The 57,671-nt window shown below is 63.5% G+C and carries 50 protein-coding genes (2 of these 50 cut by a window edge); 11 read left to right on the top strand and 39 right to left on the bottom strand.

Annotated features, from left to right (window positions below; translation table 11 throughout):
- The 4 genes from NKI05_RS06010 to NKI05_RS05995 all read left to right on the top strand — a co-directional run.
- On the top strand, positions 1–157 hold the end of the coding sequence (locus NKI05_RS06010) for a TetR/AcrR family transcriptional regulator (protein ID WP_023668564.1). The gene continues 449 nt to the left of window position 1, outside the view; only the last 157 of its 606 coding nucleotides appear in the window; its start codon lies beyond the left edge, outside the window; its stop codon occupies positions 155–157.
- Between the two features lie 58 nt (positions 158–215).
- Entirely contained in the window at positions 216–1,358 is a 1,143-nt protein-coding gene (locus NKI05_RS06005) for an efflux RND transporter periplasmic adaptor subunit (RefSeq protein ID WP_023815201.1), read from the top strand.
- Between the two features lie 248 nt (positions 1,359–1,606).
- A complete protein-coding gene (locus NKI05_RS06000; RefSeq protein ID WP_023815202.1) occupies positions 1,607–4,744 on the top strand; it encodes an efflux RND transporter permease subunit in 3,138 nt (1,045 codons plus the stop codon).
- Positions 4,745–5,019: 275 nt separating this feature from the next.
- Positions 5,020–6,375: an LLM class flavin-dependent oxidoreductase gene (locus NKI05_RS05995; protein WP_023752568.1), complete on the top strand. Its 1,356-nt coding sequence runs from the start codon at positions 5,020–5,022 to the stop codon at positions 6,373–6,375.
- 61 nt (positions 6,376–6,436) lie between these two features.
- Here NKI05_RS05995 and NKI05_RS05990 read toward each other — a convergent pair whose 3' ends face one another.
- From NKI05_RS05990 to NKI05_RS05915, 16 genes are all read right to left on the bottom strand, one after another.
- Entirely contained in the window at positions 6,437–8,146 is a 1,710-nt protein-coding gene (locus tag NKI05_RS05990; RefSeq protein ID WP_023815203.1) for a trimethylamine N-oxide permease, read from the bottom strand.
- A gap of 305 nt (positions 8,147–8,451) precedes the next feature.
- The gene (locus tag NKI05_RS05985) at positions 8,452–10,821 is read right to left on the bottom strand and encodes a trimethylamine N-oxide demethylase (protein WP_023815204.1); all 2,370 of its coding nucleotides are present in this window, start codon (positions 10,819–10,821) and stop codon (positions 8,452–8,454) included.
- A gap of 354 nt (positions 10,822–11,175) precedes the next feature.
- Positions 11,176–11,808 (bottom strand): sarcosine oxidase subunit gamma family protein, encoded by a 633-nt coding sequence (locus NKI05_RS05980; RefSeq protein ID WP_081727326.1) that lies wholly within the window; start codon positions 11,806–11,808, stop codon positions 11,176–11,178.
- Positions 11,786–14,767 carry a sarcosine oxidase subunit alpha gene (locus NKI05_RS05975; RefSeq protein WP_023815206.1) on the bottom strand — a complete coding sequence of 994 codons (2,982 nt, stop codon included), beginning with the start codon at positions 14,765–14,767 and terminating at the stop codon, positions 11,786–11,788. Before NKI05_RS05975 ends, NKI05_RS05980 begins: the two co-directional genes overlap by 23 nt.
- A gap of 199 nt (positions 14,768–14,966) precedes the next feature.
- Positions 14,967–15,242 carry a sarcosine oxidase subunit delta gene (locus NKI05_RS05970; protein ID WP_023684437.1) on the bottom strand — a complete coding sequence of 92 codons (276 nt, stop codon included), beginning with the start codon at positions 15,240–15,242 and terminating at the stop codon, positions 14,967–14,969.
- 15 nt (positions 15,243–15,257) lie between these two features.
- Positions 15,258–16,511, bottom strand: coding sequence for a sarcosine oxidase subunit beta family protein (locus NKI05_RS05965; protein WP_023668554.1), 1,254 nt, complete (start codon positions 16,509–16,511; stop codon positions 15,258–15,260).
- A gap of 36 nt (positions 16,512–16,547) precedes the next feature.
- Positions 16,548–17,855, bottom strand: coding sequence for a type III glutamate--ammonia ligase (gene glnT / locus NKI05_RS05960; RefSeq protein ID WP_023684436.1), 1,308 nt, complete (start codon positions 17,853–17,855; stop codon positions 16,548–16,550).
- A 30-nt stretch (positions 17,856–17,885) separates the two neighbouring features.
- Positions 17,886–19,214 (bottom strand): FMN-binding glutamate synthase family protein, encoded by a 1,329-nt coding sequence (locus NKI05_RS05955; protein ID WP_023687061.1) that lies wholly within the window; start codon positions 19,212–19,214, stop codon positions 17,886–17,888.
- 6 nt (positions 19,215–19,220) lie between these two features.
- On the bottom strand, positions 19,221–19,949 hold the full coding sequence (locus NKI05_RS05950; protein WP_023668551.1) for a GltB/FmdC/FwdC-like GXGXG domain-containing protein: 729 nt from the start codon (positions 19,947–19,949) through the stop codon (positions 19,221–19,223).
- Positions 19,950–19,953: 4 nt separating this feature from the next.
- Positions 19,954–20,850, bottom strand: coding sequence for a class II glutamine amidotransferase (locus NKI05_RS05945; RefSeq protein WP_023668550.1), 897 nt, complete (start codon positions 20,848–20,850; stop codon positions 19,954–19,956).
- An 84-nt stretch (positions 20,851–20,934) separates the two neighbouring features.
- Positions 20,935–21,252 (bottom strand): hypothetical protein, encoded by a 318-nt coding sequence (locus NKI05_RS05940; protein ID WP_023668549.1) that lies wholly within the window; start codon positions 21,250–21,252, stop codon positions 20,935–20,937.
- On the bottom strand, positions 21,249–21,938 hold the full coding sequence (locus NKI05_RS05935; protein ID WP_023704841.1) for a hypothetical protein: 690 nt from the start codon (positions 21,936–21,938) through the stop codon (positions 21,249–21,251). The genes NKI05_RS05940 and NKI05_RS05935 overlap by 4 nt, the downstream gene beginning before the upstream one ends.
- A gap of 42 nt (positions 21,939–21,980) precedes the next feature.
- Positions 21,981–23,375: an APC family permease gene (locus NKI05_RS05930; RefSeq protein ID WP_023815207.1), complete on the bottom strand. Its 1,395-nt coding sequence runs from the start codon at positions 23,373–23,375 to the stop codon at positions 21,981–21,983.
- A gap of 14 nt (positions 23,376–23,389) precedes the next feature.
- On the bottom strand, positions 23,390–23,551 hold the full coding sequence (locus NKI05_RS05925) for a hypothetical protein (protein ID WP_023668546.1): 162 nt from the start codon (positions 23,549–23,551) through the stop codon (positions 23,390–23,392).
- Positions 23,552–23,578: 27 nt separating this feature from the next.
- Positions 23,579–23,956 carry a hypothetical protein gene (locus tag NKI05_RS05920; protein ID WP_023668545.1) on the bottom strand — a complete coding sequence of 126 codons (378 nt, stop codon included), beginning with the start codon at positions 23,954–23,956 and terminating at the stop codon, positions 23,579–23,581.
- A gap of 28 nt (positions 23,957–23,984) precedes the next feature.
- The gene (locus NKI05_RS05915; RefSeq protein ID WP_023668544.1) at positions 23,985–24,272 is read right to left on the bottom strand and encodes a hypothetical protein; all 288 of its coding nucleotides are present in this window, start codon (positions 24,270–24,272) and stop codon (positions 23,985–23,987) included.
- Positions 24,273–24,555: 283 nt separating this feature from the next.
- Here NKI05_RS05915 and NKI05_RS05910 point away from each other — a divergent pair, with 283 nt between their 5' ends.
- From NKI05_RS05910 to NKI05_RS05895, 4 genes are read left to right on the top strand one after another with little or no spacing between them, the layout of a single operon-like run.
- Positions 24,556–25,689, top strand: coding sequence for an aminomethyl transferase family protein (locus NKI05_RS05910; RefSeq protein ID WP_023815208.1), 1,134 nt, complete (start codon positions 24,556–24,558; stop codon positions 25,687–25,689).
- Between the two features lie 42 nt (positions 25,690–25,731).
- A complete protein-coding gene (locus tag NKI05_RS05905; protein WP_023668542.1) occupies positions 25,732–26,328 on the top strand; it encodes a dimethylamine monooxygenase subunit DmmA family protein in 597 nt (198 codons plus the stop codon).
- Positions 26,325–27,290 (top strand): PDR/VanB family oxidoreductase, encoded by a 966-nt coding sequence (locus NKI05_RS05900; RefSeq protein WP_023815209.1) that lies wholly within the window; start codon positions 26,325–26,327, stop codon positions 27,288–27,290. Before NKI05_RS05905 ends, NKI05_RS05900 begins: the two co-directional genes overlap by 4 nt.
- Positions 27,291–27,299: 9 nt before the next feature.
- Positions 27,300–28,340, top strand: coding sequence for a heme-dependent oxidative N-demethylase family protein (locus tag NKI05_RS05895; RefSeq protein WP_023735617.1), 1,041 nt, complete (start codon positions 27,300–27,302; stop codon positions 28,338–28,340).
- Positions 28,341–28,505: 165 nt separating this feature from the next.
- On the opposite strand, the gene NKI05_RS05890 is transcribed toward NKI05_RS05895, so the two are convergent.
- Positions 28,506–29,216 carry a helix-turn-helix domain-containing protein gene (locus NKI05_RS05890; protein WP_023687066.1) on the bottom strand — a complete coding sequence of 237 codons (711 nt, stop codon included), beginning with the start codon at positions 29,214–29,216 and terminating at the stop codon, positions 28,506–28,508.
- 267 nt (positions 29,217–29,483) lie between these two features.
- On the opposite strand from NKI05_RS05890, the gene NKI05_RS05885 reads away from it, so the two are divergent.
- Complete coding sequence (locus NKI05_RS05885) at positions 29,484–30,842, top strand: trimethylamine monooxygenase (protein WP_023815210.1); 1,359 nt, start codon at positions 29,484–29,486, stop codon at positions 30,840–30,842.
- Positions 30,843–30,883: 41 nt separating this feature from the next.
- On the opposite strand, the gene NKI05_RS05880 is transcribed toward NKI05_RS05885, so the two are convergent.
- From NKI05_RS05880 to NKI05_RS05830, 11 genes are all read right to left on the bottom strand, one after another.
- A complete protein-coding gene (locus NKI05_RS05880) occupies positions 30,884–31,678 on the bottom strand; it encodes a hypothetical protein (protein ID WP_023754056.1) in 795 nt (264 codons plus the stop codon).
- A gap of 154 nt (positions 31,679–31,832) precedes the next feature.
- A complete protein-coding gene (locus NKI05_RS05875) occupies positions 31,833–31,970 on the bottom strand; it encodes a hypothetical protein (protein ID WP_023726364.1) in 138 nt (45 codons plus the stop codon).
- 4 nt (positions 31,971–31,974) lie between these two features.
- Positions 31,975–32,775, bottom strand: coding sequence for a hypothetical protein (locus tag NKI05_RS05870; RefSeq protein WP_023726365.1), 801 nt, complete (start codon positions 32,773–32,775; stop codon positions 31,975–31,977).
- 7 nt (positions 32,776–32,782) lie between these two features.
- The gene (locus NKI05_RS05865; RefSeq protein ID WP_023815211.1) at positions 32,783–34,762 is read right to left on the bottom strand and encodes an ABC transporter permease; all 1,980 of its coding nucleotides are present in this window, start codon (positions 34,760–34,762) and stop codon (positions 32,783–32,785) included.
- Complete coding sequence (locus tag NKI05_RS05860) at positions 34,759–35,838, bottom strand: quaternary amine ABC transporter ATP-binding protein (protein WP_352792268.1); 1,080 nt, start codon at positions 35,836–35,838, stop codon at positions 34,759–34,761. Before NKI05_RS05860 ends, NKI05_RS05865 begins: the two co-directional genes overlap by 4 nt.
- Positions 35,839–35,908: 70 nt before the next feature.
- Positions 35,909–36,883 (bottom strand): ABC transporter substrate-binding protein, encoded by a 975-nt coding sequence (locus tag NKI05_RS05855; protein ID WP_023709181.1) that lies wholly within the window; start codon positions 36,881–36,883, stop codon positions 35,909–35,911.
- 423 nt (positions 36,884–37,306) lie between these two features.
- The gene (locus NKI05_RS05850; protein WP_023668532.1) at positions 37,307–38,092 is read right to left on the bottom strand and encodes an SDR family oxidoreductase; all 786 of its coding nucleotides are present in this window, start codon (positions 38,090–38,092) and stop codon (positions 37,307–37,309) included.
- A 9-nt stretch (positions 38,093–38,101) separates the two neighbouring features.
- Positions 38,102–38,866 (bottom strand): SDR family oxidoreductase, encoded by a 765-nt coding sequence (locus tag NKI05_RS05845; RefSeq protein WP_023726369.1) that lies wholly within the window; start codon positions 38,864–38,866, stop codon positions 38,102–38,104.
- 124 nt (positions 38,867–38,990) lie between these two features.
- The gene (locus tag NKI05_RS05840; RefSeq protein ID WP_023815212.1) at positions 38,991–40,499 is read right to left on the bottom strand and encodes a sugar ABC transporter ATP-binding protein; all 1,509 of its coding nucleotides are present in this window, start codon (positions 40,497–40,499) and stop codon (positions 38,991–38,993) included.
- 30 nt (positions 40,500–40,529) lie between these two features.
- Positions 40,530–41,468 (bottom strand): sugar ABC transporter substrate-binding protein, encoded by a 939-nt coding sequence (locus NKI05_RS05835; RefSeq protein ID WP_023668529.1) that lies wholly within the window; start codon positions 41,466–41,468, stop codon positions 40,530–40,532.
- 129 nt (positions 41,469–41,597) lie between these two features.
- Positions 41,598–42,581, bottom strand: coding sequence for an ABC transporter permease (locus NKI05_RS05830; RefSeq protein ID WP_050594077.1), 984 nt, complete (start codon positions 42,579–42,581; stop codon positions 41,598–41,600).
- 284 nt (positions 42,582–42,865) lie between these two features.
- On the opposite strand from NKI05_RS05830, the gene NKI05_RS05825 reads away from it, so the two are divergent.
- Entirely contained in the window at positions 42,866–43,828 is a 963-nt protein-coding gene (locus NKI05_RS05825) for a sugar-binding transcriptional regulator (RefSeq protein ID WP_023668527.1), read from the top strand.
- Positions 43,829–43,844: 16 nt separating this feature from the next.
- Here NKI05_RS05825 and NKI05_RS05820 read toward each other — a convergent pair whose 3' ends face one another.
- The 8 genes from NKI05_RS05820 to NKI05_RS05785 all read right to left on the bottom strand — a co-directional run bounded on the left by NKI05_RS05820 (position 43,845) and on the right by NKI05_RS05785 (position 54,148).
- Positions 43,845–44,378 carry a hypothetical protein gene (locus NKI05_RS05820; RefSeq protein WP_023815215.1) on the bottom strand — a complete coding sequence of 178 codons (534 nt, stop codon included), beginning with the start codon at positions 44,376–44,378 and terminating at the stop codon, positions 43,845–43,847.
- Positions 44,379–44,535: 157 nt separating this feature from the next.
- Positions 44,536–46,023: a xylulokinase gene (locus tag NKI05_RS05815; protein ID WP_023735610.1), complete on the bottom strand. Its 1,488-nt coding sequence runs from the start codon at positions 46,021–46,023 to the stop codon at positions 44,536–44,538.
- 20 nt (positions 46,024–46,043) lie between these two features.
- On the bottom strand, positions 46,044–47,366 hold the full coding sequence (locus NKI05_RS05810; protein ID WP_023735609.1) for an NAD(P)H-dependent oxidoreductase: 1,323 nt from the start codon (positions 47,364–47,366) through the stop codon (positions 46,044–46,046).
- A 161-nt stretch (positions 47,367–47,527) separates the two neighbouring features.
- The gene (locus tag NKI05_RS05805; protein WP_023735608.1) at positions 47,528–48,631 is read right to left on the bottom strand and encodes a mandelate racemase/muconate lactonizing enzyme family protein; all 1,104 of its coding nucleotides are present in this window, start codon (positions 48,629–48,631) and stop codon (positions 47,528–47,530) included.
- 34 nt (positions 48,632–48,665) lie between these two features.
- The gene (locus NKI05_RS05800; protein ID WP_023735607.1) at positions 48,666–49,355 is read right to left on the bottom strand and encodes a GntR family transcriptional regulator; all 690 of its coding nucleotides are present in this window, start codon (positions 49,353–49,355) and stop codon (positions 48,666–48,668) included.
- Between the two features lie 181 nt (positions 49,356–49,536).
- Positions 49,537–50,691, bottom strand: a complete 1,155-nt coding sequence (locus NKI05_RS05795; RefSeq protein ID WP_023735606.1) for an efflux RND transporter periplasmic adaptor subunit — start codon at positions 50,689–50,691, stop codon at positions 49,537–49,539.
- Between the two features lie 14 nt (positions 50,692–50,705).
- Positions 50,706–53,894, bottom strand: coding sequence for an efflux RND transporter permease subunit (locus NKI05_RS05790; protein ID WP_023735605.1), 3,189 nt, complete (start codon positions 53,892–53,894; stop codon positions 50,706–50,708).
- Complete coding sequence (locus tag NKI05_RS05785; protein WP_023735604.1) at positions 53,888–54,148, bottom strand: hypothetical protein; 261 nt, start codon at positions 54,146–54,148, stop codon at positions 53,888–53,890. The genes NKI05_RS05790 and NKI05_RS05785 overlap by 7 nt, the downstream gene beginning before the upstream one ends.
- Before the next feature lie 242 nt (positions 54,149–54,390).
- Here NKI05_RS05785 and NKI05_RS05780 point away from each other — a divergent pair, with 242 nt between their 5' ends.
- Positions 54,391–54,972, top strand: coding sequence for a TetR/AcrR family transcriptional regulator (locus NKI05_RS05780; protein WP_023668517.1), 582 nt, complete (start codon positions 54,391–54,393; stop codon positions 54,970–54,972).
- 336 nt (positions 54,973–55,308) lie between these two features.
- Here NKI05_RS05780 and NKI05_RS05775 read toward each other — a convergent pair whose 3' ends face one another.
- The 3 genes from NKI05_RS05775 to NKI05_RS05765 form a co-directional block, all read right to left on the bottom strand.
- A complete protein-coding gene (locus NKI05_RS05775) occupies positions 55,309–56,331 on the bottom strand; it encodes a LacI family DNA-binding transcriptional regulator (protein WP_023668516.1) in 1,023 nt (340 codons plus the stop codon).
- A 136-nt stretch (positions 56,332–56,467) separates the two neighbouring features.
- Positions 56,468–57,262 carry an ATP-binding cassette domain-containing protein gene (locus NKI05_RS05770; protein ID WP_023668515.1) on the bottom strand — a complete coding sequence of 265 codons (795 nt, stop codon included), beginning with the start codon at positions 57,260–57,262 and terminating at the stop codon, positions 56,468–56,470.
- A 4-nt stretch (positions 57,263–57,266) separates the two neighbouring features.
- Positions 57,267–57,671: the 3' portion of an ABC transporter permease gene (locus tag NKI05_RS05765; protein WP_023668514.1), read on the bottom strand. 582 nt of this gene lie beyond the right edge of the window; the window shows 405 of its 987 coding nt (coding positions 583–987); the start codon falls outside the window, past its right edge — the gene reads right to left on this strand; it ends in the stop codon at positions 57,267–57,269.

The raw sequence follows: 57,671 nt of genomic DNA, 5'->3' as shown, positions 1-57,671 counted from the left end.
CGAGTTTGCCGACCAGGATCCGGTCATCGCATCGCGCTGCTTCGGCGCCGCCACCGTCATTCTGTGTCACCCCCAAATGGTGGCGCAATGCCTTGCCAAGACCAATCGGGCGATGCCCGACGATCTCATCGATTACGCGATCAAGGCTCTGAAGTAACAGCCGCCGCCCGCCGGGCGCCGGTGTCGACCGTTCATCTCCAGTCGGGAGCACGAAAGTGTCTTTGTCCAGTTCCATCATCCGCAAGCTGCCGGTCGCCGGCCTGATCGTCGCCACGCTCGGGCTCGCCGCCTGCAGCCAGGAGAAGAAGACCGAGGTCCAGGACATCATCCGTCCGGTCAAGGTGGTCGAGATCGGCCAGGCCGAAAAGAGTCGCGAACTCACCTATTCCGGCTCGGTGCGAGCCCGTACCGAAATGAACCTCGGCTTTCGCATCTCGGGCAAGGTCACTGAGCGCCTGGTCGACATCGGCCAGCATGTGACGACAGGCGATGTGCTAGCCCGTATCGATCCCACGGACTATGAGCTGTCGGTCAAGAGCGCCAAGGCCAGCCTCGACGCCGCCGAGCGGCAGGTCGAGACGGTCGATCTGTCCCGCAAGCGCGCCGAACAGCTTTTTGCCAAGAACTTCACCTCCAAGTCGCAACTCGAACAGGCGACGCTGAGCTACAACCAGGCGGTAGCGACGCGCGATGCCGCCCGCTCTACCCTTGCCCAGGCGCAGAACCAGGTCGTCTACACCGATCTCAAGGCGAGCGAGAACGGCATCGTCACGGCGGTCTCGGCCGATGTCGGCCAGGTGGTCGGCGCCGGAACGCCTGTGATGACCGTTGCCGTCGACGGCGAAAAGGAAGTGCTGATCGCGGTTCCCGAAATGGACATCGCCGCCTTCAAGCCGGGAAAGGACGTCAAGGCCAGCTTCTGGTCCGATGACGCGCTGGCGCTCTCCGGCAAAGTGCGTGAAGTCGCCGGCAGCGCCGACCAGCAGTCGCGCACCTTTGCCGTCCGCGTCTCGCTGCCCGACGACCCGCGCGTGCTGCTCGGCATGACCGCCAACATCGAGGCCTCGGTGGCCAAGAAGCAGGAGATGGTATCGATCCCGCTCAGCGCGCTTGCGGAAAAGGATGGTCGCAAGATTGTCTGGACCGTCGACCGCGCCGGCGAGACGGTGCACGAGCGCCTGGTCAAGGTTGCGGAGTTCACCGCCGACGGCGTCAGCGTCGCCGACGGGCTCAAGCCGGGGGATGTCGTCGTTGCCGCCGGCACCCAGTTCATGACCGAGAATCTCAAGGTCAAGCTGACCGGCGATGCGGTCCAGGCCGCCTCTGCGGAAGGCGATGCCGCAAAGGCCCTGCGCTGACCGCAGGCATGAAGCCGGCTTGATCGTCGCTTCGGCGAAAGGGCTGGGCAAGCGAATTCAGGGTTTCCGGGCGGCGAGCGCCCGATGGTCGAGACGCCAAGATCGAGTTCCCCCGCATCGATCCGCGCGTCCCACCGCGATGAGTGTCTCTCCGCTCGGAAAGCCTCGCCGCCCGGAAGCCAGCATCGGAATATCCTAGCTGCATGCAAAGCGTATGCGCGCACGATCAACGAATTGGACTGACGCCGATGACCACCACCGACAGCACTGAAAAGCAGCCTTTCAATCTTTCGCGCTGGGCCATCGGCCATCCCTCGATCGCGCGCTTCCTGTTCGGTCTGATCATCATTGCCGGCGCGCTCGGCCTAATGCGCATGGGCCAGAAGGAAGACCCCGATTTCACTTTCCGCGTCATGGTCGTCCAGGCGATCTGGCCGGGCTCCTCGATCCAGGAGATGGAAGACCAGGTCGTCAACAAGATCGAGCGCAAGCTGCAGGAAACGCCGCACCTCGACTTCGTCCGTTCCTACACCCGCGCCGGCAGCGCCATCATCACCGTCCAGATCAAGGGCGACACCAATGCAGAGGAGGTGAAGGACGCCTTCTACCAGGTGCGCAAGAAGGTTGGCGACATCTCCGGCGACCTGCCGCAAGGCCTGCTCGGGCCCTATTTCAACGACGAGTTCGGCGACACCTTCATCACCCTGCACTCGATCGGCGGCGACGGCTACAGCTATCCGGAGCTGAAGAAATTCGCCACCCAGGCTCGCGACATGCTGCTGACGACGCCGGGCGTCGAGAAGGCCGTCATCATCGGCGACCAGCCGGAGAAGCTTTATATCGACGTCTCGTCCAAGGCCCTGGCCGAACGCGGCCTGACGCTGACCGACCTGCAGAACGCCATCAAGGGCCAGAACAATGTCGATCCGGCGGGCTCCGTCGACACCGGCCTGCGCTCGGTGCGCATCTCGGTCGAGGGCGATGTCACCAGGGCTGCCGACATCAGGGAATTGCGCCTGCGCGCCGGTGGTCAGGTGACACGTCTTGGCGACATCGCCACCGTGAGTTCCGGTCTCGAAGATCCCTATCAGCGCAAGTACCGCTTCAACGGCCACGAAAGCGTCCAGGTCGGCGTCGTCATGGCCAAGGGTTTTAACGTCAGGGACGTCGGCACGGATGTCGAGGCGACCTACAAGCGCTTTGAGGAAGCGCTGCCCTACGGCGTTGCGGTTGACCAGATCTCCAACCAGCCCGAGGTTGTCAAGGACGCCGTCAACGAGTTCATGGAGGCGCTCGGCGAGGCGCTGCTGATCGTGCTTGCTGTCTCGCTGCTGTCGATCGGCTGGCGTTCCGGCCTGGTCATCGCCATTGCCATTCCGCTGGTGCTGGCCGCCACCTTCGCCATCATGTACGAGCTCGGCATCGATCTGCAGCGCATTTCGCTCGGCGCCCTGATCATCGCGCTCGGGCTGTTGGTCGACGACGCCATGATCGTCGTCGAGATGATGGAGCGCAAGCTGGAGGAGGGGCTGGTCAAGATCGAGGCGGCGAGCTTCGCCTATTCCTCGACCGCCTTCCCGATGCTGAGCGGCACGCTGATCACTATCGCCGGCTTCATCCCGGTTGGCTTCGCCGCCTCGACCGCAGGCGAATATGTGCGCACGCTGTTCTTTGTCGTCGGCATCGCGCTCGTCGTGTCGTGGTTCGTCGCCGTCTATTTCACGCCGTGGCTGGGCTACATGATCCTCAAGCAGCGCAAGCATGCCGGCAACCATCATGACGCCTTCGACACCGGCTTCTACCGGCGGCTGCGCGCCACGGTCGGCTGGGCGGTGCGCCACCGCATCATCGTTCTGGTGATGACGCTGGTCACCTTCGCCACCAGCCTGTGGGCGTTCCAGTTCATCCCACAAAACTTCTTCCCGCAATCCTCGCGGCCGGAAATCCTCGTCGATCTCTGGTTGCCTGAGGGAACCTCGATCAAGGAAGTCGAGACGCAGGCCAAGGCGCTGGAAGCCCGGATGATGGACAACAAGGACAAGCGCTTCATCGCCACCTATATCGGCGAAGGCGCGCCGCGCTTCTTCCTGCCGCTCGACCAGCAATTGCGCAATCCGAACTATGCGCAGCTTCTGGTGATGGCCAATGACGAGCCGGCGCGTGAGCGGCTGATCCTCAAGCTGCGCTCAGTCCTGGCGCAGGATTTCCCTTCGATCCGCTCCAAGGTCGACCGTCTGTTCCTCGGCCCGCCGACCGGCTGGCCGGTGCAGATGCGCATCATGGGTCCGGACCGCCAGGAGGTGCGCCGCATCGCCGACCAGGTGAAGGCGAAATTCGCCGAAAATCCGCTGCTCGGCGCCCTCCATGACGACTGGCTGGAGCCGGTACCGGCGATGAAGCTGGTCATCGACCAGGACCGCGCCCGTGCGCTTGGCGTCACCTCGCAGCGCATCCGCCAGATGCTGCAGGCAGCGATGTCCGGCGCGCCGCTCGATGACTTCCGTGATGGCGAGGAGACGGTTTCCATCGTCGCCCGCGAACCGGACGCCAGCCGCAGCCTGCTGTCCTCGGTCGACTCGGTCTATATCCCGACCGATTTCGGCGGCTTCGTGCCGCTGTCGCAGGTGGCCAAGGTGGTGCCGGTGCTCGAGCAGGGCGTCGAATGGCGGCGCGATCGCCTGCCGACCATCTCGGTGCGCGCCACGCTGCCGGATGGCGTGCAGTCGAACGACGTCGTCACCAAGCTCTACAATGACATGCAGGGCATGCGCGCCGGCCTGGCGCCCGGCTATAAGATCGAGATCCAGGGCGGTGCGGAAGATTCCGCCGAAAGCCAGGCCTCGATTGCCGCCAAGGCGCCGATCATGCTGGCCGTCATCGTCGTGCTCCTGATGATCCAGCTGCAGCATTTCGGTAAGGCGATGCTCGTGCTGGCCACCGGTCCGCTCGGCATCATCGGTGCGGCGGCGGCGCTGTTGATCAGCGGCGCGCCGTTCGGCTTCGTCGCCATCCTCGGTGTCATCGCGCTGCTCGGCATCATCATGCGCAACTCGATCATCCTGGTCGACCAGATCGATCAGGACATCGCCAGGGGGATGGACCGATCGGAGGCCATCATCGGCTCGGCCGTGCGCCGTTTCCGGCCGATCGTGCTGACGGCGATGACGGCGGTGCTGGCGCTGATCCCGATCTCGCGTGCGGTGTTCTGGGGACCGCTCGCCTACGCCATGATGGGCGGCATCCTCGTCGCCACCGTACTCACCATCCTGGTGCTGCCGGCAGGCTACGCGCTGTTCTTCGGCCGCGAGCCGAAGAAAGGCAGGAAGCCGGCTGATGAGGCCGTGCAGGACAATGACAGGCCGCCACTGGCCCTGGCCGCCGAGTAGGCGCTGCTGGGGCACAGGATCTTCCTTGGAAAATGCTGGAACGCCGTACGCTTGACGTGCGGCGTTCTGGCTTTCTCCTTGCCGGTGGCACCGAGCACCCAGGCAAGTATCTCAACACCAGGCGGGTTCATCAAAATAGGTTGAACGGCCACCTGTATGAAAATGCTTCGCGGCGCCGGTTTTGCAAAACAGAATTCCTTTCCAGGACGGCAAAGCCGTCCGATCCTGCTTACATATCGGAGCGGCAACGCTCATTCGCATCAGGTGATCATCCCATGGTAGACAATAAGCAATTGCGGCTCGGCGCCTTCATGCGTCCGGTCAGTCTTCACACCGGGGCCTGGCGCTATCCCGGCTCATATCCCGATGCCAACTTCAACTTCGCCCATCTGAAGCGCTTCGCGCAGACGCTTGAGGCGGCGAAGTTCGACGCCTTCTTCATGGCCGACCATCTGGCCGTTCTCAACATGCCGATCGAGGCGCTACGGCGCAGCCACACGGTGACCTCGTTCGAGCCGTTCACGCTGCTGTCGGCGCTCGCCGCCGTCACTGATCATATCGGCCTTGTCGCCACCGCATCGACGACCTTCGACGCGCCCTATCACATTGCCCGTCGCTTCGCCTCGCTCGACCATATCAGCGGCGGCCGCGCCGGCTGGAACATCGTCACCACATCCAATCCCGACGCCGCGCTGAACTTCGGCCTCGACGAGCATGTCGAGCACGACGAGCGCTATCACAATGCGCGGGAATTCTACGATGTGGTGACCGGCCTCTGGGACAGCTTTGCCGACGACGCCTTCATCCGCGACGCCGAGAGCGGGCTCTATTTCGATCCCGCGAAGCTGCATGTGCTCGACCATAAGGGTGAGCATCTCTCGGTGCGCGGCCCGCTCAACATTGCGCGGCCGGTGCAGGGCTGGCCGGTCATCGTCCAGGCCGGCGCATCTGAGGCCGGGCGGCAGCTGGCAGCCGAAACGGCGGAGGTGATCTTCGCCGCCCATTCCGATCTGGCGGCTGGGCAGCGCTTCTTTGCCGATGTCAAAAGCCGGGCCGAGAAGCTCGGCCGTTCGCGCGACGACATCAAGATCCTGCCCGGCGCCTTCGTCATCGTCGGCGACAGTGTCGAGGAAGCACAGGCCAAACGCGCCAAGCTCGACAGCCTGGTCTATTACGAGAGCGGCATTGCCTCGCTGTCGATCGCGCTCGGCCATGACGCGTCGGCCTTCGACCCCGACGCGCCCTTGCCCGAAATCCCCGAGACCAATGCCTCGAAGAGCGGCCGCGAGCGCGTCATCGAGCTGGCGCGCCGGGAGAATTTGACCGTCCGCCAGCTGGCGCAGCGGCTCGGCGGCTATTCCGGCCTTGCCTTCGTCGGCACGCCTAAAACCATCGCCGACGCGATGGAGGAATGGTTGGTTGCCGAGGGGTCAGACGGCTTCAACGTCATGTTCCCCTATCTGCCTGCCGGGCTCGATGACTTCGCCGAGAAGGTGGTGCCCGAGCTGCAGCGGCGAAAGCTCTTCCGGCGCGAGTATGAGGGCACCACCTTGCGCGAGAATCTCGGCCTGAAGCGTCCGCCGAACCGGTTCTTCGAAGGCTCCGAAGCGGCCACTCGCAAGGCCGGCTGACGTCCTGCCACAAAAAGAAACGGGCGCGCCGAAGCGCGCCCATTCTTTTCAGCCATCACTTTCAGATGACGAAGTACCAGTTGGCGAGCAGCATCACCACCAGGCCGGCGACCAGCGTCAGGTAGGGCAGCATGCCTGCCTTTTTGACCGAGAGGTCTGCGCCCGCCATGCCGAGGTCGGCCAGCATGTGGTCGGGGAACCTGCCCTTGTCTTGGACGTAGTGCCGGTAGCAGAACACCGGGATGATCAGCGCCGCGGTGATCAGGCCGGCCCACAGCGCCATCGGGTTCCACACCTTGGCGCCGGCGCCCATGAAGATGGCGTTGACATAAGCGAAGATGGCACCGAGGCCGAGCAGCCAGCTCGGCGCCTTCCACGGCCGGTTGATGTGGCCGTTGTCGATGCGGTGGATCCAGCCGGCATTGAGGTTGAGGAAGTTGAAGATGATGTAGCCGCAGTTCGACACGGCGAGGATAAAGAAGAAGCTCGTCGCGTCGGCCGAGGCGATGGCCAGCACGATCAGGTTGAAGACGAGATCGGTCCACATGGCGCGGGTCGGCGCGCCATGTTCGTTGACGTGGCTGAGATAGCGCGGCAGCCAGCCATCGACCGAGCCCTGGTAGAGCGTGCGCGACGAGCCGGCCATTGCCGTCATGATGCACAGCACCAGCGCCAGGATCATCAGCATCACCAAGAGGCTGTGGATCAATGCGCCACCCCCGACCATGCCGGCCAGTGCATCGGCGACACCCGAGCCGTCGACGATCGGCGTCGCCAGCATGCCGTTGAGGCCCAGCACGCCCTGGAAGGTGAAGGGCACCAGGATGAACAGAAGCATGCAGAGCAGGCCGGAATAGAAAATCGCCTTGAACGTGTCGGTGCCCGGGTTCTTGAACTCCGATGTGTAGCAGACGGCGGTCTCAAAACCATAGGTCGACCATGCGGCGATGAACATGCCGCCCAGCACCAGCGTCCAGCCGGCAATGTTCCACGAGCCGGGCTCCGGCGCGTAAGCCGCCGCCAGCGGCACCAGCGGCGAAAAGTTCGCCCAGTTGATCTGGCCGGTGACGATCGGCACGACACCGACGATCAGCATCGGGATGATGACCAGGAGGCCGATATACTTCTGCACATTGGCGGTGCCGAGAATGCCGCGATGCTGGATCGAGAAGATGATCAGCATCAGCACCGCGCCGATGAAGAAAGTGGCATTGAGGGTGAAGGAGACAGGACCTAGCGTGTGGCTGAACAGCGTCCAGTTGCGGATCGCCGGCGTGGCCGCCGCGGTCACCGCGGCGATGGCGTCGGCAGGCACCGTTCCGGCATGCGCCGCGATATAGGCGACGACGTCCGGCGACGCCTCGGTGAACAGCGGCACCGGCGCCAGCGCGTTGAGAATATAGGCGGCGGCGATCGAGCAGCCCAGCGACAGCACCGGCGACCAGGCGAACCAGTTGCACCACACCGACAGCGGCGCGATGAACTTGGAATAACGCAGCCAGGCGGTGGCGCCGTAGATCGAGGCGCCGCCCGACTTGTTCGGGAACAGGCCGGCGATCTCGGCATAGGTGAAGGATTGCAGGAAGCCCATGATCATGGAAGCGATCCAGATCCCGAAGGCCAGCGTTCCCGTCGTTCCGGCAATGCCGCCGATCGAAAACAGGACAAGGGCAGGAACGCCGCTCGCCACCCAGAAGGCGCCGCGCCAGTCGATGTTGCGGAGCAGCTTGCCTTCAGAGGGCTGCTCCAGGGCAGTGGTAATCGTGCTCATCTGTCTGAATTCCCCATTTTGTGTTCCCGGCCGGTGATGCCTCGGCTTCGCGAAGCTTGTTCCCCGGTACATGACCGCACGACTCCAGTGTTTCCACTCAGTCGTATTTTTTTCTTAACAGTGAAGATTGATCCGGCGCGCTTTCACGTCAAGTGATTTGTGGCGTCGTGCACATCACGGTTGCGAAACGCTCGCTTTGTCCTTCTCCCCTTGTGGGGTGAGAAGCGGTCCGCGGTAGCGGACGGAAAGCCAATTGCTTTCGAGCTTCGAACGCCCTGAGCCTGCGAAGGGCCGGGGTGCAACCCTCAGGATCGCGGCCTGGTCTTTTGCGGATCGTAGTGAGCGAAGGCCACCACCCGCGCCGGCAGCCGCTTGGCATGACCGTCGAGCTTGCCGATCTCCACCTCTGTGCCGATTGCCGCGTGGGTGACGTCAAGCCTCGCCAGAGCGATGTTTTTGTTCAGCACCGGCGAGCGCATGCCCGAGGTGACGACACCGATCTGGGCGCGGCCGATATGGACGCAATCCCCATGGCCGACGGCGACATTGCTGTCGATGTCGAGGCCAACGAGCTTGTGCTGCGGATGTTCCTTGCGCCTTATCAGAGCCTCGCGGCCGATGAAATCGTCGGTCTTGGCCTTCAACGGTACGGTGAAGCCAATGCCCGCCTCGAACGGGTCGGTCTGGTCGGAGAATTCGTAACCGGCGAAGATCAGCCCGGCTTCGATGCGCACCATGTCGAGTGCCTGCAGGCCCATCGGCTTCAGCCCGTGCGGCTGGCCGGCCTCCCAGATGGCATCGAACACTTTTTCGGCGTCGCGTGGGTGGCACCAGATTTCGTAGCCGAGCTCGCCGGTATAACCGGTGCGCGACACCACGACCGGAATGCCATTGCCGCCGCCGATGCGCGCGACAGCGAAGCGGAACCATTCGAGTTCGTCGATCGACGGTTGCAGCGGCGAGGTCCAGACCACCTCTCGCAAAATGTCACGGCTCTTCGGCCCTTGGACAGCGACATTGTGCATCTGGTCGGTGGACGAGCGCACCAGCACGTTGAGGCCAAGCTTCTTTGCCGTCTCGCGCAGCCATTCGCCGGACAGGTCATCGCCGCCGACCCAGCGGAAATTGTCCTTGCCGAGCCGCAGCAGCGTGCCGTCGTCGATCATGCCGCCATGCTCGTAGCACATGGCGGAATAGACGACCTGGCCGACGCCGAGCTTCTTGACGTCGCGGGTCAGCGTGTATTGCAGCAGCGCTTCGGAATCGGGACCGGTGACCTCGAACTTGCGCAGCGGCGACAGGTCCATGATCACCGCGTCCTGCCGGCAGGCCCAGTACTCGGCGATCGGCCCCTCTTTGGCGAAAGAATTGGCCAGCCAATAACCCCGGTATTCCACGAAGTTGCGGGTGTGCTTGGCGAAGCTTGAATGGAAGGCGGTCTCGCGGGTCATTTTCGGTTCCGAATCGGGCGTCATGCGTCTGGCGATCGCTCGCGAGAATTTGTGTTGGCCGGAATAGGTTCGCACATGGATGTCGGTCGGGTTCCAGCCATTGGCCGGTGTCGTGTCGTCGGGACAGGCGGAGGAGACGCAGACAATGTCGGTGAGCGCCCTGAGCAGGACATAGTCGCCGGCGCGCGACCACGGCTCATCCGACACCATGACGCCATGGGCGTCGATCGCCGTGTTAAAGAAGAAGTTGATCGCCATCCAGCCGGCACGTGGGGTGACACCCTTGTCGGCCAGCGCGCGGTTGAAATTCTCCGAGCAGTTGGTGTGGCCGGGATAGCCGATGTCGTCGTAATATTTGGCGGCACACGCCAGCGCGAACGCGTCATGCCGGCCGCATGTGTCCTGGATAACCTCGACCAACGGCTCCATGTCCTGGTCGTAATATTTCGAGTGAAGGCCGGGCATCGGGTAGCTCGACCCCATCAGCGTGCGCGTCGTCGTTACGTCGAGCGGATGGTCCAGCCCCTTGTCCAGCTTGCGCGCAGAAAAGCACTGGAAGTCGGTGCACTGGCGACCATCGACGTCGATGATCTGCAGATAGTCGCCGGCCTTGACGAAATAGGATTCGGCGGTTGCCGAATGGACGCGCAAATCGAGCACCGGATCGGCGAGCGGATCGGCGAGCTGCGATTTCGATTTCAGGCGCACCGTGGCACGGCGGACGATGACGGTGAGCGGCGTTGCCGTGTCGTGGCCGTCGACCAGCATCGGCCCGCTAGGCGCTGCAATCAGCAAGCCGCCATCGCGCGCGACGGTGAAGGCCTGCTCGGTGCCTGCCGGCGTGGCGCCGCCGAAGACGCGCACCGCCTTGGCCTGGTCAAGCTGCACCTGGCGGCGCTCGAGTCCGCGGCGCACGGAAGCGAGGCTATCGTCGCCCTCGGCTAATAGCGCCTTGATCCCGGCGGCATTGCTATTGGACTTTTCGCCGAAGATGGCGGGGTCGGTGGCGCCTGACTTGTCCCAGGCCAAAAGCTCGCAGGCCTGGCCGCCCTCGACATTGCGGATGGCAAATGTATCGCCGGCCTCGACCTCGATCAGCACCGCGCCGTTACCGGGGGCCGCATACCGCTCCATGCCCGGCGGCAGCGCGATCTGGCCGGGCCGCAGGATGAGGCTTGGCCGCGGCGGCCCGGCTGTCACTGAAGGGTAGGGCGACTGGCTCATCTCAGCCTTGCGGTTACAGAAACAAGTTTGCCTGTGTGTAAAATTATTTTAGCAGCAAGAATAGCAGCGCGGTTGGGTTTGGCAAGGTGGAGGTGGCGTTCTCGACGCGGTCGCTGCAGGTTAGACCCTTCCAATCAAACCCATCTTCCGAACGCCAGCGCCGCCCCTCATCTGGCTGCCGCCATCTTCTCCTCGTAAACGGGGCGAAGGATGCTGTCGTCGCCGGTTTCGTCAATCGCCAGCGTTGCAGGACGAGCGCCGAGGCTGCGACCAGCTTCTTTCTCCCCGTCACTATACGGGGAGAAATGCCCGGCAGGGCAATGAGGGGCGGCGCCAACATCTGAAACTATCGAGCTAAAGCTCCTCGGAATGCCCGATAGCCACACCATACTCCGCAGCCGAATCCAACATCGTGTGCCACAGACTTTCGGCAAACGTCGCAAACACCAGGAGGTTGAACACCGCCTGCCCATCCGCCTTGTCACCACCACGCCAGAGCGTGACGCTGGTGTGATCCACCGAGGTCGCGGCAGCAGCGCCAACCGGAAACGCATCGGGATGCAAATCAATCGACGACAGTTTCGCCAGCATGGCGCGCGCCTTGAGGCCGCAGATGCTGATCAGCACGCGTGCATGCGATTGGTCGGATAGCGAAGCGGAAGATGCAAAGGTCTGAGCGAGCACCTCAGTCCTGCCACCCTTCGACAGGACAAAAAACTGATCCGGTCCCGACCAGATCAGCGTCGCATCAGCGGTGCCAACTGCCTTCGGCGTTTCCGGAGCCGCGACGCCGAAACGAGCGTTCGCGGCCTCGGCCAAATCACCCGCCTTGCCGCGCCGTGCCATCACCTGGACGAGGTCGAAATTGCGGATCTCGGTCAGCGACACACCGGCATCGCCTTGCGGGCCGCAAGCGCCAGGAGCGAGCGCGCGCTCGAGCGGGCTGCGAACATCCCAGAAAAAGTCAGCCACGCTGGCGCCCTCCATCGGGATCGTAGAAGACGGGATTGCAGAGTTCGATATCGTAGTCTTCACCGCGCAGCGGATCATGCGCGTGGACGATCTCGCCGATGCGTTCGCGGCCGCGCTCGACAAGGCCGAGACCGATCCACTGGTCGAGCGTCGGCGAGAAGCAGACCGAGGTGACGTAGCCCTGGTCGTTATCAGGCCCGGGCGTCTGGCCCTTCGGGATGATGTGCGCGCCGGAGCGCAGGCGGCGCGCCTTGTCGACCGGCTTGATGCCGACCACGACCTGCCGGTCCGGCGCCACCAGCGCCTCGCGGCCGGCCATGACGCGACCGATGAAATCCTTCTTGGTCGACATCATCTTGCCGAGACCGAGATCGGCGGCGGTCGTCGTGCCGCTCAGTTCCGGTCCGGCGACATGGCCCTTTTCAACGCGCATGACGCCGAGGGCTTCTGTGCCATACGGCGTCACGCCGAACGGTTTACCCGCCAGCATCAAATTGCGTGCCATCGCTTCACCGTAACGCGCCGGCACCGAAATCTCGAACGCCATCTCGCCGGAGAAGGAGATGCGGAACAGCCGCGCCTTGATGCCGCCGCGCAAAGCGACTTCGCGCACGCCCATGAATGGAAAACCTTCGTTCGAAAGGTCCTCGGCAGGGTCGACGATTTCCTTCAACAGGTCTCGCGTCCTTGGCCCGGCAATCGAGAATTGCGCCCACTGGTCGGAGACCGAGGTCAGTTGCACGTCGAGTTCGGGGAATAGCACCTGCCGGCAGAATTCGAGATGCTGCATCACCAGCCCGGCCTTCGCCGTGGTCGTGGTGAGGAAATAATGGTCCTCGGCCAGCCGCGAGGTCGTGCCGTCATCATAGACGAGGCCGTCCTCGCGCAGCATCAGCCCGTAGCGGGCTTTTCCCACGGCAAGGTTTGAGAAGGTGTTGATGTAGACGCGGTCGAGGAAGGCGCCGGCATCGGGGCCGTGCACATCGATCTTGCCCAGCGTCGAGACATCGCAGAAGCCGACGCCCGAGCGCACCGCCTTGACCTCGCGGGTGACCGATTCCAGCCAGTCCTTCTCGCCCGCGCGCGGATACCATTGCGCGCGCTTCCACAGGCCGGTGTCGACAAAGATCGCGCCTTGTTCGGCCGCCCAGTGATGCGACGGCGTCAGCCGCGTCGCATGGAAATTTTCGTCGCGATGGTGGCCGGCAAAGGCGCCGATGGCGACCGGCACGTACGGCGGGCGATAGATGGTCGTGCCGGTCTCGGGAATGGATTTGCCCGACACCGCCGCCATGATGGCGAGGCCGGCGACATTGGACGTCTTGCCCTGGTCGGTCGCCATGCCGAGCGTGGTGTAGCGCTTCAGATGCTCGACCGATTCAAAACCCTCGCGCTGCGCCAGCTCGATGTCGGACGCGGTGACGTCATGCTGCTGGTCTACAAAGGCCTTGCCTTTGCCGGCGACGTGCCAGAGCGGGGTCAGTGAGAAGGACTCGTCGCCGGCAACAGCTGCAGAGCCCGGATTGCCATTGCGTCCCGCGTCCCGCGCCGCTGCGGCGCCGGCCTCGAAACCTGCGCGCAGGCAGGCGCCTAGCCCGAAGTCGCCGTTAGCCGCACCTGCGGCGACCATACCGGGCGGCGCGCCGTCCGGCACGAAGGCGGCGATGTCGTCTCGCCATTTCGGCCGGCCGCGATGGTAAGAGGTGAGCCCGACCGCCGGATTCCAGCCGCCGGAAACGGCAAGCCCGTCGGCCTCGACCTCGGCGCGCGCGCCGCCGGTCAGCGACACCGCTATTTTTCTTACGCCGTCCTTGCCGCCGTCGACGCCGCTGACCGAACCATGCAGCACGGTGAAGCCGTTCATGGAAGCGAGAGAACGATGGGCAGGCGAGACGTCAGGCCGCGCGTCGATCACCGCCGCGATCTGCAGCCCGGCGCCGAGTGCCGTCTCGACCGTGCGCCAGCCATCCTCATGGTTGGTGAACAGCGCGATCCGCTTTGCCGGCGTCGCCGCATAACGTGTGACGTAGGTGCGGATGGCGGACGCCATCATCACGCCGGGCGTGTCATTGCCGGCAAAGACGATGGGACGCTCAATCGCGCCGGCGGCGACGACGCAGCGCTTGGCCACGATGCGCCACAGGCGCTGGCGCACCTGATGCTCGGGCGGCACCGGCAGATGATCGTTGACCCGCTCGATCGCGCCATAGGTACCGCCATCATAGACGCCGAACAGGGTCGTGCGGGTCATGATGCGGACATCCGGCATCGAGCTGAGCTCGGCCAGTGTGCGCGACAGCCACTCCGCGGCCGGCAGACCGTCGATCGTGCCGCCATCCGACAACAGACGGCCGCCGGGCGCAAAATCTTCTTCGCACAGGATGACGCGCGCACCGCTGCGGCCTGCAGCGAGTGCGGCGGCGAGACCGGCCGGACCAGAGCCGGCGATCACCACATCGCAATGCGCCCAGGCCTTGTCGTAGTGATCCGGATCGGGGGTGACCGCCGCGCGACCCAGACCCGCGGCGCGTCGGATCGCCGGCTCGTAGACCATTTCCCAGAATTTTGCCGGCCACATGAAGGTTTTGTAGTAGAAGCCGGCGACGAAGATCGGTGCGAACAGCTGGTTCACCGACATCACATCGTGGCGCAGCGACGGCCAGCGGTTCTGGCTGGCCGCTTCGAGGCCTTCATAGAGTTCGGCCGTCGTGGCCTTGGTGTTGGCCTCGCGCCGTGCGCCGGTGCGCAGTTCGACCAGCGCGTTGGGTTCTTCCGAGCCCGCAGTCAGAATGCCGCGCGGACGATGGTATTTGAACGAGCGGCCGACCAGCTTGACGCCATTGGCGACCAGCGCCGACGCCAGCGTGTCGCCCTGGAAGCCGGAAAATGTCGTGCCGTCGAAGCGGAAGGTGAGGGGGGTGGAACGGTCGATGAGACCGCCGGATGAGAGACGATGGGATTGGCTGGAACTCACGATGGCCGGCCTCTCATCGATCCAATGCCAGGCGGGACCGTCGCGCTCTTCACCCTCCCCCTTGTGGGGGGGGTCGCTGCGCAGCAGCGGGGTGGGGGTGCGGCACCGACCCCCACCCGGACCTGCGGTCCGACCTCCCCACAAGGGGGAGGTAGGGGGCTGGCGCTTTTCGCGACGGCTGTGGTCTCGACAGAATAGCTCATGTCTCCACCTGGCTCGCACCAGCCCCCGCCGCCGGTTCCACCGCCGAGATCTCGTGCGTCAGCGTGTTGCGGGTGACCTTCAGCCAGGCCCGGCAGCCACCGCCGTGATACCAGTTCTCTGCCATCACGCCGGCGATGTTGTCGCGCAGATAGACATAGTCGTAGACGGCATCTTCGCCGGCATCCGCCGCCGGCCGTACAGGCTTGGCATCGCCGAGATAGCTGAACTCGCCGAGTTCGCGTTCGCCGCAGAAAGGACAGGTGATACGCATCTTGTTCCGGCCGCCTCAATGCAGGTTCGGTTGGGCGCCTTGGCCCTTTTCGTCGATCATGGCGCCGCGCTGGAAGCGGTCGAGCCGAAACAGCGCCGCCTCCTTGTGCGTTTCGTCACGCGCCAGAAGATGGGCAAAGACGAAGCCGGAACCGGGCGTCGCCTTGAAGCCGCCATAACACCAGCCGGCGTTGAGGTAGAGCCCGTCGACCGGTGTCTTGTCGATGATCGGCGAGCCATCCATCGACATGTCCATGATACCGCCCCACTGGCGCAGAAGCCGCACGCGGCCGATCATCGGGATCAGCGCCATGCCGCCTTCGCAGACATCTTCCATGACAGGCAAATTGCCGCGCTGGGCGTAGGAATTGTAGCCATCGATGTCGCCGCCGAAGACCAGCCCGCCCTTGTCCGACTGGCTGACATAGAAATGCCCGGCGCCGAAGGTCATGACGCCGGGGATGAGCGGCTTGATCGCCTCCGAGACGAAAGCTTGCAGCACATGGCTTTCGATCGGCAGGCGCATGCCCGCCATCGCTGCGACACGCGACGATGACCCGGCGACTGCCATGCCGACCTTGCCGGCGCCGATCTTGCCGCGCGACGTCTCGACGCCAGTCACCTTGCCGTTGCCGTCCCGGACAAAGCCGGTGACCTCGCAGTTCTGGATGATGTCGACGCCGAGTTCGCTCGCCGCATGGGCATAGCCCCAGACCACCGCGTCATGCCGCGCGGTGCCGCCGCGGCGCTGCAGGAGGCCGCCCTGCACGGGAAAGCGCGCATGGTCGAAATTCAGGAACGGCAGCATCTTCTTCAGCGCCGCCTGGTCGAGCAGTTCGGCATCGATGCCATTGATGCGCATGGTGTTGCCGCGCCGCGCATAAGCGTCGCGCTGCGCATCGGAATGATAGAGGTTGAGGACGCCGCGCTGGCTGACCATGGCGTTATAGTTGAGGTCCTGCTCCATCCGCTCCCAAAGCTTCATCGAAAGCTCGTAGAAGCCGGTATTGCCGGGCAGGCCGTAATTGGAACGGATGATGGTGGTGTTGCGGCCGGCATTGCCGGAGCCGATCCAGCCCTTTTCCAGCACGGCGACGTTTCTGATGCCGAACTCGCTGGCGAGGAACCAGGCGGTGGCGAGCCCATGGCCGCCGCCGCCGATGATCACAACATCGTAGTGGTCCTTGGGCGCCGCATCGCGCCAGGTGCGCTGCCAGTTCTTGTGGCCGGAAAGGGCAGCACGGGCGAGCGAGAAGATCGAATATTTCATCAGGTCATTCCGAGGTCGCTCGCACCGCTAGGACGATTATATGTCCAGCGTGTGGTCGCGCTCCCATTGCGTGAAGTGCGAAGCATAGGAATTCCATTCCTGTTGCTTCAGCTTTAGATAAGCCGACGAGAATTCCTCACCCAGCGCCGCCTTGAGCGATTTGTCCTTGTCGTATTCGCGAAGCGCGTCGAGCAGGTTGAGCGGCAGCTTCGGCGCGCCCTTCACAGTGTGACCGTTCTGGTACATGTCGATGTCGTAGCGCTTGCCGGGATCGGCCTTGGAGCGGATGCCGTCGAGACCGGCGGCAATGATGACGGCCTGCAGCAGATAAGGGTTTGCGGCGCCGTCCGGCAACCGCAGCTCGAAGCGGCCGGGGCCGGGCACGCGCACCATGTGAGTGCGGTTGTTTCCGGTCCAGGTCACCGTGTTCGGCGCCCAGGTGGCGCCCGAAATGGTGCGCGGCGCGTTGATGCGTTTGTAGGAGTTCACCGTCGGGTTGGTGATGGCGGCCAGCGCCGAGGCATGTTTCATGATGCCGCCGAGGAAATTCTTGCCCTTGGCCGACAGGCCGAGTTCCATCGCGTTATCGGCAAAGACGTTGACCTTGCCGGCCTTGTCCCAGACCGAAATATGGGCGTGGCAGCCATTGCCGGTCAGGCCCTGGAAAGGCTTTGGCATGAAGGTCGCGCGCAGGCCGTGTTTCTCGGCCACCGACTTGACCATGAACTTGAAGAAGGAGTGCTTGTCGGCGGTGGCGAGCACATCGTCGAAAGCCCAGTTCATCTCGAACTGGCCGTTGGCGTCCTCATGGTCGTTCTGGTAGGGGCTCCAGCCCAGCGCCAACATGTGGTCGCAAATCTCGGCGATGACATCGTAGCGGCGCATCACCGCTTGCTGGTCGTAGCAGGGTTTTGAAGCCGTGTCGTATTTGTCGGAGATGACGCTGCCGTCCGGCGAGATCAGGAAGAACTCTGCCTCGACGCCAGTCTTGACATGCATGCCGTCAGTGGCGGCTTCCGCGATCAGCCGGCGCAGCGTGTTGCGCGGCGCCTGCTCGACTTCCTTGTCGTCCATGATGCAGTTGGCGGCGACCCAGGCGACATCGGGCTTCCACGGCAGCTGGATCACCGAATCCGGATCCGGCACCGCCAGCATATCAGGATGCGCCGGCGTGAGGTCGAGCCAGGTGGCGAAACCGGCGAAGCCGGCGCCGTCCTTCTGCATGTCGGCGATCGCCTGCGCCGGCACCAGCTTGGCGCGCTGGCCGCCGAACAGGTCGGTGTAGGAAATCATGAAATATTTGACGCCGTTCTCTTTGGCGAATGCGGCGAGATCGTTCCCCATTATAGTTCCTCGCTTATTTTGATGTGTTTTTTAGAAGCCGTTTTTCCCCGGTATCCAGTTGGTGCCGGCCAGCGGCACGCCAGCCATGGCGGCGGCTTCGATGGTGAGGGCTACGAGATCCTCGGGCTCGAGATTGTGCAGGCTGTTCTTGCCGCAGGCACGCGCAATGGTCTGCGCCTCCAGCGTTATCACCTTGAGGTAGTTCGCCAGCCGCCGTCCGGCGGCGATCGGATCGACCCGCTTCATCAGTTCGGGGTCCTGCGTGGTGATGCCCGCGGGGTCGCGACCCTCGTGCCAGTCGTCATAGGCGCCGGCGGTGGTGCCGAGCGCATTGTATTCGGCCTCCCAGCGCGGGTCGTTGTCGCCGAGCGCGACGAGCGCTGCCGTGCCGATCGACACCGCGTCGACGCCGAGCGCCAGCGCCTTGGCGACGTCGGCGCCATTGCGGATGCCGCCCGACACGATCAGCTGCACCTTGCGGTGCATGCCGAGATCCTGCAGCGCCTGCACCGCCGGCCTGATGCAGGCAAGCGTCGGCTGGCCGACATTTTCGATGAATACTTCCTGGGTGGCCGCCGTGCCGCCCTGCATGCCGTCGACGACGACGACATCGGCGCCGGCCTTCACCGCAAGTGCTGTGTCGTAATAGGGGCGGGCGCCGCCGACCTTGACGTAGATCGGCTTTTCCCAGTCGGTGATCTCGCGCAGCTCGAGGATCTTGATCTCGAGATCGTCCGGCCCGGTCCAGTCGGGATGGCGTGAGGCCGAGCGCTGGTCGATGCCCTTCGGCAGCGTGCGCATTTCGGCGACGCGGTCGGAAATCTTTTGTCCCAACAGCATGCCGCCGCCGCCGGGCTTGGCGCCCTGGCCGACAACGACTTCGATGGCGTCGGCACGGCGCAAATCCCTGGGGTTCATGCCGTAGCGTGACGGCAGGTACTGGTAGACCAGTTGCTTGGAATGGCCGCGCTCTTCCTCGGTCATGCCGCCGTCGCCCGTGGTGGTCGACGTGCCTGAGAGCGTAGCGCCACGGCCGAGCGCTTCCTTGGCCGGGCCGGACAGCGACCCGAAGCTCATGCCGGCAACGGTGATCGGGATTTTCAGCTCGATCGGCTTCTTGGCATAGCGCGAGCCCAGCACGACCGACGTGTCGCACCGCTCGCGATAGCCTTCCAGCGGATAGCGCGAGATCGAGGCGCCGAGGAACAAAAGGTCGTCGAAATGCGGCAGCTTGCGCTTGGCCCCGGCGCCCCTGATGTCATAGATGCCGGTCGCCGCGGCGCGGCGGATTTCGGAAAGCGTGTAGTCGTCGAAGGTCGCGGATTTGCGCGGCGTCGTCGGCGGGTTCTTGTAGGTCATGCTGCCTCAATACGCGTCGGCGTTGTCGATATTGAAATTGTAGAGCGTGCGCGCCGAGCCGTAGCGCTTGAATTCCGACGGCTTGACGCCGGTGACGCCGGCGCGGTCGAGCAGTCCCTGCAGCAGTTCGATATGCTCGGGCCGCATCTCCTTGGCGATGCAGTCGGCGCCCAGGCTTTCGACCTTGCCGCGCACGAACAGCCGCGCTTCGTAGATGGAATCGCCAAGTGCGTCGCCGGCATCGCCCAGCACCACCAGATTGCCGGACTGCGCCATGAAGGCCGACATGTGGCCGATATTGCCGTGCACGACGATGTCGATGCCCTTCATCGAGATGCCGCAGCGCGACGAGGCGTTGCCCTCGATGACGAGCAGCCCGCCCTTGCCGGTGGCGCCGGCATACTGGCTGGCGTCGCCCTTGATGACGATCGAGCCCGACATCATGTTTTCGCCGACGCCAGGTCCGGCCGAGCCGTGCACGGTGATGGCAGCGCCGTCATTCATCCCGGCGCAGTAGTAGCCGACGCTGCCGCGCACATCGATGCTGACAGGCTGGTCGACGCCGACCGCAACCGAATGGCTGCCCTTCGGGTGCAGCACTTCCCACGCCGTTTCGTTGGAGCCGGGCGTCAGATTGTGAAGCGCCTGGTTGAGCTCGCGCAGCGACGACACATCAAGATCGAAGACCCGGGACGCCTGGTCTTGCGCCGCCTTCGAAAGTTTGGTTGCCGGCATGGGCTCAATGCTCCCAGAAATAGACGGTTGCGGGTTCCGGCTCCCAGACCCTCGCATTGTCTATGCCGGGCAGCTTGGTCAGCGCCCGATATTCCGAGCCAAAGGCGACATACTGGTCGGTCTCGGCCATGACGGCGGGCTTGCAGGCGATCGGATCGCGCACCACGCCGAAACCGTTCTTGGTGCCGACGACGAAGGTGAAGAAGCCGTCGAGGTCGGACAGCGTGCCTTCCAGCGCCTCGCCGAGGTTCTTGCCATGCGCCATCTGCGAGGAGAGATAGGCGGCGGCGACCTCGGTGTCGTTCTCGGTCTCGAATTTCATGCCCTCCCGCACCAGCTCACGCCGCACATTGTTGTGGTTGGACAGCGAGCCATTGTGCACCAGGCACTGGTCGGCGCCGGTCGAGAACGGATGCGCGCCCATAGTGGTGACGGCCGATTCCGTCGCCATGCGGGTATGGCCGATGCCATGCGTGCCGGTCATCGAGCGGACGTCGAAGCGGTCGACGACCGCTTCCGGCAGACCGACTTCCTTGTAGATTTCCACCGCTTCGCCGGCGCCCATGATGCGCACGTCGGGGCGGATTGACTGCAGCGCTTCGCGCGCGGCATCGACCTTGTCGGGCGCGGTTCTCAACACTGCATGGGTGGACTTCACCGCTATGCTCACCGGCGCGCCGATGGCCTTTGCGAGTTCGGCGTCGAGGCCGCGGAAATCGCGCTCGGGCTTCGCGGACTGGATGGTGATCTTGGCTTCATTCCTGGAAGGCGCGCCATAGATGGCAATGCCGGCGCTGTCGGGGCCGCGATCGCTGAGCGATATCAGCATCTGCGACAGCATCGAGCCGAGCTGCGGCTCAAGCGACTTGTCTTTCAGAAAAAGTCCGACGATTCCACACATGTCAGCCTCCCGACGTTACCACTAGACGATGATGTATCGAATGCGTCGTGCGAATTCAATCGTATGAAAAAAATATTCCTGTAGTTACGTATCCGGCTCGATGCGGCCTTGTGAACTATCGCCGCCGTCGCGGGCGCTGTGAATCCATGTGGCGGTGCGGATGCGGGCTATTCTGTAGGCATCGAGGATCGACAGCGCATAGATCAGGAAGCCGCCGGCGTGGCGGCCGACGAAGCTGGCATCGGCCGGCGCGATCTTGGCCGTCACCCAGGCGAGGATCACCATGAAGAACAGGAACTGCAGGCCGCGCACGGGCACGCCCAGAATGACGTGGCCGCTGGCCGGTAAGACGATGGCAGCGCCGAGCACCAGATACGGGTTTGTCGGTGCGGGTGCGCTCATGCGACCTGCCTTTCCTGTCGGTTGATGGCATCGCGCAGCACTGAGGCCGAGGTCAGCAGTCTCTCGACCAGCGTTGGATCCAGCCTTGCGCCGCCGAATGCGGCCTGCCGGAACACGCCGTAGCGCGCCCGCTCGGCCTCGGCCAGCAGCCAGACGATGCGCACGCCGTTCGGGGTGATCAAGAGTTCCTTGGCGCGGCCTTCGGCAAAGATGTCGAGATGGCTGGCGATCAGGTTCTGCGGAAAGCGCGCCGCCCTGAGGTCGGTTCGCAGCACGGCTTCAGCCGGAAATCCCGGAGCCTTCGGCAGCGTATGCTGAAGATGATCGAAATTGGAGAAGGTCGTCGGCGAGCCCGGCCGCATCATCATGTCGAAGGTCGCCGGCACCGCAACCGGCTCTGTGATCGTGACACTCAACCATCGCGCCGGCAGCTTTCGCGTTGCCAGCGTGTCGACGATGGTGCGCAGCTGCACGCGCTGTCCGTTCCATGTGCCGGCCCAGGTGACAACGCCGGCTGTGCCATCGGAGACATCAACGGCATCTGTGATGACGGTCCGGATGCTGGCTGCCTCGGCTGCAAGATCAGCCTTGGCCTTTTTGCGGCTGGCGCGCGTATGCCAGGCGAGGTGCAGGACGAGAGCCACGGCGACCGCCCCGGCCAGCAATGCTGTCGTCACGTCAGACACCTCGTCACGCCATGCCCGCCCAGACCGGCAGGCCCTCTCCTGTCAATAGCCCTGCGGCTTCGGCCACGGCATGGTGAACTGGTCGCCGCGGCGCACATAGCGGTAACGGTAGAAGTGGAACCACAGCGAGATCAGGAAGTAGAAGGCGACCATGGCGATCAGCTGCGTGCCGTAGCCGAGGAAGATCGCAAAGAAGGTCACCACGCAGAGGCAAAACAGCACGATCGCCGGGATCGGGTGGAACGGGTGCGTATAGCCGCGGCGGATCGTGCCCAGCGGCCACTTTTTGCGGAACATCATGATGTTTATGCTCATGAAGGTGTATTGCAGCACGCCCGACAGGATTGAGAAGGTGATCGCCTGGTTGAGGTCGGCGATGAAGGCGAAGGCGAGCGCGATCGGCAACAGGAACAGGATCGAGCGATAGGGCGTGCGGTATTTCGGGTGCACGGCCGAGAACCATGTCGGCAGATAGCGGTCGCGTCCAAGCGAGAACCACGCGCGGGCCGCATCGTTGATACAGCCATTGGCCGACGCCAGTGCCGCGAGCAGCGTGGCGACGAACAACAGGTTTTCCAGCAGCGGGCTGCCGGTCAGCTTGCCGGCGTCCCACAAGGGATAATAGGTGATACCGAGGTACTCCCAGGGCATCAGCGAGGCGCAGACATACCAGGTCATGGCGGCGGCGATCAAAAGCGTGATCATGCCGGCCATGGTGCCGTAAGGCAGCGAACGCGCCGGCGAGCGCACTTCCTCGGCGGCCTGCGTGGTGCCTTCGATGCCGAGATAGTACCAGATGCCGAACTGGAAGGCCGCGATGACGCCGATCCAGCCATAGGGCAGCGCATTGGCGGGGGTGACCAGTTCGTTGAGCTTCAGCACAGCACCCTGCGTCCAGGGGCTGACCGAGAAGAACAGGATAACGATCGAGACATAGGCTATCGCCGTGATGACGAAGTTGACGTTGAGCGTCATCAGCACGCCGCGATAGTTCAGCCATGCCAGCACGACGATGGTGGCGGCAATGAAGGAGTTGTGGGTGAGCCCTTCGACGCCGGCCTTGGCGACGATGGTGTCGCCGAGCAGGATGGCGTCCGAAACCTCCAGCATGGTGTAGGCAAAGACCAGGAACAGCGCGACGTTGAAGGCCATCAGCGGCCCGACAATGTGCTTGGCCTGCGCGTATTGGCCGCCGGCGGCGGCAACCGTCGATGTCACCTCGGAGTCGATCATGGCGACCGAAGTGTACAAGAGCCCGACCACCCAGCAGACGATCAGCGCCGCCAGTGCGCCGCCCTTGTCGGCCGAGAAATTCCAGCCGGTGAATTCGCCGACCAGCACGATGCCGACGCCAAGCGCCCAGACATGGGCCGGGCCGAGCACGCGTAGCAGTGAAACCCTGTCGCCGTGTATTGCCGGTTCAAGCGTGATCGTCATTGTTCAATCCCCACTCAGATCCGGTGTTTTTCGGAAGCGGCTTCAAGCTCGCCTTCGCGCGAGGAAGTCAGCACCTCCTCGGAATAGGTCGTGTCGATCTTGAACCAGTCGTAGAGCATCCACAGCGCAAGCACGACCGAGATGCCCCACGATGCGTAAGAGAGTGCGACCCACATGAGCGTGCTTCCCCAAAATCTCTGGCGTTACTTGTCGTCGAACTTTTCGTTGATGACGTCGCGATATTCGCGGTCGGAGGCGCGGAACAGGAAGACGAAATAGCCGATCAGCACCGCCGCCATGATGATCAGCGTCGGCCAGTCGATGATGTAGTGGAAGCGGTTCTGGATGATGTCGTGCGCGGTCTCCGGCGTATAGCCGAGCTTTTCCCAGATCGAGGCCATGGTCGGGTTCTGTCCCAACGCTTCCCAGGTTTTGGCATCGAGCGCGTCGATGGATTTCGCCGCACCCGCCAGGCCGAGTTTCAATGGCAGCCACAGCGCCACGAAAATGGCGACCACGACGACCACGATATCGAAAATCTGCCCGGCCTTGCCTTGTTCCGGCGGCGTGTAGCGCGACATGACTTCTACCCCTCAGGACGTTCTGTTTTCAGGACTTGCGGTTGCGGGCCGCGTCGGCGTTCTTGATGTCGAGACCGTAGATGAAGTCCTTGTCTTCCTTGTAGTGATTGACCATCGCCAGGATGGCGGCCGTATTGAAGATCAGCACGGCGGCGGCAGCGATAGCGACGACGATCTTGATCCCGGTGTCCGGGATGTAGGGCCATGTCATGACAAGCACGAAGAGGATCGTCGCCCAAAGGCAGATGATCAGGAGCGCGGATCCGCGCAGGTCGGAACGGTACAGCGCTTCGATGCGCTGCTGCAGGTCTGACATCGGTTTCCCCTTTTCCAGCGTCCGACCCCGAATTGGCCGCCCGCTGCCCTCTTTCAACAGAGTGAAATTTTTTTCATAAATTCGGGCCGAATCCAGCAATTGTCAAGCCGATTTTACGTTGGGTTAACCGTTTGTCCCCAGCCGCGAATTTTGCCTGACAATGAAATTATTTGCTTCCGGGTATTGCGGCATCAGGACGTTTGCGATCAATATTCGACCAAATGCTCCCGCCTCGCGCAGGGAGCCGGGAACACAATAGAATTTTCGAACGGAGGATTTGCGGATGACGGCATCCTGGAGATTTTCGACCCTGGCGGATCGCCATCGCGCGTTAGGCTCGAAGCTCGAAGACTGGAGCGGCATGGGCACCGCCTGGACCTACGACAAGGACGCCGACGAGGAATACACCGCCATCCGCACCAGGGCCGGGCTGATGGATGTGTCGGGCCTGAAGAAGGTTCACATCACCGGGCCGCACGCCTCACACCTCATCGACCTGGCAACGACGCGCGACGTGGAGAAGATCTATCCCGGCAAGTCGGCCTATGCCTGCATGCTGAACGAGGCCGGAAAATTCACCGACGACTGCATCCTCTACCGCACCGGGCCGAACGCCTGGATGGTGGTGCACGGCTCCGGCACCGGCCATGAGGAATTGCAGCGCGCTTCCGTCGGCCGCGACGTATCGCTGCGCTTCGACGACAATCTGCACGACCTGTCGCTGCAGGGACCGACCGCGGTCGACTATCTCTCAAAGCATGTGCCGGGCATTCGCGACCTCAACTATTTCCATCATATGCAGACGCAGCTGTTCGGCTTTCCCGTCATGATCTCGCGCACCGGCTATACCGGCGAGCGCGGCTACGAGATATTCTGCCGCGGCCAGGACGCCGGCACGATCTGGGACAGGATCCTCGACGAGGGCAAGAGCGCCGGCATCATTCCGTGCCGCTTCACCACGCTCGATATGCTGCGCGTCGAAAGTTATTTGCTGTTTTATCCCTATGACAACTCGCAGAAATATCCGTTCGAGAACGAAGGCCCCGGCGACACGCTGTGGGAGCTCGGCCTCGACTTCACCGTCAGCCCCGGCAAGACCGGCTTTCGCGGCGCCGAACAGCATTACCGCCTCAAGGGCAAGGAGCGCTTCAAGATCTACGGCGTGCTGCTCGACGGCAAGCAACCCGCGGATGAGGGCGCGCCGGTCTATCGCGACGGCAAAAAGGTGGGCGTGGTCACCTGCGCCATGTATTCGCCGCTGGTCGAGAAATCGATGGGCATCGCCCGCCTCGACGTCGACTGCGCGGTCAAGGACACCAAGCTCGAGATCCGCAACAAGAGCGGTTCGATCAGGGCGACGGCGCAGCCTCTGCCCTTCGACGATCCCAAAAAGACCAAGCGCACGGCGAAAGGCTGAGGCACAATCGACAGCGAGGGGTTTCGAGGTACGAAGTAGAGAATGGCAGCCAAAACGATCATCAGCCGGCCCATTTACGGAACCCTGTCCCCGCAGCCCGGCAAGCATCATCTTTTCGTGGCGGATGCGGAAGGCGCGCTGGCGATCGTCGATATGGCAAGGACGGCGCCCCCCGGCTTCTTCGACGGCGCCGAAATCGTCTTCATTCCCGGGGCCGACGGCAAGCACGTTGCCGCTCTTGAGGCACTGAAGTCCGCGCAATTTCATGTCGCGCCAACCTTCGCCAGCCTGCTGCCCCGGCTGAAGCAGACGCTTGCCAACGCGCATATGGGCCTGCGCCTCTATCTCGCCGGCACCGAAGGGCTGATCGGCCAGGCCATGCAGGTGGCGCTCGAAGCCGGCATCGATCATACCTCCATGCAGACCGAGCATCGCGGCTCATTGGCGCGGCGCATGCAGTGCGTGCATTGCAAAGGCATCACCGAAAATGTGACGACGCAGCCGGCCACCTGCGCGCATTGCGGCCTGCTGCTTCTGGTGCGCGATCATTATTCGCGACGGCTGGCAGCATTCCAGGGCGTCTGCATAAATGCCGAGGATCGCTCGGAGATCCCTCCCATAGAGGAGGTCTTCCCATGAGCACCGGCACCACCAAGCTCGATGTCGTCGTCAGCGACGTCGTCCCGGTCAACGAACTGGTGACGCGCTTCCATTTCCGCCGCCGTGACGGTGAGCTTTTGCCGACCTTTTCCGGCGGCGCCCATGTCGTGGTCGAGATGCGCGATGGCGACCGCACAAGGCTCAATCCCTATTCGCTGATGGGATCGCCGCTCGACACCCGCGAATACACCATCTCGGTGCGCCGCGACGATGTCGGCCGCGGCGGCTCGTTGTTCATGCACCGGAGCGTCAAGCCTGGCCTGGAGATGGTGGTCAGCTACCCCGTCAATCTGTTCTCGCTCGACCTCAGGGCAAAGAAGCATCTGATGCTTGCCGGCGGCATCGGGATCACGCCGTTCATGGCGCAGACCGCGCAGCTCGCCGGGTCCGGCGGCAATTTCGAGCTGCACTACACCTGCCGCACCGCCTCGCTCGGCACCTATGCCGATGTGCTGCAGGAGCGCTATGGCCGTCGCGTCCGGCTCTATCACGACGACCGCGACGAGCGCATCGAACTCGACCGTCTGTTGTCCTCGCAGCCGCTCGGCACCCATCTCTATGTCTGCGGCCCGGCCGGCATGATCAACTGGGTACGCGACCGCGCGGCCGCTTTGGGCTGGCCGGCGGAGACCGTGCACTACGAGCATTTCGCGGCACCCCAGCCCGGCCTGCCGTTCGACGTCACACTTGCCGTCAGCGCCAAGACCATCCGCGTCGGCGAGCAGCAGAGCCTGCTCGAAGCCATCGAGGCCGCCGGCGTCGATCCGCCCTATCTCTGCCGCGGCGGTGTCTGCGGCCAGTGCGAGACCAACGTCGTCTCGTATGACGGCAAGTTCATCCACAACGACCACTGGCTGAGTGAGGAAGACCACCGTTCCGGCTGCAAGATCATGCCCTGCGTGTCGCGCTTCGAAGGCGAGTCGCTGGTCCTGGAAAGATAGGAGGCGAGCTTGGGCATCACCTTTCGCAAGGAAACGTTTCGCGACGATTTCACCTTCAGGAACAGCCCGGAGCACATCAGGCGGTTTCCGTTCCCGTTCCACGAAGACGCCTACATGTATGCCGTCAACATCGAGCCGCATGTCGTCGGTCCCAAGGGCAGCGTTCTGGAAAACCTGATCGACGTCGACGAGCACTATGTCGCCGAGATGCAGGACCGTGCACTGGTGCTGGCCGACGATCCGCTGCGCTGCCAGTCGCTGCCGCATATGACGCTGGCCGGCTGGGACCTGCTCGAACTTTTGATGGAGCAACAGGCACTTGGCTATCCCGAGCATTTCACCCTGACCCGCGACGGCGACCGCTGGCGCTGGATCAACCGGCCGCTCGGCATCGACGACACCTTCACCTTCGGCGACACCTCGACACTGCCTTACGGGCCGATGGAGTACATCACCCGCCAGAGCCAGGGTGATTTCTGCATTCTCGATCAGCGCGACGGCAATCTTTGGATGGACGCCGGCATGGTCACCACTCAGGCCGACTGGTCGCTCGATTTCGACATCGGCATGAATTTCTTCGAATGGCACGCGCCGGTGCCGTTGGCGCATGAAAAGGGCATTTTCGTCAGGGCGCTGAAGTTCCTCACCAACATCCAGCAGGGCAAGCCGGCGCGGCGGCTGAACTGGACGATGACCATAAACCCGCGCCTCGACACCAGTCCGGAGAATTACCACAAATGGGGCCCGGACCGCGCGACGGTAACGCCCGAAAATGTCGCCGACAAGGTGCATCTGCGCGTCGAACTGCAAAGCTTCTGGCGGCTGCCGCGCTCGAACGGCATCGTCTTCCCGATCCGCTGCTATCTCATCAAGATGGACGAACTGGTGACACAGCCGAAATGGGCAAGGCGACTGCACCGGGTGATCCGGGATTTGCCGGAAGAGCTGGCCACCTACAAGGGCCTGACGCGGTATCGGCCGACATTGGTGGAATGGCTGTCGAAGCTGGATGATGGCAGTGCGACGTCACCGGGGTTCGGGCCGGACTAAAGGCCCCCTCATCCGGCCGCTGCGCGGCCACCTTCTCCCCGAGCGGAGAAGAGATCGCCAGCGCCGACGCCAGACTCCTCTCCCCTCGGGGAGAGGTCGGATTGCCCCGAATTGCTCTTGCAATTCGGCCTTGGCAATCCGGGTGAGGGGGCTGCGGCGGTCCGACTACCCCGCGCTCTGCGGATAGCAAATAATCGACAGATACCGCATCGGAAGTTTCGTCAGTTGCTCCGGCCCGTGCGGCGCGTCGGCGTCGAAGAACAGGCTGTCGCCCGGCTTCATCGGATAGAGGTTGCTGCCGTGCCGGTACACCACCTCGCCCTCCAGCATATAGAGGAATTCCATGCCCTCATGCTGGAAGGTCGGGAACACATCCGAATCCTCGGTCAGCGTAATCAGATACGGCTCGACGACGACGCCGCTGGTGTTGGAGCCGATATGGCCGAGCAGATTGTATTGATGGCCGGCGCGGGTGCCGCGGCGTTCGACATCTAGCCCTTCGCCGGCCTTGACGAAGACGGCGCTGCGCTCTTCCTCGAATCGGCGGAAGAAGGCGGTGACGGGAACGCCGAGCGCCCTCGACAGCGCCTGCAGTGTGGTCAGCGACGGCGAGGTGATGCCGTTCTCGATCTTCGACAGCATGCCCAGCGAAATATCGGTGGCGACGGCGAGATCGGCGACGGTGATGCCGAGCTTCTTGCGGAAGGCGCGCACCTCGCGCCCGATCGCCACCTCCAGCACTTTTTCGCGGGTGTCGCGAATGGCATGCGGGTTCTGCGTCAGCGGCGCGCGGATGGTTTTTCCGTCCACGGAGGCCTTTGCCGGTGGCTTTGCCCTTGTCGAAGCAGTCTTGGAGTCGGAACTTGTCTTCGCCATCTCGCCTCCGAATCCCCCTGATTATTTCACTCCAGGTGAACATATTCGGTGCCGATACAGAAACGCAACCGCGCAGCAAGCCCCTTAAGTCGAATGGTGTCCGAACAGGATTTACGCCGTCATCCGTTTTTCCGGAAATCCGCTGGGGCGAAACGCGGTTTCTCCACTAGGCCTGTTGACAGCATCCAAGAGGCAATTACTGTCCTGTGAGTGAAATTTGTTTCGTAAGAGCAATTCCAAAAATCGAATGACACCGGGAGGCCTGCCATGAAAACGCGCGTTGCCGTCATTGGAGCGGGGCCATCCGGTCTGGCCCAGCTCAGGGCCTTCAAGTCGGCTGCCGACAAGGGCGCCGAGATCCCCGAAATCGTCTGCTTCGAAAAGCAGTCGGACTGGGGCGGCCTGTGGAACTACACCTGGCGCACCGGCCTCGACGAGCATGGCGACCCCGTCCACGGCTCGATGTACCGCTACCTCTGGTCGAACGGACCGAAGGAATGCCTGGAATTCGCCGACTATACGTTCGAGGAGCATTTCGGCCGCCCGATCGGATCCTACCCGCCGCGCGCCGTTTTGTGGGATTACATCAAGGGTCGCGTCGAGAAATCAGGCCTGCGCAAATGGGTGCGCTTCAACAGCCCGGTGCGCATGGTCACCTTCTCGGACGAGAGCAGGAAATTCACTGTCACCGCGCATGACCGCACCAACGACGTCACCTACTCCGAAGAGTTCGACAATGTCGTCGTCGCTTCCGGGCATTTCTCGGTTCCCAACGTTCCCTATTTCGAAGGCTTTTCGACCTTCAACGGCCGTATCCTGCACAGCCATGATTTTCGCGACGCCATGGAGTTCAAGGGCAAGGACATACTGATCATCGGCCGCTCCTATTCTGCCGAGGACATCGGCTCGCAATGCTACAAATACGGCGCCAGATCGATCACCTCCAGCTACCGCTCCAAGCCGATGGGGTTCAAATGGCCGGAGAACTGGAAGGAAGTGCCGCTGCTGCAGAAGGTCGTCGGCAAGACGGCGCACTTCAAGGACGGCACCACAAAAGATGTCGACGCCATCGTCCTGTGCACCGGCTATCTGCATTCCTTCCCGTTCCTCACGGAAGAGCTGAAGCTGAAGACCGCCAACCGCATGTGGCCGGACGGGCTCTATGAGGGCGTCGTGTGGGAGAAGAACCCGAAACTGTCCTATATCGGCATGCAGGACCAGTTCTACACTTTCAACATGTTCGACGCCCAGGCCTGGTTCGCCCGTGACGTCATCATGGGCCGCATCAAGCTGCCGTCGGGACAGGCGATGGCCGAGCACGGCGCCAAGTGGCGGGCACGCGAAGAGACGCTGGAAGACGCCGAGCAGATGATCTGGTTCCAGGGCGACTACACCAAGGAACTGATGGACCAGACCGACTATCCCGGCTTCGACGTCGAGGCGGTCAACCAGACCTTCATGGAATGGGAGCACCACAAGGCGGAAGACATTATGAGCTTTCGCGACCACGCCTACCGCTCGCTGATGACCGGCACCATGGCGCCATTGCACCATACGCCCTGGCTGCAGGCGCTGGACGACTCGATGGAAAGCTATCTCCAGGTGAAGGGCGTGGCGGCGGAATAGGTCGGCGTGATGCAAAACAATGCGCCGGCACCGGCCCAGTTTCAATTCAGAGGGTAGTCGGGAGCCGCATCGGTCTCCGTCACCTTGACCCACACCAATTCGCTATAATAGGCACCCTCCGGGCCGGTGCCGTACATAGACAGCCTGTCAGCCATCAGCAGATGTGTCATGTCGTTGAGTGCCCGGCCGGTCGGCTCCTCGGGCCAGGCGAAGACGCCGTCGGTTTTGGCGCCGAACCTCACATCGGTGCATCCGAAATCGATCTCGACCTTCCACGACAGCAACGGCCTGATATCGCTGAGCGGCGGGCGCGGCGGATCGGGCTGCTCGAAGTGATGGTCGACCGAGACTCTCGTCGGCACTGCCGGCGTGATGCCTTTGGCTTTGAAGGAGGCGATGGCGTCGTCGCCAAATCGTGCGAGCAGGCCAGCGTGCCATAACCGGTAGGTCGCGCGGAAAAAGCCGCTGACCCGGATAGATTTGCCATCGTTGTTGAAGACGTTCACAGCGGCGTAGAAACGGCGCAGTCGTGGCGCCAGCGCCCGCCAGTCGCATTCGGCCGGTGTCCCCGGCGTCGCGATGAAATCGTCAAGCAGATCGCTGCCGCGCACATTGGCGTTCAGCACCGTGCAATCCTCACCATGGATATGCCAGTGCCGCCGGAGCTCGGCTGCTGCGATGCCAGGCTTGCGCAGCTCTTCCACCGAGGCGCGAACCCGAGCAATCGCGTAGGACGTAGCCGCATCCAACGTCTCAAACCCCGAAACCACATGCTCGCCGGTTTTGGCCATGTCGAAGACGACGACAGTAAAAGGCGGTTTGCGCTGATCGGGCATTCGGCAGCAAGCTCAGGCTGGTCGAGGATGAAGCAGCTTTCCGCGCGAAAATGCGTCAAAGTCAAGAGCTGGAGCGCGGCCTGCCATTTCCAGAAGAGGCGAACTCCAGAAGAGGCGAAACCGTCTATCCGAGCCGTGCTTGAGCTTTCGCGGCTCAGGGGTCGAAGACCGACCGCGATGATGTCGATGGCAGGTTGTTGCCAGCCCGCGACAATGCCGCGACTTTGGACAGTGCGACCAACACTTCCTGGCCGAGATCGCGTGTGCCGGCCACGGGGCAGGTGATGATCATCACTTCAATCCAGCGGATAGTCGGGAGGCGCCTCCGTCTCGGTCACCTTGGCGGTTAGTATCTCGCAGTCGTTGGCCCAGTCGGGGCCATCGCCGCGCATGGCCATCATGTCGGCCATCAGCAGGAACTGCATGGTTCTGAGCGCCCAGTCGGTGGGCTCTTGCGGCCAGGCGAAGATTCCGGCGGCGTCGCCGCCGAACTTCACGTCATGGCAGACAAAACCGACCTCGACCTTCCAGGATCGCAGCGTCACGCCTGGCGGCGGGTAGGGCGGGTCGGGAAGCTCGAAGTAATTGGCGACCATGAGCTTCGTCGGCTCCGCCGGCTCGATCCCCTTGGCCTTGAAGGCGGCAATGGCGTCGTCGCCAAAGCGCTCGAGGAGGCCGTCTCGCGTCAGCCTGTAGGTCGAGCGAAAGAAGCCGCCCGCCCAGACGGATTCGTTGTTGCCGTTGGAGATCAGCAGCGAGGCGCGGAAGCGGCGCAGCCTTGGCGCGAGAACTTGCCAGTTGCATTCGGCCGGCATCGACGGCGTCGCAATGAAATCGTCGAGTAGATCGCTGCCGCGCACTCCGGCGTTCAGCACCGAACAGTCTTCGCCATAGAGGTGCCAGAGCTGGCGAAGCTCAGCAGTGGCGATGCCGGGCTTGCGCAACTCCTCCACCGAGGCGCGAACCCGCGCAATGGCGTAGGACGTCGCCGCCTCCAGCGTCTCAAACCCCGAAACTACGTGCTCCCCGTCCGGCTCGCCGGTCTTGGCCATGTCGAAGACGAGTACGGCAAAAGGCGGTTCGCCGGGATTGGACATTCAACAATTATCCTAGTCTTGCCCGCGCCTTCGCCGTCCAGGCATTGAACAGCCGGTCTGCGACGATGCCGATGAAAGCGATGGCGAGACCCGCGACAATGCCGCGTCCGGAATCGGCCTTGGACAGCGCGATGAAGACTTCCTGGCCGAGGTCGCGTGTGCCGACCATGGCGCAGATGATGATCATCGCCAGCGCCATCAGGATCGTCTGGTTGACGCCCAGCATGATTTCGGGAAGCGCCAGCGGCAATTGCACGCGAAAGAAGGTCTGGCGCGGCGTGCAGCCGGAAACCTTCGCCGCCTCGATCAGCGCCGGCGGCACTTGCCGGATGCCGTGATTGGTGTAGCGGATCGCTGGCACCACGGCGAACGCGACCGTTGCGATCATGGCGGTGACGTCGCCGACCCGGAACAGCATCACCACGGGAATGATGAAGCAGAAGGACGGCAGCACCTGCAGCGTGTCGATGATGGGCGTGACGATCTTTTCGAAGCGGTCGCTGCGGGCGGCCGCGAGACCGATCGGAATGCCGATCAGGCAGGCGATGAAGGCCGAGATGCCGCAGAGATAGACTGTGGCCATAGTCTTTTCCCAAAGGCCGGTGACGGCGCAGAAGGCGGTCAGCGCCGCGACAAGGGCGGCCAAACGCAGGCCACTGAGCTGATAGCCGGCGAGGCCGAGCAGGGCCACCGCGCCGAGCCACGGAAAGCCTTCGCAGAAGGCGCGCAGCGGGTTCAGTACATTGAGGATGAGCGCCACGCGAAACGCTTCGATCACGTCGAAGAAGTTGATCGTCACCCAGCTCACCGCCGCCTTCCACAGTGGCGCGGTGGTGAAGGTGATCTCCTTCTGCACCGCTGCGAAGGCCGGTACGAACAGGCCGAGCAGCGTCGTCACGACCAGGATGGCGATGGCCAGCGACAGATTGGGATAGCGCCGCCAAACGCTCTGGTTCGCCTGCCGTTGAACGTGGCCTTTTGCCTGCTTATGCGCGATCGCCTGGCTCAGCCGGTCGAGCGCGATTGCGAGCGCCACAATGGCGAGCCCGGCTTCCATCGCTTCGCCGACCTTCAGCGCACGCAGCGCCAGCAGCACATCATAGCCGAGGCCGCCGGCGCCGATCATCGAGGCGATGATCACCATGTTCAGCGCCAGCATGATCACCTGGTTGACGCCGATCATCAGTGTCGGCCGCGCCGACGGCAGCTGCACGCGCCACAATTTCTGCCGCGCCGTGCAGCCGGCCATCTCTGAGAAATCGTCGATCTCGGAGGGCACCCGCGACAGACCCAGCATCGTTGCCCGCACCATGGGCGGCGTGGCGAAGATGGCGGTGGCGATCATCGCCGAGACCGGGCTGTTGCCGAACAGGAGCAGCATCGGGATGAGATAGGCGAAGGTCGGGATGGTCTGCATCAAATCGAGGGCAGGGGAGATGATCAGCCGCTCGGCCCATGGCTTGCGCCACGCCCAGATGCCGGCGAACAGGCCGGTGACGATGCAGAACGGCACCGCGATGGAAATCAGTGCCAGTGTCAGCATGGCGCTGGTCCACTGGCCGAACAGCGCGGTGTAGAGGAAGCAGCCGCCGACCAGCATGCCGAGTTTTCTACCGCCCACGGCGTGCCCGGCGATGAAGGCGGCTACGCAGACGCCGATCCAGGACAGGCGCGGCAGGACATAGGCATCGGCACCGTGACCAATCTTGAAATTCTTGGCCAGCAGGTCGAGCGCGAAATCGAGGGGAACGCCGAGCACCGCGGTGATCGAGCGGGTCAGCCAGGACAAGTTCGACTTGATCCAGCGCATCAGCGCACTGACCCAGTCGGCGACGGGAACGACCGCATCGGCCGGATAGTCGACCGCCCATGGCAGCCTCTCCTGCAGCAGGAATACCACCAGCACGGCGGCCAGCGCCAGCGCCCAGATCAGCAGCCAGCGCTGAACCGGTGGCCTCGTTTGGCTGGCGCTTGCAGTCACCGTCATGCGCCGGCTCTTTGCTTGTCGATGCCGGCCAGCAGTCCGATCACGGCTTGCGGCGTCACCTCGCCGATCGACTTGCCGCTGCCGTTGACCACCGCGAACGGTTTTCCCGAAGCGACGATGCTGGCCGAGAAGCTGGCGATCCTGGCGTCGGGCGAAACCGTGCCGCCATGCTCGGAGCCATCCAGGGCACGCATCAGGCTGCGCGCCGAAATCACCTTGGCGCGGTCGACATCCCGGGTGAATTCGGCGACATAGTCGGTCGCCGGATTGACCACCAGTTGCTCCGGTGTGCCGATCTGGATGACCTCGCCGTCCTTCATGATGGCGATGCGGTCGGCCAGCCTGATCGCCTCGTCGAAATCATGGGTGATGAAAACGATGGTCTTGTGCAGCATGGTCTGCAGCCGCATCAGCTCGTCCTGCATCTCGCGGCGGATCAATGGGTCAAGCGCCGAGAACGGCTCGTCGAGGAACCAGATCTCCGGCTTGGTCCCGAGGCTGCGGGCAATGCCGACGCGCTGCTGCTGGCCGCCGGAGAGTTCGCGCGGATAGAAATGCTCGCGGCCGCGTAAGCCCACGAGATCGATCACCTCCCGCGCTCTCGCTTCGCGCGTCGGCCGGTCTTGGCCCTGGATACTCAGCGGGAAGGCAATGTTCTCCAGCACGTTCAGATGCGGCAGCAGCGCGAAATTCTGGAACACCATGCCCATGCGATGGCGCCGCAGTTCGATCAGCGCCGAATCGGAAATCTTGAGCAGATCGTTGCCTTCGAATTCGACCTTGCCGTGGGTCGGCTCGACCAGCCGCGACATGCAGCGCACCAGCGTCGACTTGCCGGAGCCGGACAGCCCCATAATGATGAAAATCTCGCCCTGGCGGATTTCGAGATCGACGGCGCGCACCGCGCCGACCAGTCCGGCCGCGGCGATGTCGGCCATGCTGGCCTTGCCGTCACGCTCGCGGATGAAGCTGGCCGCGTTCGATCCGAACAGTTTCCAGACATTACGGCAGGCAAGCTTTATCGGCCGCACATCCTCCGGCGTGCCAGTTGCCTGCGGTTCAGTCGCTTCCGTCATCCAATGGTCCTTCTGGAAAATGGAGATAAGACCCGGCCGCTAGGGCCGGGTCTGGCTTCCAGTCAGGCGATCACTGCGCCCAGGCTTTCCAGTCTGCTTCGTGGGCGGCGATCCAGGCGGCGGCGACATCTTCGGGCGTCTTGCCGCCGAGGTCGATCTCGCCGCTCATCTTGTTGAGCTCATCGGTGTCGATCGTGTACGCCTTGGCCACCTTGTAGGCGACCGGCCATTTGTCCTTCATGCCGGACCAGGAGTATTTCCAGATTTCGCCATGCGGTTTGCCGCAATCATATTTGGCATCCGGGTTGGTGCCCCATTTCGGGTCGGTGTAGCACTCGGGCGTATACTCCGGGAATTCGACCCACTCGCCCTTGTACTTGGCCGGCGCCCAATGCGGCGAATAGATCCACAGCATGATCGGCGCCTTGCGCTGATAGGCCGAGTCCAACTCGGCGAACATCGCCGCGTCGGTGCCGGCATGGATGACGGTGAAGGGCAGCTTCAGCGCCTCGACGCGCTCGTCGTCAAAGCCTTCCCAGGTTACCGGGCCGCCGAGATAGCGGCCCTTCGGCGCCGTCTCCGCTGTCGAGAACGCCTCGGCGCATTTCGGGTCCTTCAGCGCTTCCCAATTGGGCAGGCCGGGGCATTTCTCCTTCATATATTCGGGAAACCACCATTCCTCCTTGGCCTTCGGCCCGAGCTTGCCGAGCCGCTCGGTCTGGCCGGTGGCGTCTGAAGCCTTCATCGCTTCGCCGGCCGTCGTGTCCCAGAACTCCAGGCCGACATCGAGGTCGCCATTGGTGAGGCCGGTGGTCAGGCTGGAGAGGTAGTCGGCTGTCGGATATTCGACGGTATAGCCGAGCTTTTCGAGGATACCGCCAAGGATCTTGGCGTTGAGGTTGACGCTGGTCCAGTCGAACAGCGCGATCTTGATCGGGTCGTTGGATTCAGGTGCTGCTGCGTGGACCGGTGATGTAAGCGCACTTGCGGCGGCAAGCGCCAAGGCTCCCATTGATAGGTTCGAAATCACACTGCGAAATGACATGCTTGTTCTCCTGTCAAACCATGTGGAAATTTCTTGATCGTTCCCTTCTTGCGTCTTTTCTTGATTGTGTTGGAAAGGCGGGTCGTTACGCAAGCTCGTTCGCACCAAGCCAGTGCCGCGGCCGCAACTTGCGCAGGCGAAATGGTTGCTCGACTTGGTGTTTATGTGATGCCGGGCGGGCCCGCGTCATGGCATCGGATGGATTGCTGCGTGAGCAATCGTCAACGGATCGATCGCCGCTCCAGCGGCGCTCTCAGACGTGCGAGCCATCAAGGTCCCATGGTCTCGGCCGGCAAGCCCCATCCCCGCCAGGCCGTTTCATGGGATGAAATTATATATACCAACGTTCATGCGGCGCAACGGCTGATGCCCTGTGCACTGCGGAATTTCAGACTGGCGATTGCCAACCGCCAGAGCTGACGTTCACGACATGATCAGGCCGCCATCGACATTGATGGTTTGGCCGGTGATGTAGGTGGCGTCGTCGCTGGCGAGAAAGCTGACCAGGCCGGACACGTCCTCGCCGCTGCCGGCGCGTCCCATCGGGATGTTCTTCACCCATTCGGCCATCAGCTCGCCGGGCTTGTAGTCACCCATCAGCTTGCCCCACGCTGCGTCATTATAGGCCCACATGTCGGTGTCGATGATGCCGGGGCAGATGGCGTTGACGGTGATCTTTTCCTTGGCCACTTCCTTGGCCAGGCTCTGGGTAATGCCGACGACGCCGAACTTCGACGCCGCATAGTGCGGCGTGTAGATGAAACCCTGCCGCGCCTGGCCCGATGCCGTGTTGATCAGCCGGCCGCCGTCGCCATGCTTGCGAATGCGCGCGATCGCTTCCTGGCAGCACAGGAACACGCCCTTGGTGTTGACGGCCATCACCTTGTCCCACTCGGCCTCGGTCATCGCCTCGATCCGGGCGATGGTGATGACGCCGGCATTCTGCACCGAAATGTCGACACGGCCGAATTCCTTCTCGGCGAGGTCGTAAAGCGCGGTGACCTCATACTTCCTGGTAACGTCCATGCGCATCGACGCGACCTTGGCGCCTGCCGCTTTCAGGCCGGCGGCGACGTCCTCGACGCGGGTATCGATGGCGCTGACCACGACCGCGGCACCTTCCTCGGCGAAGCGCTTCGCCATCGCCGCGCCGATGCCACCGCTCGCGCCGGTGATGACCGCAGTCTTGCCTTCAAAACGCTTCTGCATCTTTTCTCCTTACCAGCAGACAAAACCGCCATCGACGATCAGGTCGATGCCGGTGACGTAACTCGCGGCGCGGCTGGCCAGGAACACGGTCGGGCCGACCATCTCTTCCGGCGTCGCCATGCGCCCCATGGGCGTGTCGCGTTCGAAGATCTTGATCTGTTCGGCGACCTCCGGCCGCTTGTTCATCGGCGTCAGCGTGTAGCCTGGGCTCACCACATTGACGCGCAGGCCGCGATCGGCCCATTCCATGGCGAGGCTTTTCGACATGTGGATGACCGCCGCCTTCGACGAATTGTAATGCGCCTGGGTCAGGCCGCGATTGACGATCGAACCCGACATGGAGGCGATGTTGATGATCGAGCCCTTGCGCCGCGTCAGCATGGCGCGCGCTTCGGCCTGGCAGGACAGGAACACGCCGCTGACATTCACGTCGTAGATTTTCTGCCACTTCTCCAGCGACAGCGTCTCGGCGGCCTCGGCTCCTGCAATGCCGGCATTGTTGACGGCGATGGTCAGCGCGCCGAGTTCTTTTTCGGTGCGCTCGATCGCCGCTGCAAGGTCAGCCTCAGACGTCACCGTGCCGGTCAGCACCAGTGCCTTGCGGCCAAGTGCCGAAATCCTGTGCGCGGTCTCGTCCAGCCCGCCCTTTGAGGTGTGGCCGAAACACACGACATCGGCGCCGGCTTCGGCCAGTCCAATGGCGATCGCTTGCCCGATGCCGCTGCCGGCGCCGGTCACCAGTGCCACGTCTCCGTGAAGATCGAATAGTTTCATCGTCGGTCCCTCTGCTCCAACTGCCGGCCGCCTGAAATGAAGGGGCGCCAGTCTTTGCTGGCGCCCCGCGCGGTCCGGTCCTTGGGAGGATACCACCTGCTGCGCTTTGTTCCGACTCCTGTCCTCAGCTCGTGGCGAGTTCCATCACCGCGACATTGCTCGCCTCGCTGCGGTCGAGAATGCCGCGCTGGCGGCCGCGGCTCAGCACCAGCACGCGGTGCGACAGCCCCAGCACCTCCTCGAGGTCGGAGCTGACCACCACCACCGCCATGCCGGAGCGGGCGAGGTCGGCGATGACGTCGTAGATAGCCGCACGCGCGCCGACATCGATGCCGCGCGTCGGTTCATCGAGGATGAACACTTTCGGCGGGCGTGACACCCATTTGGCAATGATCACCTTCTGCTGGTTGCCGCCGGAAAGCTTGCTGACCGCCTGGCCAGGTTTGCCCTTGACCCCGAGCCTTGCGATGCCGGCTTCGGCGAATTTCTGCACCGCTTTCGGAAACACCCAGCCCTTCGGCGCGACATGGTCGAAATTGCCGAACGCCAGATTCTCGCCGATGGTCTGGTCGAGCACCACGCCTTGCGCCTTGCGGTCTTCCGGCACCAGCACGACGCCGGCCTTGATCGCTGCCGCCGGCCCGCTGAGATGCACCGATTTGCCGGCAACGCGCACCGAGCCCGACGAGATCGGATCGGCGCCGGCGATCGCCCGCACCAGTTCGGTGCGGCCGGCGCCGATCAACCCGGCAATGCCGAGGATCTCGCCTGCTTTGACCGAGAAGGAAACGTTGTTGAAGCTCTTCTCCGGCGAGGACAGGTTGTCGACCTCGAGCAGCGTCTCCTCGCGCGGCGGCGTCAAGTGTGGGAACATCCGCTCGACCGAGCGGCCGACCATCTGCTCCACTACTGTGCGCACGGGAATATCGGCGCGTTCGTGGCGGGCGACGATGCGTCCGTCGCGCATCACAACCACGCGGTCGGCAATCTGCGCGATCTCGTCGAGACGATGGCTGATGTAGATGAAGGACATGCCCTCCGCCTTGAGCTTGCGGATCTGCTGGAACAAAAGCTCCGTTTCCTCGCCGCCAAGCGCTGCGGTCGGTTCGTCGAAGATCAGCAATTCGGCATTGAGCGTCAACGCCTTGGCGATCTCGACCTGTTGCTGGGCGGCGATGCGCAGCGTGCCCACCTTGCGCTCGGGCGAGACGTCGAGGCCAAGCCGCTTCAACTGCGCCGAGGCCTTGGCGTTCATCGCTGCGCGGTCGATGCGGCCGCCGCGCATCGGCAGGCGCCCGACATAGACGTTCTCCGCCACCGACAGATCCGGCAGCAGCTTCAGTTCCTGATGGATCATGCCCACACCGGCATCGATGGCGGCGGCGGGCGAGGCGGGGGAATAGGGCTTCCCCCGCCAGATGATGGTGCCCGCGTCGGGCCGGGTCGAGCCGGCGATGATATTGGACACCGTCGACTTGCCGGCGCCGTTTTCGCCGAGCAGCGCCACAACCTCGCCCGGCCGCACCTCGAAGCTCGCATCGGCCAGAACCTGGACCGGTCCGTAGCTCTTGCAGAGGCCGTTGACGAAAAGCCCGTTGTGCGGGCTTTCGCTGTGGCGAGGATCAGGAGACATCGTGGCGCTCTCTCTAAGCGGTGCGGGTTATTACGGGTGCTTGGCGATGAACTGTTCGACATTGTCCTTGGTGGTCAGCGTCGCATCCTGCAGCTGCTCGGCCGGAACGCTTTCGCCGGCCACCAGCTTGATCGCCGCATCGACGGCGAGCCGGCCCATGCCTTGCGTCTGCTGCGTCGCGGTGACGTCGAACACGCCGTCCTTCAGCGCCTTGAGTGCGGCCACGTCGCCATCGAAGCCGGCGACCCAGACCTTGTGGCCGGGATTGGCGACCTTGACCGCCTGTGCCGCGCCCAGCGCCAGCGCATCGGCCTGGCCGATGACGATGGAGACATCGGGATGCGACTGCAGCAGGTCCTGCGTCAGCTTGAAGCCTTCGTCCTGGTGCCAGCCTTCGCTCCACAATTCGCCGACCACCTTGATATCGGGATAGGCCTTGAGCGCTTCGCCGCAGCCCTTCGAGCGATCCACTTCCGGCGTGGTGCCCTTCTGGCCGTGGATGATGATCAGTTCGCCTTTGCCGCCGGCCTGCTTGGCGATGTAGTCGCACACCGCCTGCGCCGAGGCGACGCTGTTGGTGGCGATGAAGGTGTCGCCGGGCGCGCCGTCGGCGTTGCGGTCGACATTGACGACCGGGATGCCGGCAGCCTTGGCGGTTTTGGTCGGCACGGTGGCGGCGGTGGCGCCGGCCGGAATGTAGATCAGCGCGTCGATGTTCTGCGTGATCAGATCCTGCACCTGGCTGACCTGCGTTGCCGAATCGCCCTTGGCGTCGACGGTGACGATCTCGATGCCCTTTTCCTTGCCGTAGGCTTCGACCGACTGCTTGATCTGGTTGAAGAAGTCGGCCTGCAGATTGGCCACGGCGAGGCCGAGTTTCTTGGCCTCCTTGGCCGAGGCCATGTCGGTCAGCCCGAGCATAGGAATGATGGCGGCAGCGGCCAGCAGCAATGAACGTTTGGTCAGCATGTGTTTCCTCCGTTGATAGTCAAACTGTCCCGCCAGCGCATCGCGCCCCTTGGAACATCCCAGTTTCGGATCGACCGATCCGTCTATCGCCCGGACGCTCCGGGCGAATTCTCAATTGTGCCCCGCTCTCTATCGCGCCCTGCGCCGCCAGGTGTCGCTGGCGACGGCCAGCGCGATCACCACGCCGATCACCACCTGCTGGATGAAGGGCGAGACGCCGAGCAGATTGAGGCCGTTGCGCAGCACGCCGATGATGAGCACGCCGACCGCTGTGCCGCCGATCGAACCGACGCCGCCCGAGAGGCTGGCGCCGCCGATCACCACCGCCGCGATGGTGTCGAGTTCATAGCCCAGGCCGGAACTCGGCTGCACCGAATCCAGCCGCGCGGCGAGCACGATGCCGGCAAGACCCGCAAGCACGCCGCAAATGGCATAGACCCAGTTGGTCAGCGACTTCACCGGAATGCCGGAGAGCCGCGCCACCTCGGCGCTGCCGCCGATGGCGTAAAGGCTGCGGCCGGCGGCGCGGTAGTTGAGGAAGATGGCGAAGACGATCGCCAGCACCATCATCACCCCGACTGTGACCGACAGAAAGCCGAAATGGCGGATGATCGACAGGCTGGTGAACCAGTCGGGAAAGCCGACGATCTGCGAGCCGTCGGTGATCATGTTGGCAAGGCCGCGCGCCACCGACATCATCGCCAGCGTCGCGATGAACGGCGGCAGCCGGGTGACGGTCACCAGCAGGCCGGACACCAGTCCGCAAAGGCCGGCGACGACCAGTGCTGCAACGACGCCGGCCGCAAGGCCGAGATTGAGATAGTCGGGGTGGGAGACAAAGCCCATCACCATGGCGGCCAGCGCCAGCACCGAGCCGACCGAGAGATCGATGCCGCCGATCAGGATCACCAGCGTCATGCCGATTGCCATGATGCCGAGCACCGTGATCTGGTCGAGCACGTTGAGGATGTTGCGCATGGTGAGGAACGTGTCGGTGGTCAACGTCAGCGCCAGGCAGAGCAGCAGCAGTCCGATCAGCGGTCCCATGGTTCCGGCAAACAGTGCCGAAAGCTTCGCGGCCGTCGCACCTTGAGTGCCGGGCGCGGCTTTCAACTCGCCAGCCTTCGACTCGCTTGCATCATTACTCACGGCCACTTCGTCTCCTCCGTCAGCGAAACGGCGATGGCCTGCCGTCCGCTCTTGTTCACCAGGCACCTCCCTGTGAACAATTTATCTTTGATATGCAATTTTGTTCAGCTAAACTGTTCATTAGAAAATTGTCAAGAGCCGTTGCGCCATTCGGCGGTGGTTTGCGCCACAGGGCGGTTTGTCCTAGGGAAGGCCAGGGGGCGGCGCTTGCGGAAAGATTTCCGAAATCTGCCGCGGGAGGGCAAAAGATGGCGACCGTCGAAAACGAGAAGGCCTCGCGCTTCCCCGATGCCGAGCTCAAGGCCCGGGCCGCCTGGCATTACTATGTCGAAGGTCTGACGCAAGAGCGCATTTCCGAGATCCTCGGCGTCGGCCGCATCAAGGTGCACCGCATTCTCTCCGCTGCGCGAGAGGAGGGCATCGTGCAGTTCCGCATTCGCGACAGTGTCGTCGAATGCGTGCAGCTCGAGGAGAGCCTGAAGCAGCGTTTCGGGCTCAGCCAGGCGGTCGTGGTGCCATCAGCCGCCGACCGCAGCAACGCGCCGCTGATGATCGGCCACGCGGCTGCCGCCTATCTCGCCGACAATGTGAATGCCGGCGACGTCATCGCGCTGGGCTGGGGTCGCACCCTGAAATTCGCCATCAACGAACTGCCGAGGCGGCCGATCGCCAGGACGACGGTCGTCTCGATGCTCGGTGGCCTCACCCACGCGCAGCCGCTCAACCCGACCGAAAGCGCCTGGGAGTTCGCCGAAAAGATCGGCGCTGAATGTTTCCTGCTGCCGGTGCCGGTCTATGCCGACAAGCCGGAACAGCGCGATGCCTTCATGAGCCAGCGCAGCGTTCAGGATGTCGTCTTCCGCGCGCGCCGCGCCAACATCGCCGTGCTCAGCGTCGGCTCGTTTTCCAAGGACAGCCCGATCGCCAATTACGGCTTCATCAAACCGAGCGAACTCGAGGAATTGCAGGCGGCCGGCGCGGTCGGCGACCTCTTGTGCCACTTCATCGACGCCGAGGGCCACCCTGTCGACCATGAGGTCAACCGCCGCGTCTGCGCCTATCCGCTGCAGGATCTGTCCGATATTCCGAGCATCATCCTGGTGTCAGGCGGTCAGGAGAAGGTCGCCGTCATGCGCGCGGCGCTGGCCAACACCAGGATTTCGGTGCTGATCACCGATGAGGATGCGGCCAAGGGATTGCTCAACCGCTGAAGCACGCGGGGGCTTGTCAGAATTCGCAGGGCTCCGGACGACTGTCGTCCGACCAGTCGGCCAGCGCGACCGGCACGAATTTTCCCGCGACCGGTTTGCCGTCGTCCAGGTCCTTTGAGGCAACGCCTCTGCCGGTGAGAAAATTGATGTCGCAGCCGCCCAGCGTCGTCTCGACCGAGCCGTCGGCTTTCTGCACATTCCAGTCCCAGTCGCGACTGTAGCCGGCGACAAGGAATTTACCGCCGCGCCAGACGATGGTCAGCGTCGCATCCCATGATTTGTTGGCGCCGCAGCCGAAGCACGAGGTGACGGCAAGCGATCCCTTGCCCTTGCTTTCGAGCCCGAGAATACAGTCCTGCGTCAGCGCCTTTTTGACAAAGTCAGGCTTGCGCGAAGGATCGAGCTTTCCTTCGCCGGCAGCCAGATAGATCGAGAGATCCGCCAGCCCGCTGTCGGGATCCGCCGCGATCGCGGCCCGATCCATCCTGCCGTCATTGTCCATGTCGAGCGTGACCTCGAAGGGCGGCTCGTCCTGCGCACGCGCCGTCATTGGAGCTGCCGCAAGCGCGACAATCCAGGGCAGGGCGGCAAGGTGAAATACTGCTTTCATAGGCCCGATGAGTCTAGCATTGGCCGGGCAGGACGCAAAATCGGCAAGCTGGGCAGGTTGGGCATGGGAGCCTCACGCAGGCAAGCTGCGCTTGAACTCAGATCGCACCGAGCCGCGCGTGGATGTCGCGTGTCGCGTGATAGAGGTCGCGGTAGATCGCCTTGCGCGCCCGGTAAGCCGGCACCAGCGTCATATCCGGATCGACACGCCTGGCCGGCGCCGCCGCCATTGCCTTGGCGGCGTCTTCCGCCGAGGCGAACCAGCCGATCGCCGAAGCAGCCAGCATGGCCGCGCCAAGGGCCGCCGCCTCGTTGACCGGCGACACGAACAGCGGCCGCTCCAGCACGCTGGCCATGATCTTCATCAGCAGCGCCGAATTGGTGCCGCCGCCGGCGGAAATCATCTCTCCCGACTTGCCGCCGCTTTCGGCCTCCATCGCCTCGCTGGCGATGGCCTGCTCCAAAGCGATGCCTTCCAGCGTGGCGCGGAAGAGATGCCTGGGCTCATGGTCGAGCGACAGGCCAACAACGGCGCCGCGCGCCGCGCCATCCCAATAGGGGCTCATGACGCCGGCCCAATAGGGCATGACCAAAAGACCGTCGCCGCCGGCCGCAACATCGACCGCACCCTTCTCCAGTTCTGCCGCGGAAGACGCGCCGGTGGTGCGCACGATCCAGTCGACCAGTTGCATGCCCGAGCGCAGCACGGTTTCCAGCATGAAGCCGGAGCCGGTCGGCGAGACCAGCGTGCGAAACGCATCCGATGTGGTGACCGTGCCGGAATAGCAGCCGCTGACGACGCCGGAGCCGAGCGAGAGATAGCTCCTGCCGGCACCATAGACGCCCATGCCGAGACCCATGGCCTGGCCATCGCCGGCGCCGGCGACAATTGGCGTGCCCGCTTTGAGGCCAGTCAGCTGGGCAATGCTTTCGGCAAGGCCGCCGCAGATTTCGCCTGGGCCGATCAGCGCCGGCAACTGCCGTGGCTGCAACCCTGCAGCCGCGACAAGCTCAGGGTGCCATTCGCCTGTCGTGACATCGAGCAAGCCGAGCGGGTCGGCACTTGCCGTGCTGGTTACCAGCCGTGCGGTCAGCCGGTGAACGAAGAAGCCATGAACATCGACCAGGGCGGCGGCGTTGGCCAGCACCTGCGGCTGGTGTTCCGCCAGCCAGGCGATGGCATAGAGCGCCGGCGTCGGATCCGGCGGCTTGCCGCTCCAGTCGCGGATCGTCTCGCGGCCAAGCTCGGCCGACAGCTTGGCGACTTGAGGCCGGGCGCGCTCGTCAAGCCACAGGATCGCCGGGATGAGCGGCTTGCCGGCATGATCGATCAGGGTGAAAGTCTCGCGCTGATGGGCGATGGCGATTGCCGCCACGCGCGCGGCGCCGACCTTGTCGGCAACCTGCTTCAGCGCACTGATGAGGGCTGCCCACCAATGTTCGGCATCCTGCTCGAAATGGCCGGGCTTCGGATTGGCCAGCGGATAGGCCTCGCGCGCCTGGAACAGCTCCGCGCCGTCGCGGGTGAAGGCGATTGCCTTCACCGCCGTCGTCGAGGCATCGATCCCGATAACGACATCGTCCATCACAGGGAGATCCCGAAGGTTCAGGCGGCGTTGGTCACAAACTGTCCGTCCGACTGGTCGAGACGGCGGCGTATCTGCGTTATCACCATCGAATCGTCGGGTACACAATTTTCATAGGTGAGGAAGTCGCCGGTCTTGACCGGCTTGACCACCTTGGCGCGTTCGGCAATCCCGAGCGGCAGCGCGCCCTTGGCGCGGGCGTCCTCCCAGGTCATGGCGAAGCCGCGATAGTCGTTCTCGCCGATCATGCCGAGCGATTGGCCCGCGCAGAGATCGCTCTTGGCCACCGCCACCGCTTCGGCGACCGGATGGTCGAGGGGCTCCATGTCGGCGCGTTTGTAGACCACGGCGCGCGCCGCCGACAGTGGCACTTCAAGGCTTGTCAGGTGATAGGGACGGTAGATCGTGAAATAGGGGCCCTTGCCGACCTTGAGGTCGACCATGCGCTCCAGCACGCGCGGATGCCTCGTTTCGATGATGCAGAACACGCCGGGCGCCACGCCCTTGCCGATGGAATAGTCGACCACGCCCTTGCGGTGCAGCACGCCGCCATCCTCGCGCGGGCAAAGCACGCTGGCCAGTTCCTCCAGCGTCGCCGTCGGGCCGTGCATGCCCGGCACGTCGGGCACCAGCCCGGTGGCGTTGGCGATAGCCACCATCTCGATCGCCGTCTTGGAACCGTCGACGAACTCGACCAGCATGCGCGCATTCATGTTGCGCTCGGCCGCTTCCTTCTCGTAGTCGGCGGGCATGGCGTCGATCTTGAGCGGGTTGTTTTTGCCCTTGCCGGCGGCGATGATGTTGAAGCCGAGGCTCTTGGCGAAGCCGATGATCTCCAGCGTGCAGGCGGGTTCGTCGCCGGCCGCACCGGTGTAGACCACGCCGGCCTTGCGCGCTTCCTCCTTGAGGAAGCGGCCGATCGTAATGTCCGCCTCGACATTGAGCATGACGATGTGCTTGCCGTTCTTCATCACTTCGAGCGCAAACAGCGTGCCGATGTTGGGATTGCCTGTCGCGTCGATGATGACATCAATGCGGCCGGCCGCGGCCAGCGCATGCAGATCTTCGGTGACAGCGATCTTGCCGGCCTCGATGGCGCGGTCGATGGCAGAGGCGGTCGCAGCCTGGACGATGTCGGAGCGGTCATGGCCGGCGAGCAGTGCGGCATCGATCGCCGCTTGCGGCCGCACCTCGGAAATGGCACCGATCCGCATGCCCGGCATCAGCGCCACCTGGACGACGATGTCGGTGCCCATCTGCCCGGCGCCGGCGAGTCCGATGGTGATGGGCCCTTGGGCTTCAGCGCGCTGCAGAAGTTCCGCTGCAAATTGCGGATGGGCCATATCGCTTCCTCCAGTCATGACGCGCCGCAGCGTCAAATCATCATTTTGAACATTCCTATTTCCATTTGAAAAATATTTCAACCCGCAAATCGGAGAATGGCTGCAGGACCAAATCTCCCACGGAGGATTCGTGGGGTGACAGCTTCATGCTGCGCTTGATCTCAGCCGATCTCTAGGAAAGGCTTGCCGAGCAGGTCGGGCACGACATCGATGCCGAGGCCGGGCCCGTCGGGAATGCCCATGTGGCTGCCGGTGACCGGTGGGGCGTTGGAGGCCGTGCGCACCGTCACCCACTCATGGAAGGCGATGGCGTGCAGCCGGCGTTCTTCCGGCGTCGACAGCGACAGATGCGCCATCGCCGCCGTGTCGATCTCGGCGCCGCCCGTATCCTCGACGGTAATCATGAAACCGAGATCGACGGCGACGTCGCGGATTTGCCTTGTCCTGGTTACGCCGCCAAGCCGCGAGATCTTCAGCGTCAGCCCGTCGGCGGCGCCCAGGCGATGGATTTCCAGCATCGCCTCGAGCGAGATGACGCTCTCGTCCAGCACCATCGGCTTGTCGAGCATGCGGCGCACCGACATGTTCTCCTCGATCGTCGTGCAGGGCTGCTCGAACGTGTAGTCGATGCCGCGCGTTGCATCGGCGAACTGCCGCGCCTGGTAGGGTGTCCAGCCGGCATTGGCGTCGCAGAAAATCACCGTGCCTTTCGGCACGGCCGAAGCGACTGCGCTCACCCGCTCGATGTCTTCATGCACATTGCCGCCGACCTTGACCTGCAGTCGGCGGCAGCCCTGGGCGATGATCCTTTTGGCCAGTGCCGCCATCTGGTCGAGCGTGCCGTGGGTGACGACGCGGTAGGTCTCCGCCATGTCGCTCTCGCGGCCGCCAAGCATGGTCACCAGCGGCACGTCGGCGGCCCGGGCCGCCAGATCCCAGCAGGCCATGTCGAGCGCCGACTTGGTGTAGGGATGGCCCTTGAACACCGTATCCATCAGCCGGCCGATGCCGGCGAGGCCACGCGGGTCCTGGCCGATCAGGTGCGGCGCAATCTCGACCACGCCCGCGCGCGTTCCCGCCGGAAAGGCGGCCGAATAGAAATTGCCGAGCGGCGCCATCTCGCCCCAGCCGGTCACGCCGCTGTCGGAGGTGATGGCGACGATCACCGCATCGAAGCAGTCTGCAACCCGCCCCTTTGACATGCGGTAGGGCCCGTCCACGAAGGGCTGCACGACGCGATAGGCCTTGATGGTTTTGATCTGCACTTGTCTGTCCGTTGTCTCTAGGCGTTGAGGAGGGTCAGCCCTTCGATGTCCGCTGTTCGAGGCCACGCGCATAGGCAAGCAGCTCTTCGAAATCGAGGTCGATATGCTCGCGCGCATGGCGCTGGGCGGCGCGCATGTCGGCGCCCTTCAAGAGCCGCACATAGGTCTCGTGGAGATCTTCGGCCGGCACCGGCTCGTTGCGGGCCCGCTGGTGCAGGGCAAAATACATCTGCAGCCGGCTGGTCAGCCGCTGCCAGGTTTCCAGCAGCACCGAATTGTCGGCCCATTCATAGATCAGCCCGTGCAATTGCAGCGCGGCTTCGATCTGGCGGGTGGTGTCTCGCGCGCGCGTCGCCTGCTTCACTGCCTCGTGCCGGCGGTCGAGTTCGCCGAAGAAGCGCTGGTCGCGCAGCTTCCATGTCCGCTCGATGGCGAATTCATCGAGCACCTTGTTCAGCGAATAGGCGTCGTCGATATCTTTGGCGGTGACATCGATGACGAAGGTGCCGGCATAGGGAATGCTGGTCAGGATGCCTTCCTGCACCAGCTCGCGCATCGCCTCGCGCAACGGCGCACGGCTGACCCGCATCTGCTCGGCGATCCTCAGCTCGTTGAGCTTTTGGCCGGGTTCCAGCTGGCCGGTCAGGATCGCGCGCCGCAACAGCGCGACGATCTCGGCCCGGCGTGTCGTATCCGCGATCGGACTGAAGTCCAGCTTGGCCATTCCGTCATTCCAGTGAGAGCCGGAAACGAGACAAGCAGATTGTCGACAATCCTACAAGATGATTGTTCCGGATTCTTGTGCCTTGCGGTTACTCCAAAAACGGCGTGCGGCGCTCCATAAAAAAACGGCGCCCTCGGCGTGGAAGCCGAAGGCGCCGCAGGACCGGGGCTGATGGGGGTTATCAGCTGGCCGGTTTCTCCTGGGGCAACGGCGAGATCGGCATTCCTGGTCCGATTTTCTGCAGATTGCCCGTTATCACCTGGTCGCCTTCGGCAACGCCGCTGAGGACCGCCACAAGGTCGCCGCTGGTCGCGCCGAGCGAGACGATGCGCTGGTCGACCGTGTTGCCCTTGCCGACTACATAGACATATTTGCCGAGCTGGCTCGAACCCAGCGCCACCTGCGGCACCATCAGCGCGTCGGGCAGCTGCTTGATGTGCAGCCGCACCCGGACATACTGGCCCGGCAGCAGCGAGAACTTCGCATTGCCGATGGTGGCGCGCGCCGTAATCGTGCCGGTCGAGTGGTCGACCGTGTTGTCGATGAAGGTGAGTTCGCCCTTCTGGCTGGCTTCGGTCTCGCCGGGCAGCAGCACCTCGACCTCGATCGGGCCGGCGGCCCGGGCCTGTTCGATTTCGGCCAGGTCCGTCTCGCTCGGATTGAAGGTGACGTAGATCGGGTCGAGCTGCACCAGCGTGTTCAGCACCGTGCCGGCGACGCTGACCAGCGTGCCGACCGAAGCCTGGTTGCGGCCGACGCGGCCGGCAAACGGAGCGTGGATTTCGGCGTAGCTCAAATTAAGCTCGGCCGTCCGCACCGCCGCCTGGTTGACGGCAAGCGACGCTTCGGCCTGACGCAAGGTGCTCGTGCGCTGGTCGAACCCATCCTTGGCCAGATAACCGCTCTTGGCGAGTTCGGAGCCGCGGCCGAGATTGGAGCGTGCATAGTCGAGGCTCGCTTGGTCGCGCTGCACTTCGGCCTTGGCCTGGTCGAGAGCCGTCTTGAAGTCGTCGGGCGAGATTTTGTAGAGCAGATCACCCTGGCGCACATCCGCGCCGTCCTCAGCCGTCTGCTCCTGCAGATAGCCGGGCACGCGGGCCTGCAAGGTGACGCTGCGGATCGCCTCGATGCGGGCGGCGTAGTCGAGATAGATCGGGATCGTCTTCTTGACCACGCTCGTCACCGGCACCGGCATGACGAATGCCGCAGGTGCTGCCGTCGCTGCCGCCGTGCCGGCATTGAGGCTGAGATTGCCCATGTCGAGGAAGTGGACGCTTGCCACCGAGATCGCTCCCAGGGCGACGGCCGTTCCCAAAGCTATTTTCCATTTACGCATTTTGGTCTCCAATTCTATTCGGCTGCTTCGGCCAGGCGCATCGGCGCTGGTTCGGCAGTCGGTTCATTATTGTCCTGGTCATGAGCAGCGTTCGGTTCGCTGCGCACGCGGCCTTCGCGCAGCTGTTCGATGACCGCGTAGAAGACTGGCACGAACACCAGCGACAGGATGGTCGCCGCGACCATGCCGCCAAACACGGTGGTGCCGATCGACTGCCGGCTTGCCGCACCCGCACCCGTCGCAAACATCAGCGGCAGCACGCCGAGGATGAAGGCGAAGGCCGTCATCAGGATCGGCCGCAGCCTCAGCCGCGCGGCTTCCATTGCCGCGTCGACAATGCTCAGTCCCTCCTCGCGCCGCCGCCTTGCAAACTCGACGATCAGGATCGCGTTCTTGGCGGCGAGGCCGATCAGCATGACGAAGCCGATCTGCGAGTAGACGTCGATCTGCATGCCGCGCAGGAACAGGGCTGCGAAGGCGCCGAACAGGGCCAGTGGCACCGCCAGCAGCACCATGAACGGCATCGCCCAGCTCTCATACTGCATCGCCAGGATCAGGAAGACGAAGACGATGGCGAGGCCGAAGACGACCGACGCTATCGATCCTGCCTTGAGCTCCTGGAAGGTGATGCCGGTCCATTCGAAACCGAAATCCCTGGGCAAAGCGGTGGCGGCGGCCCGTTCCATCGCGGCAACCGCCTGGCCCGACGAGAAGCCGGGGGCTGCGCCGCCATTGATCGTGGCCGAGGCGTTGTTGTTGTAGTGCGGCACGGTTTCCGGGCCGACGAACGGCACCAGTTTGCCAAGTGTGCTCAGCGGCACCATTCCGCCGGAGGCGTTGCGCACATAGAGCCGCGAAAGGTCGCCTGCGTCGGCACGTGCATCCTTGTCGGCCTGGATGGTCACCCGGAAGGTGCGGCCGAACAGGTTGAAGTCGTTGACGTAGAGCGAGCCGAGATAGATCTGCAGCGTGTTGAAGACGTCGGGCAGGTTGAGGCCGAGCAGTTTGGCCTTGCTGCGGTCGAGGTCGTAGTTGAACTGCGGCGTCGAGGTCGAGAACGGCGAGAACAGCTGCTGCGGGTTGATTTCCGGCTGCTTGCGCGCCTCGGCGATCACGGCTTGCGTCGCGTCGTTGAGGGCTGAACTGCCTCGCCCGGTGAGGTCCTCGACGACGAATTCGAAGCCGCCCGTGGTGCCGATACCCGGGATCGAAGGCGGATCGAAGGACAGCGCGAAGGCTTCCGGAATCTGCATCAGCTTGCCGCGCACATCGGAGACGAGCTTGGACGCGCTCTGGTCGGGGCCGCGCTCTTCCCACGGCTTCAGGATGGCGAACTCGACAGCCGAGTTCGACTGCGCCGCACTGGTCAGGAAGTTCAGGCCGCTGATCGAGCCGACAATCTCGACGCCGGGTGTTGCCTGCAATATGTCGCGCGCTTTCTGCGCCACCGCGTCGGTGCGTTCCAGCGAGGCGCCGTCAGGCAGCTGGATGACGACGAAGAAGTAACCCTGGTCCTCGACCGGAAGGAAGGTCGAGGGCAACTTCTGCCAGACGAAGTAGGTGGCCACCAGGCCGGCCGCGAACAGACCGAGCATGATCCAGCGCAGCCGGATGAGGATACGCACGCCGTGCGCATAGGCATGCGACAGTCTGTCGAAGCCCGTGTTGAACCAGCGGAACGGGGCGAACTGCGTCTCGCCGCGATGGCGCAGGAAGGCGGCGCTCAGCGCCGGGCTGAGCGTCAGCGAGTTGAAGGCGGATATGCCGACCGAAATCGCCACCGTCAGCGCGAACTGATTGTAGAGCTTGCCGGAGACGCCGGGAATGAAGGCAACGGGCACGAAGACGGCCATCAGCACTGCGGTGGTGGCGATGATCGGTCCGGTGACCTCGGCCATCGCGGCCTTGGTCGCCGCCAGCGGTTTGAGGCCCGCCTCCAATTGTCGCTCGACATTTTCGACCACCACGATGGCGTCGTCGACGACGAGGCCGATGGCCAGCACCATGCCGAGTAGGGAGAGCATGTTGAGCGAGAAGCCCATCATTTCCATGACCACCATCGTCGCCACCAGCGACACCGGAATGGCGATGGTCGGGATGATCGTCGTGCGCCAGCTCTGCAGGAAGATGAACACCACGGCCACGACCAGCACCAGCGCTTCGCCAAGCGTGATCAGGACGTCATGCATCGATGCCGACACGAAGCGCGTGGTGTCGTAGTGCATGGCGTAGCTGACGCCCTTGGGGAAACGGGCCGACAGTTCCTGCATCTTGTCCTTGACGTGCTGCTGCAGATCGAGCGCGTTGGAACCGGGCATCTGGTAGACGGCCAGCACCACCGTCGGGTCCTTGCCGAAGAAGGCCGACGACGAATATTGCAGCGCGCCGAGCTCGATGCGGGCGACGTCGCGCAGTCGCACCAGCGAGCCGGTGCCGGTGTTGGCGCGCACGACGATGTCGCCGAACTCCTTGGGGTCGCTCAGGCGGCCGACGGCGTTGACCTGCATCTCGAAGGCGGTGCCGGCGGGCGCCGGCGACTGGCCGATCTTGCCGGCCGCCACCTGGACGTTCTGTTCCGAGATGGCGTTCTGGACATCGACAGCGGTGATGCCAAGATTGGCGAGCTTGTCCGGGTCGAGCCAGACGCGCATCGAATAGCGGCGCTCGCCGAATATCTGGACGTCGCCGACGCCAGGCAGCCGCTTCAGCGGATCGACGACCTGCAGATAGGCGAGGTTGCTCAGCGCCACCGGATCGACCGAACTGTCGGGCGAGGTCAGGTTGACGATGAGGACGAAATTCGGGTTCTGCTTCTTGATCGTCACGCCGCCCTGGTTGACGATCGCCGGCAGCGAGGAGGCCGCTTGCGAGACGCGGTTCTGGACGTCGACGGCCGCGGTGCTCAAGGAATAGCCGACATCGAAGGTGATGGTGATGGTCGAGGAGCCGTCATTGGAGCTCGACGACGACATGTAGGTCATACCTTCGACGCCGTTGATCTGCTGCTCCAGCGGCGTCGTCACCGTATCGGCGACCACTTGCGCGCTGGCGCCCGGATAATGGGCGCTGACCACGACCTGCGGCGGCGTGATGTCGGGAAACTGCGAAACCGGCAAAAGGAAATAACAAATCGTCCCGGCGAGCACCATGATGATGGCGATGGCCGAGGCGAAGATCGGACGATGGATGAAAAAGTTTACCACGACACGCAAACCTCTTTAGAAGAACCGGCCTCTTTAAAAGAATTGGCAGACCGGGACTGCCGCCGGCCGCGCACCGAACCCGGGTCTTGCAAAAAATACGAAGACGGCGCCGCACCGCTGAGGCCCTGCTCATCGGCAACGGTCCTCAGCATCGCTTCGAAGGCGCGCGGATTGACGCGGTCCGCTTTCATCACCAACCGGATCATCGGATCCCGGATGGCTTCATCGATGGTCAAATCCTTGCGCTGCGACATTGGAGCGTCTCCATTCCAGCGGCCCGCATCGGACGATCGCGAACCGGTTTTCATCTCTTCACCGGCCGGAGCCGCATGACCTGCAATTTTCACCCTTTGTGATCTGGCAGGACCAGTTCACGGCCTTGTTATTGACGGAAGGCCACATAGGTGTTACCAGTAAGTAACATTCGGATAGTTACAGACCGGTAACACCCTAGTCAAGAGGTGAACCGAATTTTTAGGGAGACAAGGAGACTGCGATGGCAGACGGCATTACCGATCGCGTGCGCCCCCGGGACCGAATCCTGGAGACGGCGCAGGACATGTTTCACAAGCATGGCATCAAGGGCGTCGGTGTCGACGCCATCACGGAAGCCGCCGGCACCAACAAGATGACGCTCTACCGTCATTTTGAGTCGAAGGACGAACTGATCGTCCAATGCCTGCGCGCGTCGGCGGCTAAAGGCGCCGCGATGTGGGACCAATTCGAGGCTGAGCATCCCGGCGACAAGCTCGCCCAGTTGCATGCCTGGATTCGCATGGCCGCTGCTTGCCTGGCGGCTGACGGTCGCGGCTGCGACATGGCCAATGCCGCCGCCGAATTGACCGAGCCGGACCATCCCGCCAGGAGCGTGATCAAGGAGCTCAAGAGCGCTCAGCGCGATCGCCTCGTTGCGCTGTGCCGGGATGCGGGCATCGGTCAGGCCGAGCTTCTGGCCGATACGCTGTCGCTGCTGTTCGAAGGGGCGCGCGTCAGCGTGCAGACCATGGGCTGCCAGGGCCCCAGCACGCAGTTCGTGCGCATGGCTGAAGGCCTGATCAGCTCTTTCAGGGCGCGCTGAATTCCAGCTTTCGGAGTTGAGGAGTCCCCATCATCCGGCGGGGCTTTTGGCTATTCTCCGAACTTGCCCGTCAACTCTAATTTAGATTCATTTGAGAATGAAAAAAGCCCGCTGCCGGGAGGAGGTGGCAGCGGGCTCGATTTCGAACGAGATGCGGGAGGAGGTGCACCGCGCTCAGCGTCGGCATCGCATCTGGGAGGAGTAGATGGCCGACACCCAGATGAGTACGGGTTGCCCAATGATTCGGCAACAATGAAAGTTGCATGGCTGCTGTGCAGATTTGCGGCATCTACCCCGACTTGTCGTACAAATCGGAGAAACCGCCACGGCGCGACTTCACTGCACCGGCACGTTTTCCTTGAAGATCAGCCGTGGCTCGATGAACTTCTTCGTCAGGTAGGGCGCGGCGGACGCGATCGAGCCGAGCAGGCGGATCACAGATTGCTCCGCGATCAGCCGCGCATTCTGGTCGATGACGACATCGGCGAGGTCGTCGACGAGATAGCCGCGCGTTTCCTTGGTCAGGTCGTGGCAGATGAAGACCGGCTTCTTCTTTGGCTTGGCCTCGAGCAGCGCTCTCGCCACACCTGAGCGCCCGGCGCCGACGCAATAGATGCCGAGCAGTTCCGGCTCGTTGTGCAGCGCCTGCATCGTTGCGGTGTAGCTGCCCTCCGGTTCGTCATTGATCTCGACCGCACTCGAGACCGTGAGATTGGGGAATTCCTCTGTCAGCACCGACCGAAAGCCCATCTCGCGCTCCTCGTGCCCGCGATAGGAACGCGAGCCGACGACCATCGCCAGATGACCCTGGCGGCCATTGAGGAAGCGCCCCATCAACAGCGCCGCCGTGCGTCCGGCAACCCGGTTGTCGATGCCGACATAGGCCGAACGCGGGGCGGCTGGAACGTCGGAGACCAGCGTGACAAGGCGGATGCCTGCCTCGACCACATCGCGCAATATGTTGCGCGTTCGCGGATGATCGACGGCAATGACGCCGACGCCATTGGCCTTCAGCGACAGATTTTCAACCGCCGCCTGCAGCGCTGCCGGCGAGATGCCGCCGAGATTGTGGATCCGGCACGAGGCGACCAGCGGCAGGCGCCCCGCATAGTCCTCGATGTGCCCGGCGAGGTCGATCATGAAACCGTTGGCGCCGATCGGCAGGAAGAATTCAAGATGCGCCGGCCGCGACGGCAGCGTCACCTGATCGACCACCGGCAAATAGCCGAGCTGCTTGGCCGCCTCCATCACCCGTTGGCGGTTGGCGGCGCTCGCGCCGGCCCGGTTGTTCAGAACCCGGTCGACGGTCGCGGTCGACAGGCCGCAGCTCCTGGCTATGTCGGCAACGGTGGCTTTCATGGCTGTAGTCATAGAGCATGATCCCGAAAAGTGGGAACCGGTTTTCTCGGACAAACGGGAACCGTTTTGTCAAAAGGTCATGCTCTACAACGAGTTAGAGCGGATGCGTTTCCGTGCCAGACGGCGCGAAGACGGTTCAGCCGTGCGATGGCCCGCCTTCGATGATGGCGTCGCGGATCTCCTTGTCGGACATCCCGGTGATGATGCGTTCGACCTCGGCCACGCTGGTCTTCTTCGGGTCGATGTCGTCGGCCACCACCTTGCCCCGGCGCATGACGACGATGCGGTCAACCACCTGGAAGACATGGTGGATGTTGTGGGCGATGAAGATGCAGGAATGCCCGGAATCGCGCGCGTTGCGCACGAAGCTCAGCACGCCTTGCGTCTCGGCGACGCCGAGATTGTTGGTCGGCTCGTCGAGGATGATCAGGTCGCTGTCGAAGTGCATGGCGCGCGCGATGGCGACGGCCTGCCGCTCGCCGCCGGACAGGGAGCCGATCGGCGTCGTCGGCGGGATGTTCTTGGAGATGCCGACCTGTTTCAACAGGTCGCGGGCGACATTGTTCATCGCCTCCTGGTCCATGCGGTTCAAAAAGCGCGGCGGTTTGATCGGCTCGCGGCCGAGGAACAGGTTGCGCGCGATCGACAGCTGCGTCACCAGTGCCGAATCCTGGTAGATCGTCTCGATGCCGTGCGCGATGGCGTCGCTGGTGCTGCGCAGATTGACCTTCTTGCCGCGGATGAAAATGTCGCCGCTGGTCAGCGGCACCGCCCCCGACAACACCTTGATCAGCGTCGATTTGCCGGCGCCATTGTCGCCGAGCAGGCCGACGATCTCCCTTTCGTTGACATGAAAATTGGCGTCTTCGAGCGCCTGCACGCGCCCGTAGGACTTTTTGATGTTGGACATGCGGATGAGCGGTTCAGCCATGGTTCTAGGTCCCTGCCTGATGCCGGCGTTCCAGCCATGAGTGCAGCGCCATCATGCCGAGGATGATGGCGCCGATGAAGATGTTGTAGGCCAGCCCGGGCACGCCGATCAGCACGATGCCGTTGCGCATGACGCGCAGGATGAGGATGCCGAGCACCGTGCCGATGATGGTGCCGCGCCCCCCGGTCAGCGCCGTGCCGCCGATCACCACCATGGCGATGACTTCGAGCTCGTAGCCGGTGCCGCTGTTGGGGTTGGCGGCCGACGTGCGCAGCGACGAGATGACGCCGGCAAGCGAAGCCATCACCGACGACAGCACGAACAGGCCGATCTTGACGCCGCTGACGTTGACGCCGCGCGCCCTTGCGGCGCCTGGATTGCCGCCGGCTGCCTGGATCCAGTTGCCGGT

Origin of the sequence: Mesorhizobium sp. M0771, assembly GCF_040320155.1 — a bacterium.
Taxonomy (GTDB): Bacteria; Pseudomonadota; Alphaproteobacteria; order Rhizobiales; family Rhizobiaceae; genus Mesorhizobium.
Note: the sequence above shows the minus strand (reverse complement) of the source record. Positions and strands in the feature narration are given on the sequence as shown.

Excerpts from the sequence above, each read along its gene's own strand:
- NKI05_RS06000 (WP_023815202.1), top strand. The coding sequence starts at position 1,607 with ATGACCACCACCGACAGCACTGAAAAGCAGCCTTTCAATCTTTCGCGC.
- NKI05_RS05995 (WP_023752568.1), top strand. The coding sequence starts at position 5,020 with ATGGTAGACAATAAGCAATTGCGGCTCGGCGCCTTCATGCGTCCGGTC.
- NKI05_RS05990 (WP_023815203.1), bottom strand. The coding sequence starts at position 8,146 with ATGAGCACGATTACCACTGCCCTGGAGCAGCCCTCTGAAGGCAAGCTG.
- NKI05_RS05985 (WP_023815204.1), bottom strand. The coding sequence starts at position 10,821 with ATGAGCCAGTCGCCCTACCCTTCAGTGACAGCCGGGCCGCCGCGGCCA.
- NKI05_RS05980 (WP_081727326.1), bottom strand. The coding sequence starts at position 11,808 with ATGGAGGGCGCCAGCGTGGCTGACTTTTTCTGGGATGTTCGCAGCCCG.
- NKI05_RS05970 (WP_023684437.1), bottom strand. The coding sequence starts at position 15,242 with ATGCGTATCACCTGTCCTTTCTGCGGCGAACGCGAACTCGGCGAGTTC.
- NKI05_RS05965 (WP_023668554.1), bottom strand. The coding sequence starts at position 16,511 with ATGAAATATTCGATCTTCTCGCTCGCCCGTGCTGCCCTTTCCGGCCAC.
- glnT (WP_023684436.1), bottom strand. The coding sequence starts at position 17,855 with ATGGGGAACGATCTCGCCGCATTCGCCAAAGAGAACGGCGTCAAATAT.
- NKI05_RS05955 (WP_023687061.1), bottom strand. The coding sequence starts at position 19,214 with ATGACCTACAAGAACCCGCCGACGACGCCGCGCAAATCCGCGACCTTC.
- NKI05_RS05950 (WP_023668551.1), bottom strand. The coding sequence starts at position 19,949 with ATGCCGGCAACCAAACTTTCGAAGGCGGCGCAAGACCAGGCGTCCCGG.
- NKI05_RS05945 (WP_023668550.1), bottom strand. The coding sequence starts at position 20,850 with ATGTGTGGAATCGTCGGACTTTTTCTGAAAGACAAGTCGCTTGAGCCG.
- NKI05_RS05940 (WP_023668549.1), bottom strand. The coding sequence starts at position 21,252 with ATGAGCGCACCCGCACCGACAAACCCGTATCTGGTGCTCGGCGCTGCC.
- NKI05_RS05930 (WP_023815207.1), bottom strand. The coding sequence starts at position 23,375 with ATGACGATCACGCTTGAACCGGCAATACACGGCGACAGGGTTTCACTG.
- NKI05_RS05925 (WP_023668546.1), bottom strand. The coding sequence starts at position 23,551 with ATGTGGGTCGCACTCTCTTACGCATCGTGGGGCATCTCGGTCGTGCTT.
- NKI05_RS05920 (WP_023668545.1), bottom strand. The coding sequence starts at position 23,956 with ATGTCGCGCTACACGCCGCCGGAACAAGGCAAGGCCGGGCAGATTTTC.
- NKI05_RS05915 (WP_023668544.1), bottom strand. The coding sequence starts at position 24,272 with ATGTCAGACCTGCAGCAGCGCATCGAAGCGCTGTACCGTTCCGACCTG.
- NKI05_RS05910 (WP_023815208.1), top strand. The coding sequence starts at position 24,556 with ATGACGGCATCCTGGAGATTTTCGACCCTGGCGGATCGCCATCGCGCG.
- NKI05_RS05905 (WP_023668542.1), top strand. The coding sequence starts at position 25,732 with ATGGCAGCCAAAACGATCATCAGCCGGCCCATTTACGGAACCCTGTCC.
- NKI05_RS05900 (WP_023815209.1), top strand. The coding sequence starts at position 26,325 with ATGAGCACCGGCACCACCAAGCTCGATGTCGTCGTCAGCGACGTCGTC.
- NKI05_RS05890 (WP_023687066.1), bottom strand. The coding sequence starts at position 29,216 with ATGGCGAAGACAAGTTCCGACTCCAAGACTGCTTCGACAAGGGCAAAG.
- NKI05_RS05885 (WP_023815210.1), top strand. The coding sequence starts at position 29,484 with ATGAAAACGCGCGTTGCCGTCATTGGAGCGGGGCCATCCGGTCTGGCC.
- NKI05_RS05880 (WP_023754056.1), bottom strand. The coding sequence starts at position 31,678 with ATGCCCGATCAGCGCAAACCGCCTTTTACTGTCGTCGTCTTCGACATG.
- NKI05_RS05875 (WP_023726364.1), bottom strand. The coding sequence starts at position 31,970 with ATGATCATCACCTGCCCCGTGGCCGGCACACGCGATCTCGGCCAGGAA.
- NKI05_RS05870 (WP_023726365.1), bottom strand. The coding sequence starts at position 32,775 with ATGTCCAATCCCGGCGAACCGCCTTTTGCCGTACTCGTCTTCGACATG.
- NKI05_RS05865 (WP_023815211.1), bottom strand. The coding sequence starts at position 34,762 with ATGACGGTGACTGCAAGCGCCAGCCAAACGAGGCCACCGGTTCAGCGC.
- NKI05_RS05860 (WP_352792268.1), bottom strand. The coding sequence starts at position 35,838 with ATGACGGAAGCGACTGAACCGCAGGCAACTGGCACGCCGGAGGATGTG.
- NKI05_RS05855 (WP_023709181.1), bottom strand. The coding sequence starts at position 36,883 with ATGTCATTTCGCAGTGTGATTTCGAACCTATCAATGGGAGCCTTGGCG.
- NKI05_RS05850 (WP_023668532.1), bottom strand. The coding sequence starts at position 38,092 with ATGCAGAAGCGTTTTGAAGGCAAGACTGCGGTCATCACCGGCGCGAGC.
- NKI05_RS05845 (WP_023726369.1), bottom strand. The coding sequence starts at position 38,866 with ATGAAACTATTCGATCTTCACGGAGACGTGGCACTGGTGACCGGCGCC.
- NKI05_RS05840 (WP_023815212.1), bottom strand. The coding sequence starts at position 40,499 with ATGTCTCCTGATCCTCGCCACAGCGAAAGCCCGCACAACGGGCTTTTC.
- NKI05_RS05835 (WP_023668529.1), bottom strand. The coding sequence starts at position 41,468 with ATGCTGACCAAACGTTCATTGCTGCTGGCCGCTGCCGCCATCATTCCT.
- NKI05_RS05825 (WP_023668527.1), top strand. The coding sequence starts at position 42,866 with ATGGCGACCGTCGAAAACGAGAAGGCCTCGCGCTTCCCCGATGCCGAG.
- NKI05_RS05820 (WP_023815215.1), bottom strand. The coding sequence starts at position 44,378 with ATGACGGCGCGTGCGCAGGACGAGCCGCCCTTCGAGGTCACGCTCGAC.
- NKI05_RS05815 (WP_023735610.1), bottom strand. The coding sequence starts at position 46,023 with ATGGACGATGTCGTTATCGGGATCGATGCCTCGACGACGGCGGTGAAG.
- NKI05_RS05810 (WP_023735609.1), bottom strand. The coding sequence starts at position 47,366 with ATGGCCCATCCGCAATTTGCAGCGGAACTTCTGCAGCGCGCTGAAGCC.
- NKI05_RS05800 (WP_023735607.1), bottom strand. The coding sequence starts at position 49,355 with ATGGCCAAGCTGGACTTCAGTCCGATCGCGGATACGACACGCCGGGCC.
- NKI05_RS05795 (WP_023735606.1), bottom strand. The coding sequence starts at position 50,691 with ATGCGTAAATGGAAAATAGCTTTGGGAACGGCCGTCGCCCTGGGAGCG.
- NKI05_RS05785 (WP_023735604.1), bottom strand. The coding sequence starts at position 54,148 with ATGTCGCAGCGCAAGGATTTGACCATCGATGAAGCCATCCGGGATCCG.
- NKI05_RS05780 (WP_023668517.1), top strand. The coding sequence starts at position 54,391 with ATGGCAGACGGCATTACCGATCGCGTGCGCCCCCGGGACCGAATCCTG.
- NKI05_RS05775 (WP_023668516.1), bottom strand. The coding sequence starts at position 56,331 with ATGAAAGCCACCGTTGCCGACATAGCCAGGAGCTGCGGCCTGTCGACC.
- NKI05_RS05770 (WP_023668515.1), bottom strand. The coding sequence starts at position 57,262 with ATGGCTGAACCGCTCATCCGCATGTCCAACATCAAAAAGTCCTACGGG.